Source organism: Flavobacterium muglaense, assembly GCF_014305155.1.
GTDB classification, from domain to species: Bacteria; Bacteroidota; Bacteroidia; order Flavobacteriales; family Flavobacteriaceae; genus Flavobacterium; species Flavobacterium muglaense.
In genome coordinates, this window is record NZ_JACRUK010000004.1 from 115,343 (window position 1) to 162,115 (window position 46,773).

Consider the following 46,773-nt stretch of genomic DNA (forward strand, 5'->3'; position numbering starts at 1 on the left):
AATTGCCCGAAGCACAATCTTTTCTTTTTGGTATAAAACCTGCTATCATCGCCATCATTCTAGCCGCTATTTTTCCACTGGCCAAAAAATCAGTTAAAACCAAAACACTGGCACTTATTGGAATTCTAGCTCTTAGTCTTTCGATTTTAAAAATAAACGAAATCTACATTCTATTTGGCTCGGGTTTCTTGGCTTTATTGTATTCGAAAATAAAAAACCAACAAACGCTTACATTAATTCCGCTAACCGCTTTTCAATTCATAAAAACAACTGTTGTTACTGCAACCAACTGGAATCTTTTTTTGCTATTTTTAAAAATAGGTGCTGTATTATACGGAAGTGGATACGTATTTTTTCCATTTCTAGATACGGAATTAGTCGCAACTGGTATAATGTCGCGAGCCACTTTGGTTGATGCTATCGCCATTGGACAGTTTACGCCAGGCCCTGTTTTTTCGTCTGTAACCTTTATTGGATATCAAATCAATGGCCTTTTAGGAGCAATAGTAGCGACAATTGCCATATTTATTCCGTCTTTTTTGTTTGTAGCCCTACTCAATCCCTTGGTAAAAAAACTAAGAAGCAAGCCAGCAATTGCCGTTTTTCTTGACGCGGTAAACGTGGCATCTGTAACAATTATCATCGCAGTTTGTTATAAAATGGGAACTGATTCTATTGTAGATTGGCGCAGGTTATTTATTGACCCAAATTCCATAATTTACTCCTACAATTTCGTACGCTACAAATAAAAATAAAGCACAAAAAAAAAGCTTCTCAATTGAGAAGCTTTTTTGGTGCGGATAATAGGACTCGAACCTACACGCCTTGCGGCACCAGATCCTAAGTCTGGCATGTCTACCAATTTCACCATATCCGCGTGCAATTGTGGGTGCAAATATAGTTATAAGTTTGAACTTTCAAAGAATTTTTTCAAATTTTTTTTTTATTCTATTTTTTGTACTTTTGAGTCACTAAAATATCTACACATAAATGGAAAATATAAAGGCATACGTTCAAGAAAATAAAGACCGTTTTATCAACGAATTAATAGAGCTATTAAAGATCCCATCAGTAAGTGCTGACACTGCTTACTCGCAAGATGTAATCGACACTTCAGAGGCTGTGAAATTAAGCCTTGAAAAAGCAGGATGCGATTTTGTTGAAATTTGCGAAACCGATGGATATCCTATTGTTTATGGCCAAAAAATGATTGATCCAGCACTACCTACAATCCTTGTTTACGGACATTATGATGTGCAACCGGCAGATCCAATTGAATTATGGACTTCTCCTCCATTCGAACCCGTTATAAAAACGACTGATATTCATCCCGAAGGAGCTATTTTTGCTCGTGGCGCTTGTGATGATAAAGGCCAAATGTACATGCACGTAAAAGCTTTTGAATACATGATTCAAAACAACAACTTGCCATGTAACGTAAAATTCATGATTGAAGGCGAAGAAGAAGTAGGAAGCGTTAACTTAAAAACATTTGTTGAAAACAATACCGAGAAACTAAAGAATGACGTCATCCTGATTTCGGATACCGGAATGATCTCTAACCAGCAACCTTCTATCACAACAGGACTTCGTGGATTGAGCTATGTAGAAGTCGAAGTTACAGGCCCTAACCGTGATCTACACTCCGGATTATACGGTGGTGCAGTGGCTAATCCAATCAATATTTTAGCCAAAATGATCTCTTCGCTTCATGATGAGAACAACCACATTACCATTCCTGGTTTCTATGATAATGTCGAGGAATTGTCTCTAGAAGAAAGAGCCGAAATGGCCAAAGCGCCTTTTAGCCTAGAAAAATATAAAAATGCATTAAAACTAAACGATGTTTACGGCGAAAAAGGATACACAACAAACGAGAGAAACTCGATTCGCCCTACGCTTGACGTAAACGGAATCTGGGGTGGTTATATAGGTGAAGGTGCCAAAACCGTTATCGCAAGCCAAGCATTTGCTAAAATTTCGATGCGTTTAGTCCCTAATCAAGACTGGGAAGTAATCACTGAATTGTTCACAAAACACTTCATGAGCATTGCTCCTGCTGGCGTTACCGTAAAGGTAAAACCACATCACGGAGGTCAAGGATATGTAACTCCTATTGACAGCATTGGCTACCAAGCTGCTAATATGGCTTATACAGAAACCTTTGGTACGCCAGCCATTCCGGTGCGTTCAGGCGGCAGTATTCCTATCGTTGCTTTATTCGAAAAAGAACTCAAAAGCAAAACGATCTTAATGGGATTTGGACTTGATAGCGACGCGATTCACTCGCCAAACGAACATTTTGGAATTTTCAATTACTTGAAAGGAATCGAAACTATTCCGTTGTTCTACAAATATTTTGTGGAGTTAAGTAAAAAATAAATGGTTTTAAGCCGAACGAACTCGTGTCAAATCGAGCGTCGCAGTGTCAAATCGAGCGCAGTCGAGATTCATCTCAAAACATACAATCACAATCCGTTCAGAAATGAGCGGATTTTTTTTTGGGCGTTACCCGCCGAAAAAAGCGGGTCAGGCTTTCCGTTACAATCTTTTTATTTTATGAAAAATAAAATAAAAAGGATTTCTACTTCAATCCTTAACGCAACCCACTACACTACATATAATTACAAATTAATTTGTTTTATTAAAATATAACTCTACATTTGTAGAGCAATGTTTAATTATGTAGAACAAATGAAAAAACTCACCTTCCTTTTTATCATCATTCTGAGTTTGAATTCATGCAAAGTAAAAACTAACAATCAAACAGTACATAAAAAAAGAGAAGGACTTTGGATAGAAACCTACGCCTTAGACAGCGCTCATTACAAATCGATTGGAACCTACAAAGACGATGATCCCGTAAAAAAATGGCGGTACTACCTAAACAGCCAACTTATAAAAAAGGAACGCTACCATAAAACCTATTGCAAGACCAAACTATTCCATCAAAACCGAAAAAAGCAAGCCAAAGGCATCACTAAACTCGACATTAAAGACAAAGATATACACTGGTATTATTCCGGAACTTGGAAATACTATAACAGCAATGGCCAATTAATCACCACACGAACCTACAACAAAGGAGATTTAATCTCAGAAACGAACAACTAATTATTCACAAAAAAATACAAAATGCAACAACTCACTAACGCCGAAGAACTAGTAATGGAACATTTGTGGCAACTAGAAAAAGCATTTATGAAAGATTTACTAGAAGCTTTTCCTGAACCAAAACCAAAAACAACCACCATTGCTACGCTACTAAAACGCATGATCGACAAAGATTTTGTGGCTTATAAAGAATTTGGTAACTCCAGAGAATATTATCCATTGGTAAAAAAAACGGACTATTTCTCCAAACACGTCAACGGACTCATTAGTAGTTTTTTCAATAATTCGGCCTCCCAATTTGCTTCATTCTTCACAAAAGAAACAAACCTCTCATCGGCAGAACTAGAAGATTTAAGAAAAATAATCGACGGCGAAATCCTAAAAAAGAAAAAATGATAGACTTTTTAATCAAATCGACCCTTTCTTTAGCAGTGCTTTTGGCACTATACCATCTTGTTTTAGAAAAAGAAAAAATACATCAATTCAATCGGTTTTACTTGCTGTTTTGTCTTGGTTTCTCTTTTGCCATTCCGTTCATCACTTTTGAAATCATTCAAGAGAGCAGCAATGAACTTATCAAAAAACCAGTAATCATAGCAGGACAAACGACGATGACTGTGGTACAAGACCAAGCCAACTATTGGATAATTGCCTTATGGACTATTTACGGACTGGTTACAATGGTCTATGCATACCGTTTTGTTAGCAATGTTTCTAAACTTATTTGCAAACAAAAAAACAACACTACAATTGCCTACAAAAACGCAAAACTGATTTTATTAAACGAAAAAATATTACCGCACACTTTTTTAAACTGCATATTCATCAACAAAGAAGCGTATCATACTCGAAAAATTGAAGAAGAACTGTACACGCATGAACTCATTCATGTCAACCAAAAACACACCATAGACATTTTGTTAATCGAAACAATTAGAGTATTTTTTTGGTTCAACCCATTATTCTTATTCTACAAAAAAGCAATCCAACTCAATCACGAATTCCTAGCCGATGAGCAGGTTATAACCACATATAACGATATTCCTTTCTACCAGAATTTATTACTATCTGTAGCTAATGTGAACACGAATTATTACTTGGCCAGTAATTTGAATTACTCAATAACTAAAAAAAGATTTATTATGATGACAAAAACCACCTCTAGAATTACAGCTACACTAAAAAAGATAGCCTTAATTCCTATACTTACCGCTATCTTCTTGCTATCCTGCGGTAAAAAAGTAGAGAAAGAAAAAATAGCACAAGAACCAACCGCACTAAAAACTCCTATTAATGGAATGGAAAAATATTTTGAAGATACAACCTTTAGAATTTTAGACGAAAAAGGAAATACAATTGCAAACAAAAAATTTAATGAGCTAACAACTGAAGAAAAAGACAATGTTCCACCTCCGCCACCTGCAACTGAAGACAAACAAAAAATGGAGGGACAACCTAATGCATTAAATAACACTAAAGGCCCACAATTTGTAGACATAAACAATCACAAGAACACAATTGAAAAAGCGTACAAAGGAAAAGAAGCCTTAGACCTTCAACCTACTTTTCCAGGCGGAATGGAAGCATTTTACAAATATGTAGGTCGTAATTTCAAGATTTCAGAGCAAGCAGCTGCAGTGAAACTAAAAGGCAAACTACTAGCCACTTTTATAGTAGAGAAAGACGGAAGCCTATCCAACATAAAAATAAATAAAGACCTTGGATACGGCATGGGAGACGAAGCAATTAGAGTCTTAAAACTTTCACCAAAATGGACCCCAGGTAAAGTAAACAACAAACTTGCAAGAGTAGAATACAGTTTACCCATAACAATCCAAACAGAGTAATACTCAAAAACAACAAATCCGCTTGACTACAAGCGGATTTGTTTAACTAAATTCTAAAAAACTATTAACTAAAAAACCGCATCTGGCTTATACCCAAAATACGACATGGTTTGTTCTTTAAAAACAACCCCATATTCTTCTAATTCTTTCAATATCGGTAAATACACTTCCTTACTAATAGGCAATTGCACCCCTGGAGTAGTGATTTTTCCGTTTAGTATTTGCAAAGTAGCCATAGCCACCGGTAATCCCACGGTTTTAGACATAGCAGTATAGGTTTGATCATCTCCAATACAAACCATTTTAGAGTCTATTTGTTGCTTCACACCATTCAACTCATAACCAAATTTATGATACATCACGATCATATCTTTATCATGCGGCTGCAAAGTCCATTTATCGCTTAATATTTTTTCTAAAATCTGCGCTGGTGTTGCATTTTTAAGTCCGACAATTTTCTTATCATTGAACAAATCCAATTCCAATAATTTATCCCACATGATATCATCTTGGTCAATTTTCAAGATTAATCTTGTTTTAATCTCTACAGAATCCGTTGGGTGATACGGTAAAAAGGAATTAACAAATTTACGGTAACTCATAGTCTCGGAATTTTCCATCACATAACTATCGTCCGTCATTCCTAATTGCACAAACATATTCCATGCTTTAGAAAAACCAACTTTTCTAATCGTACCTCTATATAAAGTAAGCACATCGTCTAGACCATAAACTGACCGATACTTTAAAGAATCCCTATTCGAATACGCTTCAAAACGTCCGTAATCCTCCACCTCCAAAAACTCAGTACGACGAAACAAATTGCAATACGGAATGTATTTGTAAGCACCTTCTTGAATAAACTTAGCGGCACCACCTTGCCCTGCCAATACCACATTCCGAGGTGCCCAAGTAAACTTATAATTCCATAGATTCGTATCCGATTCTGGTGCTACAAGGCCACCACAAAAAGATTCAAACAACAGCATTTTACCACCACGATCTTTAACTTCGTCAATTACCTTCATGGCACTCATATGATCCACACCAGGGTCAAGACCAATTTCGTTCATAAAGATCAAATTATTTTCTTTGGCCGCAGCATCCAATTCTTGCATTGCATCGCTAATATAGGAAGCTGTTACCAAGCTCTTTTTACATACAACACAATCTCTAGCAACCTCTATATGCAAATGCGCAGGCAACATCGAGATCACAATATCTGATTTTTCAATCGCTTCTTTTCTTTGTTTCGCATCAAAAACATCCAACGCGATTGCAGTAGCGTTTGGATGATTGTTCGTCTTTTTTTCGGCTAATGCCAAAGACAAATCGGCAATTACAAGATGCAACTGCTCTTTTACAGATTTATTCAAAAGATACTGTATTAATGAAGATGCTGATCTTCCCGCCCCGATAATTAAAATTTGCCTCATAATTACATAAATATAACACAAACATACAAAATTGTTGTATTCATAACAACTACTTCTCGTTAAAAGAAAAATTAAAAGACAAGCGCGAAAACTAAAAATCAAAATGTTACAAAACAATCCCCCAAAAACCTTTTAGATTGTACAATTATGGAATACTTTTACGGTAAAAAAGGCGATAAAAATGACTAAAAAAATAATTTCAACCGGAGCCATTTTTGGCGTATTAGCGATAATTTTAGGTGCATTTGGAGCACATGCCCTAAAAAAAGTACTAACACCTGAGCATCTAGTTACATTTGAGACTGGGGTACGCTATCAAATGTACCACGCGCTGTTTTTAATCCTAATTGGTACTCTAACCGACCTAGACGAAAAGACGAAAAAAAAGATCTACTATTTAATCCTTTCTGGAGTGTTGTTATTTTCAGGGTCCATCTATTTATTGGCAACAAATGACCTTACTCCATTTGATTTTAGAACGATTGGATTCATAACTCCCATTGGAGGATTCTTATTAATACTGGGCTGGGCCGTGTTTTTATTAAATATATTGAAGAAAAAATCATAAATTTTAGATAATCAAATACTATCTAAAATATTAGTTCTACTTTTGTAAGGTATAAACTAAACTACTCAATACAGAAAATTATGAATAATAACACACCGTTTACGAAATCGATTTCGCTAACTAACTTAGGAATCGAAAACGCAAAGATTCATTATCAATTATCAGCCAGCACATTACACGAAATGACACTGGCGTTAGGACAAGGAATTGAGAACTCGACTGGAGCTCTAGCCATCAACACAGGAACCTTTACAGGGCGTTCACCTGAAGACCGATTTATTGTAAAAGATAGCGTAACAGAAAACGAAGTATGGTGGGGAAAAGTCAATATCCCATTCGAACCAGCTAAATTTGATGCTTTATATAAAAAAGTAACGGCTTATTTATCTAACAAAGAAATCTTTGCAAGGGATTCTTATGTATGTGCCGATCCAAACTACCGTTTGAATGTACGTGTGGTTACAGAAACTCCTTGGGCAAACTTGTTTTGCTACAATATGTTTTTACGACCTGAAGAAAGCGAACTAGAAAACTTTACTCCTGAATGGACCGTAATCTGTGTTCCTAGCTTCATGGCCGATCCCGCAGTGGACGGAACTCGCCAAGCTAATTTTGCTATTCTAAACTTTTCTAAAAAAGTAGCTCTTATAGGAGGAACAGGTTATACAGGAGAAATGAAAAAAGGAATTTTCTCGGCCTTAAACTTTATCTTACCCGTTGACAAAAACACTTTGCCGATGCACTGTAGTGCTAATGTAGGTGACAATGGAGATACTGCCATTTTCTTTGGTTTATCTGGTACTGGAAAAACCACTTTATCTGCTGATCCAAAAAGAAAACTAATAGGTGACGATGAGCACGGTTGGACAAGTGAAAACACTGTTTTTAACTTTGAAGGCGGATGCTACGCGAAAGTAGTTAACCTATCAGAAGAAAACGAACCAGACATTTTTAGAGCAGTACGCAAAGGTGCCATCTTAGAAAATGTAGTTTTCAAAAAAGGGACAAATGAAGTAGATTACGAAGATGTTTCTATCACTCCCAATACAAGAGTAAGCTACCCAATTGAACATATTGATAACATTCAACCAGGATCAATAGGTAAAAACCCTAAAAATATCTTTTTCTTAACAGCCGATTCTTTTGGAATCTTACCTCCTATCTCAAGGTTAACACCAGGACAAGCAGCTTACCACTTTATCTCAGGATATACTGCTAAGGTTGCCGGTACAGAAGCGGGAGTTACAGAACCACAACCTAATTTTTCAGCTTGTTTTGGAGCGCCATTTATGCCGTTACACCCAACAAGATATGCCGAAATGTTGAGCAAAAAAATCCAAGAAGCCGATGTAAAAGTATGGCTAATTAATACCGGATGGACGGGCGGAGCATACGGAACAGGTAGTCGTATGAAATTAAAATACACACGCGAAATGATTACTGCCGCATTAAACGGACAGTTAGACGCGGTACATTATAAAAACCACGTGGTTTTTGGGATTGCTATACCGCAATCATGCCCTAATGTACCAAGCGAAATATTAAACCCAAGAAACACTTGGGATGACAAAGAATTATACGACAAAAAGGCAATTGAATTAGGTCAAAAATTCAACGCTAATTTTGCCAAATTTGAAGAATTTGCTAATGATGAAATCATGGCAGGCGCACCAAACGCATAAGTTAATTTTTAATTCGATTTTTCTTAAAGAGCTATTCATTTGAATAGCTCTTTTTTTTTTTTCAATAACGACCTTAGTTTCTCTAAACAAAAACAAATCAGATATTTATATATTCGTATTATTTTTGGCCTTACTTTTGCATTCATCAATCAATCAAATCATTCAATCATGTTAAAACATTTTTTTATTGTTTGCTCTGGAGCAGACAAAGACATCCTGGAAGGATGCTCAGAGGGAGAACAAACCAAGTACGTAGGTATTGGCGCCACTGTTTTCTTTACAGCAGTAATGGCGTTTATTGCCAGTGCTTATGCCCTATTTACGGTTTTTGACAATGTATATCCCGCCTTATTATTTGGTTTGGTTTGGAGTTTACTCATCTTCAATCTCGATCGATTTATAGTTTCTACTATTCGAAAAAGAGAACGATTTGGCCGTGAATTTCTACAAGCCACACCTAGAATATTACTTGCTGTAATCATTGCCATTGTGATTTCGAAACCCCTAGAAATAAAAATTTTTGAAAAAGAAATCAATACCGTTTTACTGAAAGAGAAAAACGCAATGGCCTTGCAAAACAAAAAGGAAGTTGCTACTTATTTTAAATCAGATTTAGATAAAAACAAAACCGAAATTGACGGACTAAAGCTAGAAATTAGTAAAAAAGAAAAAGAAGTAAATGCTTATTACGATACTTACATTGCAGAAGCCGAAGGAACTGCAGGTACTAAAAAACTAGGAAAAGGACCTGTTTTTAAAGAAAAGATTGCCAAGCATGATCTTGCCAAAAAAGAATTCGACAGCTTGCAAAAAAAGAATCTTGCCAAAATTGCCACCTTAGACAAAGAAGCAACGACACTTCAAACAGATTTAGATAAAAAGGTCAGCGAGACCCAACCTATTATCGATGGCTTTGATGGTTTAATGGCTCGTATTAATGCTTTAGATAAATTACCTTGGCTGCCCTCGTTCTTTATTATGCTGCTTTTTCTTGCTATTGAAACTTCGCCTATAATAGCCAAATTACTTTCGCCAAAAGGAGAATATGATTTCAAGCTTGAAGACCTAGAAACAGCCTTAAAAGCAACAATAGAACAGGATAAGTACCAGCGTGACTTATTAGTAAAAACATCAGCCGCTATGCATGACAAAGTTTATGATGATATTGCTCAAGACAAAAAATTATACGAGTTGCAACGAAAAAACGCTACTGATTTACTAGAGTTACAGTCCCATAATTTTATAGCAAAACAAAAGCGCACTTTATAACAAAACAAAACCCGACAATATAACAATTGTCGGGTTTCTTTTTTATACTTCATACCTCAGGAATACGTCAAGGCTATTAGCTACATATGGCTTAAAATTTCTTTTTTGTAATTATCATACTCTCCTTGCAAGATCAAACCATTGTCTAGTAATTTCTTGTAATTCTGTAGCTTTTCAAACAACTCATCTTGTGACAATTCACTTAAAGATTTCTCTTTTGACCCTTCATTAAAATTTTGGTTGTGTGTGTTGTATTCGGGTTGAGCAACAGGAATGATTTCGGCATAATTAACTACCTCTTCCGTTTCCACTTCTTCTACTTCCTCAACTTCTACTTCTTCTTCTTGAATCAATTCGATTTTCGGTTCTTCAACAGAAGCAGTTTCTACTTGGCTACCTGATTTTAAAAAATCCATTTGTTCTTTCGAAAAAGTATACAATTTTCTTGCTTGTGTTTTTGGAATATAATCGATCGAGATGGTTAACTCACTCTTAGTCGAGAATGAAAATTCAGAACCTAATATATTTTCTTTTACAAAAGCAGCAGCAACGTCTTCCCAATCATAATCAACAAAATCCATAGATAATCCTAAATTTTTAGGCTTACATAATATGATTCGTTTATTAGTCAAAACTATACTATCTGGGAACACGGTAATAGCAGGCTTTTTTTGAACCCCTATGTAGCCTACTTCCTCATTTTTCATTAATAAATCTTGCAATTTAGCAGTGATTTTTTCAATAGCTTTAGGATCTTGATCTTCGTTCAAGAATTTTTTAATTTGTTCTTTCATAATTCATTGAGACTAATTATATCTCTTTATTTTTTAACAAAAGTAAATGTTTTTTATCTATAATGAATAGCGATATGCCCAATTTGAAAAACAATTTTCAACGAATCTTTAAATGACAGCTTAGACCCATCAGCATGAATCCATCTTTTCAAGGGTTGCTCACAAACTATTTTCTTAGTTTCCTCGTCACCGTAGATTTTTTTCATTCGCATGAAAATCTCTACATCGAATAACCATTTTGTAATAAACTTGGTTTGAAAGGTATTCTCTATCACATCTTTACTCATTATTTTGGCACCACATTGTGTGTCATTAAATTCCATTCCGATTGTTTTTCGAATAATAAAATTAATGATTTTACTAATGATCGCACGAGCAGATTCCTTGGTGATATCCGCACCCATACGTGCCATTCTAGAACCACTTACCACTTTAAACTTAGAGTTTGAAATGGTTTTTACTAAATCATGAAAATCTTCAAAATCCGTAGACAAATCGGCATCCAAGAAACCGATGTAATCAAATTGATTTTGTTTAGCAAGATGCAACATTCCTAAACGAACTGCCTCAGCTTTACCACCATTTTTCTCACAATCATAGATACTAATATGATCTTCGTGACCAACTCTTAATTTTTCTAAAACTGCTAAGGTTTTATCTGTACTACCATCATTCACAAAGCATAAATGGTATCCTAAATTAGAGTTGATAAAAGCTTTAAACTCATCACCTAATAAACGCAACTCTTCATTGTAGCAAGGAATTACTACCCCGATACAGTCATTTTGAATAATTTGATTTTTTTGAGTATTGGATGCTTCTTTCACACCACTTCCTATCAAGCGTTTCACACGAGCGCCAATTTCACTTAAGCTCAAGGGCTTTTTCATGTAATCATCTACGCCTAAATCAAAACCTTTAACAATGGTATCTTCATCTGTATTTCCAGATAAAATCATAATGGGAGTAGATTGCCCTTTAGTGATTTTTATATGTTTTGCGATTTCTAAACCGTTATAGGCAATTTGAGATTCATCAAGATTTGAGTTCTGATCAGGATCATTTGAAAAAGGCATATTAATATCTGCAATTACTAAATCAGGGCTATGCAAGTCATATTTTTCAATACCATCAGTGATAGTATTCGCACTTACAACTTCATAACCTAAATCCAGCAAACATTTTTCAAGAGACAAGACAACCAGTTCTTGATCATCAACAATTAAAATTTTCATAAAATTTGTTTTAAGGTAGTTTGGTAAGAGTAAATATAATAAAAATCATCTTAAATGCAAATTAAATTTTTAACAGTTCTATTATTATTCCCTAATAAAAAGTTTTATTATTACATTTACCAAAACATCAATTTTATAGCATTGGCGAAGGAAAAAACAAATAAATATTTAATTGTTGCTCTATTAATTGGAGTCGTTTTTCATTCTAGTGCAATTTTTTTTACACTTGAAAGCACTTACGATGCTTTGATTCACATGTTTTTTGCACAGCATTATGCTACAAGTTGGTTTGAACCTTGGAATTACAGCTGGTATACGGGCTTTACCGTTATGGGATATCCGCCTTTAGTCCATCAAGCCATTGGACTATTGTCCTTAATTGGAGGATTAAAATTTGGGCTGTTTACAGTTGCCATCATCGGGATTATTTTATTTATCACGGGAGTTTATCGCTATACCTTAATGATAACCGGAGACCGAAACGTAGCAGGATATGCCGCTATTGTTGCCGTATTCTCCTCATCATTTGTTGAGACACTCCATATTTTTGGGCAATTACCTAGCATAGTAGGAGTTTCGGTACTGATGCATTGTATGCCTGAGATCTATCTTTGGATTAAAACGGGTCGCATTAAATATTTTTTCAGATCACTCTCATTGTTAGCTGTAACAATAACTTCCCATCATGTCACTCCCATTTTTGGAATGATTTTCTTCATTTTTCCATTAATTGGAACGGTAATTATGGATGCTTCAAGAGAACAAGTCAACTCGTACAAGGAAGTAAAATTCAAATTGTTCTTGTTTACTTTTTTCAAATTATTCAAGAGAATTGCTTCTTTTGGCGCAGGATCACTATTTCTTATTGTATTTTGTATTTTTCCGTATTGGGTAAACTCAAAGGCTAATCCTATCACACAAGTACCCATTCCGCATGGAAGTAGGGACAATTTTCTTGAAGTAACCTCTTCGGGCTTGATGTTTTTTGTCATTCCTTGGGGTGTTTTATTTTTTATATTACCCTATATTTTATACCGTTATTATAGCAAAAGATACATTTGTTTTGGGCTCTCTATTTCGTTGCTCATCGTACTAGGAACAGGTGGAACCACACCAATCCCAATCAAAGTATTAGGTGAAACCGCTTTTAACATCTTAACTCTTGACCGTTTTACGTTATGGGCTTCCATTATGAGCTTGCCCATGTTTGGGGAATTTACGTATCGCTTAGTTGAAGGCGATTTAAAAACAGCCATTCAAAGCCGTTTTGGGAATGTATACCACCGAATTTTAGGCGCTTGCTTTGCCGCTTTTTTTCTGTTTTTCGCAGGATTCACCATAACATTGGGCTATTTCAGGCCGTTTCAACCACAAAAAATAAATACAATACCACTTGTCAACTTCTTAAATCAGGATCAGCACGATCAATGGCGTTATTTACCATTGGGTTTTGGGGATCAAATGGCAACATTATCTTCACAAACCAAAGCAAAAACAGTTGATGGAAACTACCACTCAGCCCGAAGATTGCCCGAATTAACAAGTCGTGCAATTGAACGATTGGAGAATTCAAAATTTAGAGGAATGGAAGGAATTGGTTCTTTGCAACAATTCTTGACCGTGCCCGAAAAATACAATTTAAAGTATGTTTTTTCGAATGATAAATTCTATGATCCCATACTCTACTTTTGTGGATGGCACCGACTTTCATTACTAGAAAATGGGATTATGGTCTGGGAAAAACTGAATGTAGCCCCCTTGCCAAAAGTCCTACCGAAGGATGAAGTACCGCTCTACCTCAAATTAATGTGGGGTATTATTCCGATTCTGACTGTGATTATTGCTTTTGTTATTAATATTCAAAGCATATTCTTTAAAGCATTAAAAATCAAAGATGAAGAAAAAGCAGACTTTTTCAAATTTGCAGTTACCTATACAAAATTCCCATTCAAAGTAATCACTGTTTTACATCTATGGGTCGCGCTCTTGCTTGGTGTCATTGGGTATGGTATGTATGAAATATATTTAGTAAACGCTACGCAAATAAGCCCAACGAACGTAGTAAAATCATACTATGACGCACTCGATTTTAAGTATTATGAAAAAGCGCATTCGTATATTGATCCAAAAAGCAAACTATCCATTTCGCAATTTATGCTGGAAACATCTGTAGCAGACGGAATTTTAAACTCGTATGCCAAGCTGGATGCTATTGACATCAAAGTTATTAATAGCTCCGAAAGTCGTGCAACCATAATAGCCAAGACAAAATGGATTACTCCACTAGAAATAATCAATAAAGACTATTATCACGAAACGATTAAGCGCAACGGAAACTGGTACATCTTGCCACAAAAACAACCTTTGGACATTCCGCCAGATCAATTTCTAGCAGCCAACACCACTGAATATTTCAAACAAGGTCGCCGTAAGATAACGACCCAACAAACCTATCATGAGGATGTATTAAAACAACCGGAACTTGAAATTCTATCGGCTAAACTTATTCAATACAATAACGAGTATATCATTATTGGTGAATTACAAAATATCGACAACTTCCCTGCCGATGTCGTCTTAAAATCAACCTTATACAATCATCAAGATAAAATATTAGCTACCTTTAATGCCAAGGACGTAATCAAACACAAAATTATGCCCAAAGAAACTACAAGTTTCAAGGTTAATTTTGAAGAAATCTCTTGGCTGAAAAAAGAAGTGTCGCAACCCACTACTTTTAACCCAAAAGAATTTACCGCCAAAGACATTAGCGAAATTCCTGCCAACTTTGACATTCAATCTGCTGGAAACGTAGCTATAACTGACTTTTACATTCAAGTTGCTTTATCTGATTTGGTGATTGAAAACAACCATCTCAAAGGAACTTTATTTAATTATGGCATTCAAGAAGTCACTGTTCCAGAGCTATTAATATCCTATTACAATGACAAACAAGAGCTTCTCTACGTTGATCATTACTTTTTACGCGAAGGAGTACGCGTGCAACGCAAGCAATATTTTGATTACAAATTACTCGATTTAACGCATTGCCGCATCATCATTTCTTCTTTGGCCGATTGCTATGTCAACGGTTTACCCAATGGTGACCTTGCGCGTACTATAATTCCAAAACGAAATAAAGAAGTCGAAAAAGAACTGTTGCAAAAAGTCAAAGGAAAAGGCTTTAGCTACATTAAAATAGAAATGAACAATTACATTGGTAATCCAAAATGATGAAAAAAGTACTCTATAGCGCACTTCCTTTTTGTTGCTTCTTTTTATTTGTTTTTGCTGTTGCAAAAACAAATAATGCAGATGCTACATTTCGCTTACAAACTACTCAAAACAGTTTCACCGCAGGAACACCTATAGCATTGACTTTTGCAACAGCGTCAAAAACGGCAACTGCCCATTTATTTGTCATTCATAGTTATGGTAAAACGCTACTGACTTCACAAAACATCAACGGCCAACTGGTATTTCATATTCCTGCTATTTATTGTATTAAAACAGGAGATTTTAGTTGGTTTTTAATTCAAAACAATAAAACAGTAGTAAGTGGAACGTTTGTCACCACACCCAATAATACCACCCCAACCCTACTAGAGAACTATTTAGGACCACCCAGTTTACTAACCGGAACGGAACATTTCACAATGATGGTTGCTATTCCAACAGATAGCTATGACAACCCAAAGGACAACAATACTGCAGTTTATATCAAAGATCAGTTTTTAGAAAACATCACAACAACCGAAAAAAAGACCGACTTCTTTATTGCATGGAAAAATATTTATTCGCGCACAAAATCGGGTAAAATGCTGGTATCAACCGAATGTAACAACACAGCCTCAAAGGAATTTGAAACCGATATACAGCCCTCACCCGGCAAAAACTTCACCATCAATTACAGCCGCAACCATAAGTACGCGGATGGAAACCAAATTACATTGCTAGAAACATCCATTATTAGGGATAGTTACGGCAATATTGTAGGAGATGGAACTATGGTTACTTTTCAAGTGGTCACCACAAATGATATATTATTAAAAACCTATGCCGCTACTATAAACGGAATAGCGATTGCTCAAATATTACATCCCGATCATAATGAAACCTTTACTGTAAAAGGCTATGTTACTGGAATTGCTGAGAGTAACTCAATTAAAATAGACTATCTTGCTTTGATTAAGACCTTCAACTATGAATTTACCGAAGGCAATAGAAAAATCACAGTAGGTCCTGTACGCAGTTTTATGAATCAAATTGTACCGGACGGGATTAAGGTGGAACTCAAAATATACCACAAAAATAATTTGATTGAAAGTAAGATTGTAGAAACAGCCAAGGGTATTGCAAACTTCTATTTACTAGCTCCATTTTATAAAGAAAAAGAATATCAATTTGAGATATCCACTTTAGGAATTACTCAAAAAACAGCAATAAAAAAATATGAGACTAATTAACAACCGTAACATTTACAGAGCAGCTCTCATACTTTCATTTCTAGTGATTTGTATGTTTACCTTATTGGGTTTAGCCAAAATAATGGACTACTTGAACACCGGTGCAGACAGAAGCACAATGTTACATCTTGAAACAGAAAGTGAAGATGTTTATTTGCCCAAAGTGAACTGGACCAACCTAGCCAATCCAGCACGAGATATGGAAAAAAACACCCTAGGAAAATTACAACGTGATTACTTATTTTCTTGGTACGTAAAAAATACTGCCTTAAAAACCAACAACTCAGAGGGAATTGATGATTACTACACTGCCAATACCCGTTTGAATTTATACCGAACTATTAAGTACAATAAAGAACATCAAATTACTATAGAAAACACCACAATAAAACATTTTCCTGATTTACAATTTTACAGTGAAGATGGGCAATTAGTCGTTTTTACTGATAAAAATGTCATTGAATATCAAAAAATCTATCAAAACAAACAATTGCTAACTACCGTTCAAGACACTGCCACTTATAAGGTAATGATGTTGCTCGAAGATGGTTTTTGGCGAGTACGTCATGTGTTGAAAATGAAAGCCGAACCCTTTACAAAAGACACCACTGCAGTACATCCCGTGTTTACTGTAAAAAACGAACATATCCTTAAAAACAACAGCCCGTACACCATCAAAGGAATTAATTATTATCCAAAAAATTCAGCTTGGGACACTTTTGGCGAATTATTCAATAAAGACACTATTGCTGCTGACTTTGACATCATTAAAAAAGCAAACTTAAATACGGTACGTCTTTTTATTCAGTACGGTGATTTTGGAAAAGCAATGATTGTACCGGAAAAAATGGCGAAATTAAAAACCATTTTAGATTTGGCAGAAGCCAAAAACCTAGCTGTAATTGTTACTCTTTTTGATTTTTATAGTGATTACACTTTGGATAGCTGGACGTTAACACACAGACATGCCGAACAAATTGTATCTACTTTCAAAGACCACAAAGCCATTCTTGCTTGGGATTTAAAAAACGAACCCAATTTAGATTTCGAAAACAGAGACAAAGGCAATGTTTTGAGTTGGCTCGACCACATGGCAACAGTCATAAAAGAAAACGACCCCAATCATTTGATAACAATTGGTTGGTCTAATTCGGTTGAAGCAACCAACCTTGCTGATAAGGTAGATTTTATATCCTATCACTTTTACAATGACATGAAACACCTAGAATACGAAACAAATCTATTAGTAAAAACGACTAAAAAACCAGTTGTTATTGAAGAGTTTGGAGTTCCGTCTTATGGTGGAATATGGAATTTTTGGGAAAGTAGTATTGAGAAACAAGCGGCATACCATCAAAAAATGCAGGCTTATTTCAAGAAAAACAATTACTCGTTTATGTCATGGACTTTGTATGACTTTCCACATGTGCCAGATCAAGTTGCTGGAAGGTGGCCTTGGCAAAAAAACAGGCAAAAAAAATTCGGGTTTATTGATGATAAAGGAATCAACAAACCCGCATTTAAATATATTTCGAACTAAAATTATTTTTTAGACTGGATCACTTGCTTGAAAGTATCCATGTACATCTCGGTAATTTTATCCATTGATAATGCACTTGCTGCTTTAAAATTTTGCATGGCAATGGCTTTTCTATTATCATCATTGTTGATGATTTTTTCTATGGCTTGCGCCAAAGATTCAGCACTGTCTGGATTGAAGAACTCGCCTTTGTACCCCTCTTCTTCTACTAATAAAGCAAGATCTCCTAAGTCTGGCATGACAACTGCCTTACCATAACTACCCGCTTGATGCAGTACACCTGAGCTCCCTGTAGTTGATGTGTACGGAAAAGCTACAACGGTACTATCACCAAAGATTACGGGTACATCTTTCTCTTCAACATAACCCGTAAAGCGAATTCCTTCTACATTTTTGTATTTTTCTTGAACAGCAGCAAGATATCCTGGTGTGTTTGGGCTATCGGTTCCTGCAATGACTACTTCGATTTTTTCAGCACTACGTTGTCTGATCAAAATTGCTGCTTCGATAAGGATTTCTACTTTTTTATAGGTACCAAATTTCCCAAAAGCCATAATTTGTTTTGGTCCTGGAGTCAGCTCAAAAGAGGGTTCATCAATACTATCAAAAGTACCATGAGGAATCACTTTTACATTTTTTACTTTGTATTTTTTCTCTAAAACCTCCACGTATTTATTGATCGTAACAGCTACTACATCAGATTTTAAGATGAAACGCGTTAAAGTAGTTCCAATAAAATTATAGATTTTTTGAGCCCATTTATTATCGGTAAAACCCGCACTTTCTAAGTCTACTTGCTCTAAAATATTATGCAATAATGAAACAGTAGGTATGCCTTTCATTCGCAACACCATCGGAATCATAAGTCCTAATGCAGCTGGTACTTTCTTGTCACCAAATTTCATAAACTGAAGATTAATCAGTACTGCATCTGGTTTTTCTTTGCTAATTGCATTAGTGATGGAAAGAATATTTGAATAACTATTAAAAGACCAACATTCATTGACCTTCACTTTACCACTGTTTTCAAAGTCTAATTGTTTTGCATCTACGGTTTTATCCGCAAGTATAACCACCTCTGAAACTTCGCTTTTTTGTGCAAAATTTTTAACAAGATGATATCCATACTCGTTTAAGGTTACTTTACTGGGAGGAAATGCAGTGATTACGGCTACTTTCATGTTTTTTATAGATTGGGGTTAGTAGATTAAAGATAGTAAGAATTACACACTTTTACTTTCGATTTTTATAAAAGAAATAACACAACTGAAAAAACAATAAGACCACCATAGCAATGATTTGCATGTGTACAACTTGTTCTAATGAATTGTGATAGGCAATAATTAGCCCTATTTGAGTGGATCCTAAAATTGCCGAAACAATTACAGGAACATATTGATCTAAGGATAAATAGTAATAAGCAAAAATATTTGCAACAGCAAAAAGTGAAGTAGATAAGGCATATTTCCAAAGTAAAAATGAAATAGAAACATACTCTTTACCAAACATTACTCCTACAACAAACTCTGGAAATAAAGCGGTAAACAACACGATTGAAGTAGAAAGCAATACAATGTATCCCACATATTTCAATAAAATGGGTAAAGTATCTTGGTTGTCTTTTTTCATTTGGATTACCTTAGGCAATAGCAACATGACAAACATCCAAGCAACAAAATAAACCACACGGCCTATAAGAGCCAATGAAGCATACAATCCCGCTTGCTCACTGTCAAAAAAGTGCTTGACTAGGATTATGTCACTATTATTAATTATAATTTGCGTAAGCTCATAAAAAGCAGTTAGGGCAAAAAAGGTAGTAATCGATTTTTTATCAATTTCAGGTGTTTCGACTGTTTTTACACCTTGGAAAATTACTTTTTGAAAAGGAAAAACGCCAAAAACAAAGGACAATACGATGCCCGAAGCCACAATGATTGAGCTAGGCACGCCTGGCAATAGATAAATAGCAGCAATCGTTAATAGCAAACGACTAGCCATCTCCGTTTGATAGGTCGTAGCTAATTTATTCAGGACATTTTGACCTTGATATAAACCTCTATTGACACTCATTAAAAAATACAACGGAATACCAAAACCAAAAATAAAGAACATATAAGCCGTTTTAGTATGAAACAGCTCTTGTAATTCTTGGTAAAAAACAACAATAGTCAAACCAAACAACAGTCCTAAAACCGCAGCATATTTAGTGATAAGCTTGATAAAACCTAACAAATGCCCGCCTTCTAAAAGCACCGCATATTTTGCCGTTACAATTTGAAAAGTCATTCCAACGAAAGACAAAATTAATAGTAAGGTTATTAAAATGGCCGCATCAGAGAAAGCTGTAGGTCCTAAAATTCGACCTAACAACAAATTATAGACATAATTCCCTCCGTTAACTAACAAAATAGTTAGCATGAAAAATTGTTCTGGCCCTAGTTTTTTAGGAATCTTAGCTAGTAGGTTAGATATGATCTTCATTCGGTTATGTTGTTTTTGTAGCAAGAAATAAAAATAAATAATTTTGATTTAAAAAAATAGCAATTCCACTCTGGGCTGATGTGTAATTATCTTTTACTAACTCAAAACTAGGGCTATCAAAATCTTAAAACTGTGTTGTAGTTACTACTAATTACATTAATAGGTGATTTAAATTTAACGCGTTAAACTGGTCACATACTTTTTTATTTTTTTTTCCAATAATAAAGAAAACCTTATTGTTTCCTTGTGCTCGTTCTTGTAAGGAAGCAACACTTTTAGTGGTGTACTCATCGATCATTTCGACCTTATCAAGAGAGATCACAACGCCACTAGAATATTCAATAATGTTTTGCAATTGAAGTTCTAAATATACGCTATTTTCGGTATTTAACATACCTTGTATTTCATAAATACCTGCATTATAGTTAATTTGTAAAGACATAGTGGTAGATTTTTGGGGATTACTAACAAGACAAATATCATAATTAATAAGGCTTACCTTAAAAACTTTCGATGAATGGCTCAAATGTGTAGATGAGATATCATGAATTAATCATTAACTTGCATCATTGAAACCCACAATCTATATTCATGAAATACATCTTAAAAACCATCTTCCTTTCCTTTCTTATTTTTAGCCTTTCGGCTAAAGCTCAAGATATGACTGCTGGATTTTCCAATCTAGAAAAAGGAGAACTTGACCAAGCCGAAGTCTTCTTTGCCAACATACTAAAGGATTATCCCCAAAATAAAACAGCACGCCTGTGTTATGCCCGAGCAATTGGTCTAAACAAGCAAGCCGAAAAAGCTTTGGATAATTTCATCGTTTTGAAAAAAGAATATCCAGGAGATTTAGAAATCGAATTGAACTATGCCGAAGCGCTCCTTTGGAACAACAAGTTCGACGAAGCAAAAATATTTTATACTACACTTGTGGCAAAAAACCCTACTAATTTTGTCGCTCATTTAGGTTTTGCAAACACATTATCCAATCTAAAAGAATACAAAGAAGCCTTATTTCATGTCAATAAAGCGATCGAATTATCACCAGGAAGTGCTGGACCATTAGTATCTAGAAAATACATCAGACTAGGATATGCTGGCCAAAAAGTAAATGAGAAAAATTACAAAGAAGCTGAAGCTTTTTATGACGAAGTACTAGTCGATTTTCCAAATGATAAAGAAGCTTTAATGAATAAAGCCAACTTATACTTGATTACTAAAGAAATCAATAAAGGAAAAGCAGTCTATAATTTATTAGGAAAAGACAACCCTGTACTCGCTATGAACGGTATTGCGCTTCTAGAGCACATAGGTGGAAAAGAAAAAAACGCCTTAAAAATGGCAACTGAGTCCCTTGCAAAATCGGCTTCAATTACAGATGAAACTTTAAAAAACCAAACCGAAGAACGCTATGTTCAAGCTTTGATTTGGAACAAAAAATACACTGAAGCGGCAACAAAAATTGATGAACTAACAGCAGCTAATCCTAATAAAAACTGGGTAATGTCTCTAGCGGCAACACTTGCTATCTACAAGAGTAATTTTCCAGAAAGTATTACAAACTACGAGAACATCTTGAAGAACGATTCAAAATCATTTGATGGAAATCTAGGAATAGCCAATGCGTACAAAGCCTCTGGTGAAGTGTCAAAGGCATACAATGCTGCCTTAACAACGCTAGAGATTTTTAAAAATCAAGGCGATGCTATGAACTTCATTAAAAAATTAAAAGAAGAGTTCACCCCTTTTATCGAAGAAAAGTTAAGCTATACTTTTGACAACGGAAACAATACTGCTGTTGCTAGCCGCACATTGATTAGTATACCGTTATCAACAAAATGGACTGTAAACACTACCTACCAACACAGACAAACCCAAAATACGGTTACCAATGTAAATGCGAAGACCAACGACTTCATCGCAGGAATAGAATACAAGTTCCATCCCAAAATAAGTTACGCACTTGATCTAGGAGTGTCATCAGCCAACTCTAACGTAACTAGTTACACCCAAGCATTGATTCATACCTATTTTAAAATTAAGCCGCTTAAACTGCAAGATCTTGAGGTTGGGTACAAAAGAGAGATTCAAAACTTTAACTCTGATTTGATTAGTAAAGAAATCGCGGTAAACAATTACTATTTGAATTATAACTTGAGTACCAATTTTAATTTTGGATGGTTCACACAATATTTTTACTCATCGCAAACAGATGAAAATAAAAGAAACTTATTATTTACGTCTTTCTACTATAACTTTATGGCAAAACCAGTTTTAAAAGGAGGATTGAACTACCAATACATTTCGTATAAAAACAGAGTACCATTAGATTATTTTAGTCCAAAGAAATTTAATGCTGTCGAAATATTCCTTGAAGTATTAAAAGATGAACAAATGGCCGAAGTAAACTCTTGGTACTACAACGCAAATCTGGCTACAGGATACCAATTTATAGAAGATGACAGCAAACAATGGACTTATAGAATACAAGCTAAAGTAGGGTATAAATTTTCGGACCGCTTAATTGCTAATTTATACGGAACTAGAAGTAATATCGCATCGGCAACTGCAGCCGGATTTACTTTTAATGAGTTTGGGTTGCGTATAAAATGGAACCTTACAGGTAAGCCTATATTTAAACTTAAATAAGCACTACATACTATTCCAAACCACAAAAAAGGTTGTCTTTAACAAAGACAACCTTTTTTTATGAAAAATAAAACGATTCGAATTTAAACTACAGCAGTAAATATAAACTACTAGATTACCAACTGAAAAACAACATCATTAAACCCAATCATTCTTCTTACCTCAGCAGTATTGGGTAATGTTAAACAATCTACCTCATCGATCTTTGTTTGCACTAAATACGATTTAATAAGTGACAAAGGCACCATTAACATCTTCCCCTTAATGCATCTTTCAGCAGCTTCTACTTCGGTCAAAGGGCCAGCCCACTTTAGGTTATAGCAATAAGCCATAGCACCTTGTCTAACAAAAGTAATATGCTCTTCGCTAATCAAGGACCATCTCATAGAAACCAAAAAATATTTCTCAGTATCATTCAAAGATTGAACATCTTCAAATACTATTGTGTTGTGTAATTTTACTTCCATTTTTTTATCTTTTAGTTTCAGTGGCTAAAGTATAACATTATAGATTAAACTACACAAATAATCGATGAAATGCATTATTTTGTTAATTATATGTATTTTGTCTTACAATTAAGCAAAAAAACAATCGCTTAAAAGCTCATCCTGTTCCGGTACTGAACGATGGATAAAGCACCCAAAGATTGGCCCTGTTACGACCGCTAATAACAGTACAAATAAAACCAAAAAAGGACTGTCTAAAAATAGACAGTCCTTTTTGTATTTGAAAGTGTAAACAGCCGTTTGCTGTGATGTATAAATTTTATATAATGGAAGTTTGAAAAATTTAGATATCCGCTTTCAATAGTGACAACTTACACCACCATTTGAAAAGCGATTGCATCAAAACCAATTATTTTTCTAACTTCTTCAGTATTGGGTAAAGTATAACTTTCGACATTGTCAATTGTTGCTTTCACCAAAAAAGATCGTATTTGCGAAAGCGAAACGACTAACATCTTACCTTTAATACATCGCTCTTTAGCTTCTATCTTAGTCATTGGGCCAGCCCAATTCATATTATAACAATACGCCATAGCTTCTTGTCTAACAAAAGTGATGTGCTCCTCATTGATCAATGACCATCTCAAAGAGACAACAAAATATTTTTCTGCATCAGCTGAAGAATTTGCTTCTTCAAACAAAATTGTGTTATGTAATTTTACTTCCATCTTTTTTATCTTTTAGTTTCAGTGGCTAAATTATATAAAAACTGTTTAAGTGCATAATAAATCCGATCAAATACATCTTTTATTAATTATGATTACTTTTTTCTTACAAAATGAACAATAAACCAAAAAAAACTGTCCGTGGCAGACAGTTTTTAAATAACACAAAATCATGTTATTACGATTAAGCAGTTTTGGAATATATGGTAACTTTAAAAAGTGATTTTCTAATACAGGACGTTAGAAGAGCAAGTACAACTCCTATACCCTTTTATTTTCAATTGTATACAAGTTTGGCGCATACCAAAAAAAATGAAAACGAAAAGGTTAATTCCCTAATTCAAAATAAAGGTATGCACAATACAAAGCGGTAAGGTAGAATATTAGATTACTGGTCGCAATCTATAGGTGAATTGTAAAAATGAGGAGACGAACTGTTACAACAAGTTCAACCTTTTCATTAACTCAGGTCTATTGGCGCGACTTACAGGAATCACGTCTTTATCGATTAGAACGCTATTGTCTTCGATATCAATAATTTTTTTGGTATTGATAATAAAGGACCGATGTACTTTTAAAAATAAATCTTTAGGTAATTTATCTTCTATCTTTTTAAGTGTCGAATGTACAATATAGTTTTTCCCTTCGGTTTTAATGTGAATATAATCACCTTTAGCCTCTACTATATTTACAGAAGCAATTTCGATTTTAATCAATCTTCTATCGATATTGATATAAAATTGCTCGTTGTTATCCTCCGTCAAAGTAGGAGTTTCTTTTACAACAGGAGCAGCGACTATAGAGTTCACTTTGTGAATTGCCTTTTCAAAACGGTCTTTGGTGATCGGTTTAACTAAGTAATCAATAATACAATCGTATTCAAAAGCCTCAATAGCAAAATTTCTATCAGAGGTCACTAATACAATATTGGGTGGGTTTTTAATGGTTTGAATAAAATCAAAACCTGTAAAATCAGGCATGTGTATATCTAAGAAAATAAGATCTACCTCATTATGATTCAAATACTTAATAGCCTGTAATGCATTTGAAAATTGAGCTGCAATTTCTATATCAGAATAATCGGTAATGAACTGAGCTATAATAACTCTTGCCATTTCTTCATCATCAATAATAATGCAATTCATAAACAAAGGTGTTACAAATCACTCACAAATTCCTGCATGCTTTCTAAAATATTTTCAAAAACGGCTTTTAAATCTGTTGAGTTCTCTTTTAAGTTATTTTCATATTCTTCAGCAATATAATAACTTTTTTCTAAACCTAGTATAGATATTTTATGTTTTAATTTATGTACGGATTGTGCAGCTAGTAAATAATTGACATTTGCATACTCTTTATTGTACACATCGATCTCCTCTGGAAGCTCTCTTTTGAGAATTGCAATCAGTTTTTGTTTGAATTCGGCGTTGTCTCCAGAGAGATCATTTATATAATTTAAATTAGGCTGTTCCATTGTCTTTTTTAATTGTAAAATAAAAAGTTGTTCCTACACTCATTTGGCTTTCTAGCCATATTTTTCCTTTATAAAACTCCACGATTTTCTTCACGATCGCTAAACCTATTCCTGATGAAGAGTCATTGTTTTCTAACTTAGAAAAAATATTAAATATTTTATCTTGGTACATATCAGGAACACCAATTCCGTTGTCTTTGACATAAAAACTATACTCCATTTCATTATCAGTGCTTCCTATTTCGATCTCGACATTCGCTTTATCATTATATTTTATTGCATTTTGAATTAGATTTTGAAACATTTGCTTGAATCTAAAATCATTCCCCTGCACTTTAGGTAAAACATTGTTCATTTTAACACTAACATTACTTGGAACAGACATGGTTCTCAGAATATCATCTACCAAAACATTCAAATCAATCAAACGATCATCATCGCGTTGTTTCTCTATGGCCGAATAATCCAAAATTCCTTTGATCAAGAAGTCCATTTTCTCTACATTGGACAAGATTAACTTTAAGGACTTGGTGTTGGCATCATTCATAAGTGCAGTATTATCCTCAATAAACCAGTTGATCAAGGTGTCAATACTTCGCAACGGAGCCTTTAAATCATGCGACACCATGTGTGCATACTCGTTTAATTCCTTATTTTGTTTTTCTAAGCTAATTAAAAGATCTTCCCTTTGCTTGTTGATTTTGACGATCTCGATAGACTGTTCTTTTACATAATCAGAAGTATTAAACGCTTCCGACTTAGCCGCTACCGTATCATCAAGATTCATTGAACTTAATATAAATTCAAGATTCTTGTTTACTTCCTTTAAACTTTCGGCTTCGTCTCTTAGTTTTTTATTGGCCTCAAAAAGTTCGTCTGAGCTTATTTTCATTGCTCTTTGTAGCAACTCAATTTGCTCTTCGAAGTTCTTATAGGATTCATTAATGGCTTCTAGAAAAATATCCAAGTCATTTAAGCCACCCTTCAGTTTTTTATCGATTTGTCTTTTTAATAATGGATTCATTATTCACTTATTAAAGTTAATGTCATCGTTTGATTGTGCAATTGACAAGCTGTACTACCATTAAAAGGCGCCATTTCTCCGTACGAATAAAATCCAGTCATGGGCACCTTCGATCCAATTGCATCACGTACTTCTTCAATTTCTTCTTCCACTCTTTGATCCATGACCAGTTTACGCCCAATACAACTTACCAAAATTGCAAGTTCTGGTGCATTAACTCTATCTTTCATAGCAAATTCAGCAGCTACTTGAGCTCCTCCAGCTATGCCATCAACAGACGCCATCATCAATTGCACCTTAGAATTAACAGGTACATCTCCGGCCAAAGTCATGGAATGATCGTCATTGTTGATCTTTAAAATAGTACGTACAACAGGAGCCGATTTTCCTTCGGGAGTCACATTTAACGGATACAATAAAGATGCTTGAGGCAGTTCCTTCGCTTTATCACCCAAATATTTTTTATATAAATCTAATGCGGGTTGCCCGTCAATCTCATACAATACATTAGCTTCCGCTTTTGTTATGACACGTTCCGGACCAAACGGAATCCAACCTCCAAAACTGGCATAGGACACCTCTAAACTCTCTCCATAAAAACCAATTAAAAGCACTTCCCCTTCCTTAGGATCTTCTTTATAGGAAGCAACTGTTTTCTCAAAACGTGCATCGTCACCACACATTCCGCCAGTAATTGAAACCAAACTGTCGATCCCTTTTTCCAACCCATTAATCAAAGAGCTTCCATTGACAAAACTCCCTTCTGAGAGTACAAACAAATGTTTTAAATTGTCTTTTGGTATTTTTTTATAAAGAGCCTCTCCCAATGCATTGGCATTTTTATCATAATTTAAAATATTATCTCGCTCTACAACAAAACTGCTTTTTTCTAATTCGATAGCAGTCACAGAAATAGAGTTGTCATTAACATTGCAACATAAAATTTCTCCAGCTGTTGATCCAAAAACAATGTGTTCATAGGGAAACTCTTCTCGAATTCCTTTTATAACCTCTTCTTTTTCTAATAAATAGCGGTTACCAAAAACCAATACTAACGGATTATTTAAAATTATTTTTTCTTGAAAATATTTCCAGTTTTGAGTTCCTATTTTTGAAGCTTGAATAATTTTCATAATTTATTTATTAAGTTTTATAAAAAAGGTTGTTCCTACTCCCTCTTCACTTTCAATCCAAATTTTACCCTTGTAGGTCGCTACAATTTTCTTTACTATAGACAAACCAAGTCCTGTGGAATGCTCACTTGTGGTAAAAGATTGAAAAGTATCAAATATTTTTTCGTGATTTTTCTTAGCAATCCCTACGCCGTTGTCTTTGATTGCAAAAACATAATCTGTAGCGTGTTCTTCACAAGAAACTTCAACTAGACCTACTGCTCTTTCAATATAATTCACCGCGTTTCCTATTAAATTTTGAAACAATTGCTGCACTCTATAGCGGTCAGCATTTATAACCGGTAAGCTGTTTACAATTTTAACAGTAATATGCTCTGGAATATGAATAATCTCAATTATAGTTTCAATAATATTGTGAGTATCTACCTTCTCTAGCGCTATATTTTCTTTATCAATTTTAGAATAAGTCAAAATACCTTCGATTAAATGATCCATTTTCTCTACTTTATTTTCCATCATTGAAAAATATTTCAAAGTTTGTTCACTAAACGCTTTATCATTATCTTCTTTAATCCAAGAAATTAAAGAGTGCATGCTGCGCAATGGCGACTTTAAATCATGCGAAACAATTTGCGCATAATCTTCTAACTCTTTATTGGTTTTTGCTAGACTATCCACTAATTCTTCACGCTGTTCCTCTAGCAATTTCTTACTAGTAATATTTTCTTCAATTGCAAAAAAACGAACCACTTCGCCACGCTTATTATACAAAGCTTGGCCTTGGATTTTTACCCAATATTTAACCCCTTTTTTCGAATAGTTTACAATTTCGCACGCAAAAGGTTGTCCTTTACTAATTTGGTGACTCAGATATTTAATCGTTTCAGGATCTGTATCTTCACCTTGCAAGATATGCCCTGGTTTTTTGCCTATTAAATCCTCTTTCGAATAACCAGACATTTTTTCGAAACTACTATTAACCCATTCAATTTTCCCGTGTATGTCGGATATAACTACAGCATTAATATTCTTTTCGGCAATTAAAGACAATAAGTACAGTTTGTCCTCTTGTTCTTTTTGCTCCGTAATATCCAGGTGTATCCCTATCGAACCAATTACTTTACCATTACTATCATAATTGGGTGCTCCACTTATTAACCAATGACGAATTGCTCCTTCCTTGTTTTTAACCTGTACTTCGTAAGAGTCAGTAATCCCCTTACCTCTTAATTCGTTTTTATCTTTTACAATTTGCATGCCTTCGTCAGTAAGCAGTAAACTAGAAGCTTTTTTACCAATTAACTCCTCTAAATCATAACCACTAATTTGACAAAAACTATTATTGGCTAAAATTATTTTTTCGTCTTGATCCACTTCAATCAAGCCCAAATTCATATTGGCAATAATATTGCTGTATTTTTCTCTTTCGTTACGCAATACTGCTTCGTGCCTTTTCTTTTCGGTTGCGTCCTCAATCATGGCAAAATATTGTTCTACCTTACCATTTTCATCTACTATAGGTTGCGCCTTGGTTGTTACCCAGAAACTTTTTCCTTCTTTTCTTCGATGCAAATGCTCTACATTAAAAGCTTCACCATTGACAAAAGGCACAATCATCTTTAACAATTCTTCTTGCGGAGTTTCGTCACACTTCCCTAACTTAATAGGCGTGTTACCTATCACTTCTTCTTTTGAAAAACCAGTTAATTTTAAATAAGCATCATTACACCAAAAAATTACGCCGTTGGGTTTTGTAAATAGGATACCATTTTCATTGGCACTAGCCACAAGTGAAAGCCTGTTTAACTCTTCTTGATCGCTTTTAAGATCTTTCTTTTGATTATTAATTTTACCTACTAATTCTTTTAACTCTTTAGTAGTGATTTCTTGATTTTTTAATACATGAAGTAAATCGAACAAAGGGTCGTGAAAAGCAAAATCATGCATCGTTAACTGCTTTTCTTTTACTTGCTCCATCGACACAAACCATGGAGAACCTACAAATAAAATAGCCCCTTCATAATCTTGAAACTGCCCTCTTAAATCAACGGTATCACTAGTATTAGACAACAATACTAACTGGTTGCAAATGGCAGACAAATCGTCAAAACTAGCCGTTGTAAGCTGTGGCCTTTTGACATCAAAGACCGAATTAAAATTATCATTCAGTTTAATGCTTGGCAATGTTTTGGCTAAGCTTTTACCAAAACCTTTTATTTTTAAATCAGTATCAATTAGAATATAAAAAGGGAATAGCTTGTTGAAGCTATCTTCATTAAAATTAAATTTTAAATTTTTCATCCTTTCTACTTACCAGATTATATTAAAAATTTCATGTGAGCTGCCTTCGTCACGAGTTTGAATCAAATTAATAGTTACAGGAGTGCTATACATAATTCCCAATCCCTGTATCAAACCTCTAACAAAATCTTGAAGTCCTTCTCTTTTAGATAAATAATGCAAGTTGATACTGTTTTCAGTAACATGTGTAACCTTAAACTCAGGCGGTGTTAATTTAGGGTAAATTAACATCACACGATTATGAAACAGTGGTAAATTTATTAAAAATTGTTTCAAGTTATCGCCGCCAGCTTCCATCAACCCGCCATATTTTTCTTTAGTAGTTTTTACAACCCACCATTCTCCAAATGCTATTAACACTGCGCTTAATGTCATATCCATTTCCTGAGAAACAGCTGTTGCTAGTTGAAAAGTAATTGCATCATCATATGGTTCACTGCTTATAAAATAATCAATATCAATGCCTGATCGGAGCTTAATGGCTTCCCATTTTTCTTCTCCAAAATTAGCAATAACTAATTCTTCAATTGCTTTATTTACAATGCCGTACATATTATTGCTGTGATATTAACTCATTACAACTCCAGTAATCAATAAGTTTTTTAATACGATCAACATAATCATCGTATTTCAGTGGTTTAATTAAATAACCTGCAATACCTATTCGATAACATTCCATCACATCAACGCGATTATTAGATGTAGTTAAAATGATCGCTGGGATGTATTTTAAATAATCATCGTTTTTTAATATTCCCAAAAATTCAATTCCGTTGATTTTTGGCATATTTAAGTCACAGATAATGATATCCGGTATGATTTCTTTAACTTTTAAAACTGTTAATGCCTCTTCTCCGTTAGCTGCTTCAACAATTTTGTGTTTGATGTCCATTGTGCTTAAAACCCTATTGAATTTCATAACTTCAATAGCATCGTCTTCAATCAATAGAATATTCAGTGATCTGCTCATTTGTTTTTGTTTTTTTCCTTGTTTAAAAGTACTCTGATTAACTCAATGATAACAATAATTTCGCCTACATTATTATTAGTATAGTTCAATTGCAAAAAAGTATAGACGAATGGTTTTACAATTTTTCCATTTCATCCTTAACCTTTCTAGCTAAACTTTTATAAATCAAATCATAAGAATGATCTATCAACTCCTTAATAAAATTATCATTGAGAGCGTTATTGATCGTAACCGTGTTCCAATGCAGCTTACTCATGTGCCATCCTGGAACAATATCATCATACTGGGCACGCAGTTCTTGAGCGCGATCAGGATCACATTTTAAATTGACTCCCGGAGCTCCCTCTTCCCACTTTTTTAATGATGATAAGGCAAACATTTTTCCGCCTACTTTAAAAACCAAAGTATCCTCATCAAACGGAAAATGTTCCGTTGCTCCTTTTTTTGACAAACAATAGTCATAATAGCTTTCAAGATTCATTTTGTAAAAATTATTTGATTACTTTCTCCATCATTCGTTCCGGACTTGCCAGTGCCTTGAACCCAAATTTTTCATATAAAAAATGAGCATCAGCAGTAGCTAGCCGCCATATTTTAACTTGTTGTAATTCTGGCTCCTTCAACATCCTATCAATCAATAACGACGAATAGCCTTTGCCTCGGTATTCTTCAGCAATAAAAACATCCATAACATAGGCAAAAACAACATAATCAGTAATTACTCTCGCAAACCCAATTTGCTGCTCATCCAGATAAATACCAAAACAAAAAGAATGATCTATAGTCGTTTGCACTTCCTCCATGGTTCGGCCAGCCGCCCAATAAATATCTTTTAGAAAATGCTGAATAAAAGGAATGTCTAATTTACTTTTATTAGTAGAAATCGTTATCATATGCTATACAAAACAGGTTTACTAGGACTTGCATCATTTTCAAAAGAAGCGATTTGCAAATTCAGCAAATAACTACCGTCTTTCACTGCATCTACTACATAAATCATCTCAGTTATTGTGGCATTCAATCGCGCTTCTTCATTCAAGTTTTTCACATCCGTAACGTTCCAAAAAGCTTTGTGGGCCAGCAATTTCCCTTCGTCTTTTTCTTTATCAACACTTGGTAAATCAATCAGTAAATGTTGGATTCCGCTTTCGCAAATGAACCGCGCCGCATCTTCAGCCAAATAAGGCGGATTAGTATGTGAATATTTCTTTGAAAGTTTGCTAGCGCTATTAGGCAAAGTTCTAATAATAATGGCTTCGGGTGTTTTTCCGTTTAACGCTTGTACAACCTGATTTTTAGTAATCACTAAATCACCGCCTTGTTCTTCTGGAGTAACCGAAATCAATTCGGCCAGAAAGAAAAACTGTTTCAAAGCCTGATTAACACTGTAAAAATCATGGGTAATATGCCCTAAACACTCTGTATGTGTCCCGTGACCGTGTGGATTGAATAGGATGTTATTAAAATTGGTAGAGGACATACCCGAAGATACTTTCCCTACCCATTCATCAAATTTCACCGGTTCAATCACTGGTTTTTCAATGTACCAAGCAATTGGATTTTCGTCTGTATTGGTTAGCGGAATCGAAATGTCAATAGGTTTTGATAAATCGACTTTGATATTTTCAATAGTTGCAATCATATTTTTTTTAACCACAAAGGGCAGTAAGATTTACACAAAGATCACAAAGTTTAATGCCCTTTGAGCCTACTTTGCAAACCTTGCGGTTAATTCGTTTACTCCAAATTTAGCCAAAAAAGATCAGAAGCTATCCCATCTGTCAAAAACTTTCCTTTTTTAGTGGGTTTCAAAATATGATTTTTGATCGAAAGCAACTCGTCTTTCAAAAATTTATCGGCTTGTTTCAACAGATAATCCAAGTACAGTTGCCCGAATTCTGATTCGATTCGTTCCAAAGAAACACCCCAAATGGTGCGCAATCCAGTCATAACATATTCATTATACCGATCAGCAATCGTTAAGAACTCGATTTCATTTGGCAATTCATCAGCTTCAATTGTTTTTAAGTACAGCGGATTATTGGCTATATTCCAAGAGCGAGAAACACCATCGTAACTGTGCGCCGATGGTCCGATGCCTATGTATTTTTTTCCTAACCAATAAGCCGAATTATTTTTAGAAAAATAGTTTTCTTTTCCAAAATTGGATAATTCATAATGTATAAAACCATTTGCCTCGAGTGTTTCCTCTAGAATCATAAAATGTTCTTGAGCAACTTCGTCATTAGGTTCCGCTACTTTTCCGGTTTGAATTAGTTTTTTCAAAGCCGTTTTGGGCTCTACAGTCAAAGCATAACTGGAAATATGCGGAATACCAAATGACAATGCTTGCTCGATATTCTGCTTCCATTTTTCATTGCTCATTCCGGGAACTCCATATATCAAATCGATCGAAATATTATCAAAATAGTTCGTCGCTTCTGTTAAACATTTTTTGGCTTCCGCCGAATTATGTGCGCGGTTCATCATTTGTAAATCATCTTCAAAGAAAGATTGAATCCCAATGCTTAATCGATTGACTTTGCTTTTTGAAAGTTCAATAATCCTTTCGGTTGACAAATCATCAGGATTAGCTTCCAGTGTGATTTCGGGATTTTCTACCACCGAAAAATGCTCATAAACTGTTGCAATCAAAAAATCAATTTCTCCAGAAGTCAGTACACTAGGAGTTCCTCCTCCAAAATAAATAGTCTCAATTACAATGTCAGTTCGAGCAGAGTCGAGAAAAACAGCTTCACTTTTGCGTAAGCGAATTTCTTTGGCCAAAGCCAAAACCATTTCCTCCTTTTTTTTCATAGAAGTCGAAAAATGGAAGTCGCAATAATGACACGCTTGTTTGCAAAATGGGATGTGTATGTAAATGCCGCTCATAATAATAGTCGTCAGTGGTCAGTTTTTCAGTGATCAGTTTTGAAAAGTTAAGAGTACTACAGTTTTTAGTCTTTTTTGACTCCAAATTTTTCAGGGTTCAACAACATATAATTAATTAATTTGCCTATTTCAAGACTTTCAGAAACAAACTCATTAAAAACTGATTCTGAAATATAATTACATGCTAAAGCGAATTCTAACCATACTTGTGTTTCAGAATTTTCGCCGTCACAGTCAGTTAATTTACTGTAAAAATGTTTCGGATAAATTCGTTTTCTATATCCTTCAGCCATCGTAACAGGAACACTTCTAGAAGAACGTCGAATCTGATCCGTTAAAGAATACATTTCTTCTTTTGGAAATGATTTTGTTACTTCAAAAATTTTCATTGCTAAAGAAGAAGACTTTTTGTACGCTAATAAATCTTGAAATCTCATAATTAATTCTCTATAAAATTAAAGCTGATTACTTTATCAGTATCCAGACTGAACACTAAAACCTGAATACTGATCACTATTTCTTAACTCGTTCTTCATTTTGTTGTACAAAAGCATCCCAACCGGTATAACTTTTAGTCCCAACGACTTTCCCTGAATTAAAAAAGTGACAAACGGCTGCTGCTAGTCCATCCGTTGAATCGAGATTTTTAGGTAATTCTTTTAGTCCCAATAGTTGCTGCAACATTTTGGCAACTTGCTCTTTGCTGGCATTTCCGTTTCCGGTAATAGCCATTTTAATTTTCTTAGGTTCATATTCCGTAATCGGAATATCTCTAGACAATCCTGCTGCCATAGCCACACCTTGTGCACGACCCAGCTTAAGCATCGACTGTACGTTTTTACCAAAGAAAGGCGCTTCAATCGCGATTTCATCAGGATGATGCGTATCAATCAACTCAATGGTGCGTTCAAAAATCCGTTTTAGTTTCATGTAATGGTCGTCCATTTTGTTCAACTGCAATTCATTCAACTGAATAAATTCCATTTTTTTATTGACGACTTTAATCAACCCAAAACCCATTATAGTGGTTCCAGGGTCAATTCCTAATATGATGCGTTCGTTTGCCAAAAGATTTGTTTAAAATTAATTTATTACACAGAGCTACACAAAGAAGACTCAGAGAATCACGAAGATATTGAAACCTATGGTAGTTACACAGAGATACTCAAAGTAAACCCGGAGAATCACGAAGAAAATTAAACTTTGCTCTCTCTTTGTGAATCTTTGCGAAATGTTTCATTACACAGAACTTAGCAGCTACATAAAACAAATTAATCCCTCTGTGAATCTTTGCTCTCTCTTTGTAAATCTTTGCGAAACATTTCACTACAAAAAACTCAACTAGACCTTAAAAGCGACACAAAACTATTTTAATCCCTCTGCGAATCTTTGCTCTCTTCGTGAATCTTTGCGAAATATTTCACTACACAAAACTAATTAATCCTTTTGCGAATCTTTGTGAAACACTTTTTCTCACAGTGAGAAATCCACAGACAGGTCATTTTCACGATACTTTTTCCTTTCTTTGCACTCATGATTTCAATTCCTCACAAAACTAAGCAATTCCTCGTACTTCTAATCAAAGTTTTGATTGTTGCTGGTGCCTTTTATTTTATTTACAACCAGCTAGCCAATAACGATAAATTAGATTGGGTACAGTTTATGACCAAATTCAAAAAAAACCAATCGGTTGCAGGAATTGGTTTTATATTACTATTGAGCGTACTAAATCGTTATTTTGAGATTTTAAAATGGCAAAATCTAGCATCCTACATCAAACCCATTTCGGTTCTTGAAGCCACAAAACAAGTGCTTGCTGCACTAACCGCAGGAATTTTTACGCCAAATGGCGTGGGTGAATATGCCGGAAAAGCATTGTATTATGAAAAACACGAAACCAAACAAGTCGTTTTCCTAAACTTAATTTGCAACGGAATCCAAATGGTGCTTACCATACTCATCGGACTGGTAGGTTTGTTCTATTTCAACATCCAATTCAATATTGTAGAAACCCAAACCGTTTTGTTGATTTTTGGCGTTTTAATTTTAGTGTTTGTTGTTTTATTTTCGATAAAAAAAATAGCGATCAAAGGCTATTCGATAGAAAAACTAATTCAGAAAATCAACGAAATCCCAAAACGCATTCACCGTAAAAACATACTTTTGGGCAGTTGCCGTTATTTGGTTTTTTCGCATCAATACTATTTTTTGTTTTTAGCTTTTGATGTTGATTTACCTTACCTGACACTGATGTCAGCCGTGACTAGTGTTTATTTTCTAGCATCCTCATTACCTACTTTTCAATTTTTAGACTTTGCCGTTAAAGGCAGTGTAGCTATCTTTTTCTTTGGGATACTGGGCGTAAACGAGTGGATCGTTATTTTTGTATCCACGTTGATGTGGTTTCTAAATGTAGTTTTACCTGTAGTTATAGGTAGTTATTACGTTCTTAATTTCAAGAGCCCATTAGCCCCCGAAAATTCAGCTACTCGCAAACACATTTAAACTCATGATTACAGTCGTTTTTACTTTTGTTTTCTGTATCTATATCGTGGCAATTGGCGCCCTTATTTATGGTTTTACAAAAGTAAAAAACTATGAAAGCATTGGCTTAAAGCCAAAAACTGCTTTTACTATTATTGTTCCGTTTCGGGATGAAGGAGATAACCTGCCTGTTTTACTAGAAAGCCTCTCTCAACTCAATTATCCCAATCATTTATTCGAAGTAATTCTAGTGGATGATGATTCCAAAAACAAGTATCAGCTCGCTAACTTCAGCTTTCAAGTTTCAGTAATAAATAACAATCGAGTTTCTAATTCGCCTAAAAAAGATGCGATTGTAACTGCAATGCATCAGGTCACAACAGATTGGATTATCACTACTGATGCAGATTGTGTGGTGCATAAAAACTGGCTTTTGACCCTTGATAATTACATTCAAAATCAAAAGGTAAGTATGATTGCGGGAGCAGTGACTTATGATTGCAACAGTACTTTTTTACATCAGTTTCAGCAACTGGACATGGCTAGTTTACAAGGAGCTACGATAGGGAGCTTTGGGATTGACAACGGTTTTATGTGTAATGGTGCCAACTTAGCGTATACCAAATCGCTATTTACAGCACTAAACGGTTTTGATGGAAATGACGGAATCGCCAGCGGAGATGATGTGTTTTTATTGCAAAAAGCAATTGCCTACGCACCCAATACAGTACATTATTTAAAAGCAGAAAGTACAATTGTATCTACAAAACCAGTAGACAATTGGACAACTTTGTTTTACCAACGTGTGCGCTGGGCATCAAAAACCAGTTCTTATCAAAGCACTTTTGGAAAAATACTGGCTATCGTTGTTTTTGGAGGAAATACATGCTGGATACTAACTTTATTCTATGTTTTTTTCAACTGGGATAAAGCCTTTTACTTATTGTTTTTTCTAGTGCTAAAAATGAACGTTGACTCCATTTTAATTCTGCAGTCCAATCGCTTTTTAAATAAAAACAGAGTATCTTACTTATTATTAGGTAGCATCCTGTATCCGTTTTTTAGCGTAAGCGTTGCCTTATATTCTTTATTGGGTCAATACCAATGGAAAGGACGATCGTTTTCTAAGTAGCGGTTTTGTCCTTAAAAATAATTCCTGTTACTACAGTAGCCATAACGATTGGCGAAATAATACTCACAATTGCATTCCCTATTTTATTTAATTCGGTTCCAAAATAAAACCGCATAATTAAAAAAACTACCGACAATAAAATTGCCACCAACCAATAACTTGAATTTATTTTTTGGACATTCACAGTTTCTTCTGGTTGCTGATACAAGTACAACACCAGACCTAATAAACCAATAATTGAACTCAAATGTTGTGCAATTTTATAAACGGGTATGGTGTAAATTTCTAAATTAAAAAAAGAAAATTGTTGCACTATAAGTCCATCCCAATGTGTCATGGAATCCCAAAAAATATGAGATAATGTCCCTATAAAAAAAGACAATAAAACCGTTGCAACATTATTTTTAAAATAGTCCAACCAATTTGATTGTCTTAACTCCTGCAATCTTTTTTGAAAAAATGCTGGTAAATTGTCAATAAGCGGCTTTTTAATGATTTGATGAAATGCAAACATTACAATTAGGCCCAACGGAAAATCAATTAAAAAAACCCCTGGAAGGGTATGACTGATTTCGCTTTGCATTCGCATTCGGAAAAAATACTCCAAATCAGGCGACATAGCTCCTACAAACAAAGCTGTGGCTGATATTTTTTTGTTTTTAAAAAAAGGTAAAGCAAGTACGGAATGTGATAAAGTAAATGGCATTCTTTATTCTACTTTAAGAATTACTGGTAAAATAAATTGTGTTTTTACAGGAATTCCTCGTTTTATAGCTGGATGAACCGTTGGGAAATTGACTAGTCTTGCGTGCAAAATACTGTCGATTTTCACGGTATCATAAGCCACCGAATCTTTTGGAAACAGCGGTTCGAATTGCATTTTAGAATTGGGAAAAATAGTCACTCTTACTTCAATCGTATCCAGTTCAGGATAAAGAATAGAGAGCGTGTCCGTACTTAGTTTTTCTTGAATTAACTGCGTTAAATATTCAAAAAAACACTGTTGACGACTTGCTTTGTCCTCAATTTTATCGCAATCAACAAAAGACGGATATTCATCTACTTCTTTCCAGTTAATGGATTTCAATTCTTTTTGCAAGAGTTCCTTTTCCGAAGGCACTTGCTTTTCGAAATATTGGCAGGAAGCAAACAATAAGAATACTAAGAAAAGGGAGTAATGCTTCAATGTATCGTTTTTGAATTTGACTAATTTTTTATAAAAATACAATTATTATTTATGTGTCGCTTTGGAAAGCAGATAATCTTCGTAGCTTTCGTTAAACCATTTCTTTTTATTGGTCTCGGCAATTTCTTTTTCTTTTGGATACAAGATTGCTAATCGGTCCGAGAAAGTAGCTATTTTAATCGTATAAGTATAGAATGCTTCTTTTGTTAAGAGTTCTGTTTTACTTCCTTTTTTATTGGTAAACTCAAAAAAAAGTGTGTCAAAATCTTTCATCGAATAATTCATAACGCTTTTTTTATTTTCGTTGTATATTCGTTCTTTTAAAATATCATCTGCAGACATCTTTTTTTTATTCTGAGCAAATAGTATCTGAAAAGAAGCACTAAAAAACAGTACGACACCGAATATTAAAGTTATTTTTCTCATATTCGTAAACATAATAAAAATCTATTGTTGTAGCATTAAAAATACTAAAAAATTTAATTTATGGACCTCATTCTTTTACTTATTGGTTTCCTCTGTATGCTTGCGGGAATAGCTGGGAGTTTCCTGCCTGCCATCCCGGGTCTACCTTTAAGTTGGTTTGGCTTAGTCTTGCTATATGCAACAAATACTGTTCCAACAAACTACTGGATTTTAGGAATCACTTTGATCATTACCGTTATTATCTCAGTTTTGGATTATTTCATTCCCGCCCAAGGCGCTAAAAAATTTGGAGGAAGCTCCTACGGAATTTGGGGAACAAATATTGGCTTAATCATTGGCCTACTATCTCCTCTCCCATTTGGTTTTTTAACCGGTGCCTTTGTAGGTGCGTTAATAGGAGAACTAGTTTTTGATGCTACAAATCACAAACGCGCTTTAAGAGCTGCTACAGGTTCCTTTATCGGTTTCCTAGCGTCGACCTTTATACAATTCTTCGTATGTTGCCTGTTTTTAGGGTTGTTTATTAGCATTGTTTGGCAAAATAAAGCAGGGTTGTTTTTATAAAAAAACGCCTATTCAAGAACATGAATAGGCGTTGATATGAGGTGTAAAACAACTAATTACTTCACGATAATTCTTTTTACTTCTTTCTTGCTACCATTTTCTACAGTCACAAAATAGATTCCGCTTTGTACATTTTTAACTTGAATAGGTTGATTAAAGTTAGTCGCATTTTTCTTGTACGTATTCGCATAAATCTTTTTTCCTAATGCGTCATTAACCAAAACCTTCACATCACTATCTTCATCCGAAGAGAAAGAGATTGTAAAATTCCCATCATTGAACGCTGGGTAAATACCAAAACTTTCTAAACCAAATTTCACTGTTGCCAATGAAGTTGTTATAGCAAAATCAGTTGCGTTTACAGCATAATAAATATTTGCAATTGGCTTAATCATTAATCTACAAGTCGTTGATGCAATATTTGGAATCACAACAGAAGCTGTTCCATTATTGGGTACAGAAGCAGCAACAGTAGTTGTAAAAGTTTTCCCTCCATCGGTAGACAATAGAATCGTCACATTAGCTGATCCATCAAGTGTTGCCGTATTATTCACATCCCAAGTAATAGTTTGGGTAGTTCCACCCGTATAGGTAATAGCAGATGTGTTTTGAGACGTTACTACAAATGGACCTGCAGTTGTCACCACACTTACTTTCATTAAATCCGAATTAGTTTGACCTTCTGTTGCATGATTGTCTCTAGCTGTAAATGCAAAATTCAAATCTCTAGCTACATTTGAAACCGATTCCCAATTGGTTGGAGTTGTTAATTGACCCAAAATTACACTAGCCAATTGTGGCATGTATCGCACAGGAGAGCTAGAAGGTTCCTGAATTCTAAAAGTTGGCCCAACTAATTTAGTATCTAATGTTCTACTTAAATCCCCTATTGTGGCAGCTGTACTCACATCATTTTGCTCCCAACTGTAAGTCAAAACATCTGTCGCATCAGCATCCGTGGCTGTTCCTGTCAAAACGAAAGCAGTCCCCTTAGGAATAGTAAAATCGGCTCCCGCATCTACAACAGGTGCCGAGTTAGTAGTTGTAACTGAAACCGGACAGGTCTTAGTCGCTAAATTTTCTTGTACTTGCTTGATGCTTACGTAAGTAAAATTTCGCATATTATGCGGCTGAACATCCCAGTTTGTAACACCTGCATATCCCATAGTTGTACATCCACTTCCAGGTTCTACTTGCACACCCGAACCTTCAAATTCATAACTAAAGGTATGGTTTGCACCAAATTGATGTCCGAACTCATGAGCTGCAAAGTCAAAATCAAATACATCTCCAGATGGAGCTGCTGTTTCACTTTCTGGTGACGTATAACCAGATCCTTTATTTAAATCGGTTAAATTAGTAACATCATCGTCGGTACATACACAACCGATACAACCTGCATTTCCACCACCACCCGTTTTACAAAACACATGACCCACGTCATACGCTCCGTTACCAATACGAGTGGACAGCATATTTTGCACTTCCGTATTCCAAACTTCATTTTTAGTACCTACATCCCCGTTAGAAAAAGGATCCGTAGCAGCATTTAAGTAAATTAATTGGTCATTATTAGCTATTAAATTCATGTGCGCCGCAAAGTCTCTTTCAAAGATCGCATTAATACGCGTTAGAGAAGCATTCATTCCAGCTAAAGCTAAAGCAACAGTTCCCCCAAAATGTGCCGCATACTCTCCATTACAACTTAATGCTAAGCGAAGTGTTTTATACGATTTATTGCTAGCAGTGCTTTTGCCAGTAATTGAAGTTTTCTGGCTCACTACCTTTGTATCTGGAGTTGTGCATAGATACCCTTGACGCGCTGCACTATCTATATTCGAATCAAAAACAACATAAGTACTGTTTTGATTGTCGTACATTTCTACAAACTCCATTTGGTTATCAGCCCTAAAAACAACAGTTTGCAACCCTAAAGCCGACAAACTAAAATGTACCCTAGCATTTTTATCGGTTTTTCCTTGACCTACATACGATCTAATATCTGGATATTTAGCTTGCAATACTGGATCAAGATTAGAATTTTCAGTCACAAGATACATATCTAAACCCCCTTTTAAATTGGGAATACCTACCTCAGCAGGAGTTACTTTTACTGATTTTCCACTAAGATTATTCAACTTCTGTTTTAAAACCACAGCATCTAGCGTAAAATATTTCCCTGTATTTCTAGCCTTGTTTTTTCTAGCCAACAGTTCTGATTTACCAAGCTTAACCTCGTTCCAATACGAACTGTTTTGACTTTGTATTTGTCCAAAAAAAGACAAAAAAACGATCGTCATAAGTAAAGTTTTTCCCATATCCCCAATAGTTTTAAATTTTAATATATAAGTTTGTAAACATAACTCAAACTACCTAACCACTTCATTTTAAAAGGGGGACAGTTTGGGGTACAAATTTTAGACAACAGTAAACCGAAGTCTTTACAACCCTCAAAAGTTACAATACAATGCGATTAGTCTTATTTATATTTGCCCTGTTTTTTTCGAATCTTACCCAATCACAAACCTACTTTAAAACAGCTTTAAACAAAGCCGATCCAGTAGTAAATAAAACTCAGAGCACTACTTCAGAAAAGATAAAAATTCACAAAATATTTTTACAGAAAGCAATTAGTAATCAAAACAAAACAAATGAATTATATGGCTATCTCTATTTGCTTGCCGATTATTTCGACTCATCGAATTATGTAATGACTAGTAACTACTACCTAAAAGCAGAAATTCTTGTTACTAAACATAAAAATCCAAGTTGGGAAGCCGCTTTAAATTTAAAAAAGGTTTTAATTCTAGCCATAAAAAATAACCCAAAAGGGAAGCTTAATCAATTACAAAAAGCATATCAAAAAAGCAAAGCTGCCAAAGACAGCATTTATATGGGCGAGAGTCTGGAACAAATGAGCGCTACTTATGGAGAAATGGATCAATACGAAAAAGCCGAATACTATTTCCAACTCGCACTTCCCTTAATTAAAAAATTTGACACGAAACAATACTTAGGCATTGCCTACAACAATTACAGCAACCTAAAAAGCTACGAAGGCCAACCTACCAAGGCACTAGCCTACATAAATTCTGCTATAACCATCACTCAAGAAACAAATGATCCGTATACAGGAATGATGTACCGATTAAACAAAGGAGCTGTTCTGAAAGAATTAAAACTTTTTAAAGATGCCGAAACACTGTTAAAAGCTTGCGAAAAAACAAACGTAAAAAATGATTGGAAAGAACGTTTAACACACAACTACATTGGACTAGCTGATTTATATGAGCAATGGGGCGACTACAAATCATCACTACTTTATTATCAAAAACACTACGAAGAAAAAGAAATCTTAAATGGTAAAGAAGTAAGACTCAAAATCGCTGATTTAGAAGACCAAAACCTAAAAAACGAAAGAGAAATAGAATTAAAGGACAACCAGATCAGTATTATTAATTACAAAAGAAAAATTGATCAACTTGTTTTAGTCACGATCATAATACTATTAACACTACTTGGCACCTTATACTTTTGGAAAAAACAAAAAAAGCAAACAAAAGCTGAATTCGAAGAAAAACTTAGCGACTTAAAGAAACTAACTCATTTGTTGATTTCAAAAAATAATGCATTGTTGAATCAAAAAAACACAACTACTGAAACCACAACTGACGAACACGTTAATGAATATGACAATCTATTGATAAAAAAGATTTTGACAGATTCAGACTGGCTTTCTTTTAAAACGTACTTTGAAAAAGCATACCCAAATTTCATCAATCGTATCAGAAGTACCTATCCGCAGATAACGGCAGCTGAGGAACGTTTATTTTTATGCTTAAAACTAAACCTAAACAACAAAGAAGTAGCATCTATACTAGGTATATCAAATGAAGGGGTAAAAAAGAGCCGCAATAGACTTAGAAAAAGAATTGACCTCAACGCTGCTGAAAAGTTGAATGACTACGTTCGTACCTTTTAACAGTGGTACACAAACTTCAAAACCTTCCTAAAATCAAAAAAGCCATTCACCGAGGTGAAAAGCCTTTCATTGGTCTAACTACTAAACCGTGGTCAGCTTACAAAGGCTAACCAAACAACACAACTAATCTTAAAAACCTTTATGGGGCAAAAAAGCCTTTCTGTTACGAAAGGCTTTCCCCAATATGCGGTCTGGACGGGACTCGAACCCGCGACCCCCTGCGTGACAGGCAGGTATTCTAACCAACTGAACTACCAGACCCACTCATTATTGCGGTGGCAAAGATACAATAGAAGTCGGATAATACAACTGTTTTCTGCTTTTTTAATCAAAAAAAAATTTAAAAAACTTAAATTATTGATTGTCAGTTTTTTAAAAAACCTAAAAAACTTAAAAAATTACAGAACTACCCCAAAAAAACCGCTATTCGACTCTTACACCTATTTTTTAATCAAAAAATAAACTGCAATACTTACAGTCTATCCATTTGAACTATCCTTAAAATCAAAAAAGCCATTCACCGAGGTGAAAAGCTTTTCATTGGTCTAACTACTAAACCCGGTCTCATTGCTACCAACTCGACCAAACAACACAACTAATCTTAAAAACCTTTATGGGGCAAAAAAGCCTTTCCGTTAAGAAAGGCTTCCCCAATATGCGGTCTGGACGGGACTCGAACCCGCGACCCCCTGCGTGACAGGCAGGTATTCTAACCAACTGAACTACCAGACCAGCTGCGTATTGCGGTTGCAAAGATACAATAGATTTCGAGTTATACAAGCGTTTTTAATTAAAAAAATAGCTTTTTTTTACAACTATTACCCAAAGTTTTGTTTCTCAGCCAAGTATGTTATTAGTATTTTTTCAAAATCATCACCCACATTGACCGGTACGTACTTAATTCGGTTTTGAGCACAGGTTAAAGCCAGCTTTTTAAAATACAATTGCATCTGTTTTTCATATTCTACCTTGACATTATCTGCATAAATCGCCACTTCTTGACCAGTTTCAACATCAATAAACTTTCTTGGAGCATTATCAAAGTCAAAATTCAATTCTGTTTTTGCATCCACGACATGAAATAAGACCACTTTATGCTTATTATGTTTTAAATGCTGTAGCGCATTAAACAAAACTTCCTCATCACCATGCTGAAACATATCCGTAAAAAGCACAATCATAGAACGCCTATGCATCTTCTCGGCTATTTGGTGCAGAAAAGTAACTGTATCCGTACTTTTCTTTATCGCAGGCTTAGCCAGCAAGTTTTCCAAGGCGTTCAAAATCATTCTATGATGACGATCACTACCTTTTTCGGGAGCGTAGTACTCATAACTATCCGAAAACACACTTAAACCTACTGCGTCTCGTTGCTTCTTTAATAGATTCATTAATACAGCCGAAGCTAAAACCGAAAAACCTAGCTTACTTTCATAGAAATTTTGACCGTCAACCAACTTAGGATAATGCATCGACGAAGAGTTGTCAATAATAATATGACAACGTAAATTAGTTTCTTCTTCAAACCGTTTTGAATACAGGCGATCCGTTTTTGCATACAACTTCCAGTCAATATGCCGCGTGCTCTCGCCCACATTGTATACTTTATGCTCAGCAAACTCAGCCGAAAATCCATGAAACGGACTTTTATGCATACCCGAGATAAAGCCTTCTACCACTTGATTTGCCAATAACTCCAGATGCTGAAAACTGGATATTTTTTCTATTTGAGATTCGATCTTCATCTTTCAAAGTTATTAAAAGATTGAATCAATTAAAAATTAAAAGATTACAAAACTCAAACCCATCCAAAAACCACATAACAGCACAGCCAGTCTGAATTTGGCACAAAAAAAGGTCTGACTTTCGCCAAACCTTTAATCTGAATTTATTTAAAAATTCTATAATAAATCATAATCTACCGATTACAACAAAGCGTCTAAACTATCAGCATAAGTTTGCTTAGGAGCTACTCCTACTTGCTTTCCTACTACCTCTCCGTTATGAAAAACCAAAACTGTTGGAATATTTCTCACACCGTATTTTGCAGCAAATTCTTGGTTAGCATCAACATCTACTTTCCCAATTACCACTTTTCCGTCGTATTCAGTACTCAATTCGTCAATGATTGGTCCAACCATTCTACAAGGTCCACACCATGCTGCCCAAAAATCTACCATTACTGGTTTATCTGATTTCAAAACCACTTCTTCAAAAGTAGCATCTGTTATTGCTAAAGCCATAATATCTTAATTTAAAGTTTAAAGTTTTAATCGATTTAAAAACTAGACTACAAATTTAGAAATTAAAAACAAATTGCGCACTATTTGTGAATTAGTTTTGATTATAAATGCATTGCAAAAAACTATTTAAAAAATGCCAAAATAGTCTAACTACCATTTTATCGACAGCAATTTCTGCGCCCGAATGCTTTCAAGAAGCTGTATGCCCAAAACACAAAACTACGGTCAAAAACCTTGTTTTCCAATCAGGAAAGCCGCTCCTATTAGAAACTATGCAAGCTGTAACTTTCGATAAAAATAAGCACAAAAAAAAGACCCTCTTTTCAGGAGGGCACTGAAAAACTACGCATATTTTGATTAACGTCGTTTTCTAGAGATTAAAAAAGCGCTTATAATAGGATTTCAAACATCCATTATAAGCGCTTTTGGTTTTGCTGTTATTTTTTATTTTATGTTATATGAGTCTATTTTTGGTGTATACGGGTTTCTATTGACCAAGTGTATAGGTAGATATTATTTTCTACATTAATTTGAGTATTCTTTTTAAGTTCACTGTGAAAATAGCCATTGCACCTTGCATTTGCATATTGTTTATGCCATAAGAAATCGCTCGGTCATAACCATGTACATTTTTTAACTCACTATTCTTGGCTTCTATCTTGTATCGATGTTTTGCTTTTTCTTTGTAATACTCTGTTTCTTGA

At 34.7% G+C, this 46,773-nt stretch carries 44 protein-coding genes and 3 tRNA genes (1 of these 47 running past the window's edge); 16 read left to right on the forward strand and 31 right to left on the reverse strand.

Annotated features, from left to right (window positions below; all coding sequences use genetic code 11):
- On the forward strand, positions 1 to 749 hold the 3' portion of the coding sequence (gene chrA / locus H8R24_RS03250; RefSeq protein ID WP_187017144.1) for a chromate efflux transporter. The gene continues 319 nt to the left of window position 1, outside the view; 749 of the gene's 1,068 nt are visible here — the last part of the coding sequence; the start codon falls outside the window, past its left edge; its stop codon occupies positions 747 to 749.
- Positions 750 to 792: 43 nt separating this feature from the next.
- Here the strand turns inward: chrA and H8R24_RS03255 are convergent.
- Positions 793 to 877: transfer RNA gene (locus tag H8R24_RS03255), tRNA-Leu, on the reverse strand.
- A 113-nt stretch (positions 878 to 990) separates the two neighbouring features.
- Between H8R24_RS03255 and H8R24_RS03260 the strand changes: the two genes are divergently transcribed.
- The 4 genes from H8R24_RS03260 (at position 991) to H8R24_RS03275 (ending at position 4,961) form a co-directional block, all read left to right on the forward strand.
- On the forward strand, positions 991 to 2,382 hold the full coding sequence (locus tag H8R24_RS03260; RefSeq protein ID WP_187017145.1) for a dipeptidase: 1,392 nt from the start codon (positions 991 to 993) through the stop codon (positions 2,380 to 2,382).
- A 312-nt stretch (positions 2,383 to 2,694) separates the two neighbouring features.
- Positions 2,695 to 3,114, forward strand: a complete 420-nt coding sequence (locus H8R24_RS03265; RefSeq protein ID WP_187017146.1) for a toxin-antitoxin system YwqK family antitoxin — start codon at positions 2,695 to 2,697, stop codon at positions 3,112 to 3,114.
- Positions 3,115 to 3,135: 21 nt separating this feature from the next.
- Complete coding sequence (locus tag H8R24_RS03270; protein WP_187017147.1) at positions 3,136 to 3,510, forward strand: BlaI/MecI/CopY family transcriptional regulator; 375 nt, start codon at positions 3,136 to 3,138, stop codon at positions 3,508 to 3,510.
- Positions 3,507 to 4,961, forward strand: a complete 1,455-nt coding sequence (locus H8R24_RS03275) for a M56 family metallopeptidase (protein WP_187017148.1) — start codon at positions 3,507 to 3,509, stop codon at positions 4,959 to 4,961. The genes H8R24_RS03270 and H8R24_RS03275 overlap by 4 nt, the downstream gene beginning before the upstream one ends.
- A gap of 68 nt (positions 4,962 to 5,029) precedes the next feature.
- Here H8R24_RS03275 and H8R24_RS03280 read toward each other — a convergent pair whose 3' ends face one another.
- Positions 5,030 to 6,397: a saccharopine dehydrogenase family protein gene (locus tag H8R24_RS03280; protein WP_187017149.1), complete on the reverse strand. Its 1,368-nt coding sequence runs from the start codon at positions 6,395 to 6,397 to the stop codon at positions 5,030 to 5,032.
- A 181-nt stretch (positions 6,398 to 6,578) separates the two neighbouring features.
- Between H8R24_RS03280 and H8R24_RS03285 the strand changes: the two genes are divergently transcribed.
- From H8R24_RS03285 to H8R24_RS03295, 3 genes are all read left to right on the forward strand, one after another.
- Positions 6,579 to 6,965 (forward strand): DUF423 domain-containing protein, encoded by a 387-nt coding sequence (locus H8R24_RS03285; protein ID WP_187017150.1) that lies wholly within the window; start codon positions 6,579 to 6,581, stop codon positions 6,963 to 6,965.
- 80 nt (positions 6,966 to 7,045) lie between these two features.
- Positions 7,046 to 8,647 (forward strand): phosphoenolpyruvate carboxykinase (ATP), encoded by a 1,602-nt coding sequence (pckA, locus tag H8R24_RS03290; RefSeq protein WP_187017151.1) that lies wholly within the window; start codon positions 7,046 to 7,048, stop codon positions 8,645 to 8,647.
- 168 nt (positions 8,648 to 8,815) lie between these two features.
- Positions 8,816 to 9,916 (forward strand): DUF4407 domain-containing protein, encoded by a 1,101-nt coding sequence (locus H8R24_RS03295; RefSeq protein ID WP_187017152.1) that lies wholly within the window; start codon positions 8,816 to 8,818, stop codon positions 9,914 to 9,916.
- Between the two features lie 80 nt (positions 9,917 to 9,996).
- On the opposite strand, the gene H8R24_RS03300 is transcribed toward H8R24_RS03295, so the two are convergent.
- A complete protein-coding gene (locus tag H8R24_RS03300) occupies positions 9,997 to 10,710 on the reverse strand; it encodes a PH domain-containing protein (protein ID WP_187017153.1) in 714 nt (237 codons plus the stop codon).
- 53 nt (positions 10,711 to 10,763) lie between these two features.
- The gene (locus H8R24_RS03305; protein ID WP_187017154.1) at positions 10,764 to 11,945 is read right to left on the reverse strand and encodes a glycosyltransferase; all 1,182 of its coding nucleotides are present in this window, start codon (positions 11,943 to 11,945) and stop codon (positions 10,764 to 10,766) included.
- A gap of 54 nt (positions 11,946 to 11,999) precedes the next feature.
- Here H8R24_RS03305 and H8R24_RS03310 point away from each other — a divergent pair, with 54 nt between their 5' ends.
- The 3 genes from H8R24_RS03310 to H8R24_RS03320 are packed head-to-tail and all read left to right on the forward strand — an operon-like array spanning position 12,000 to position 17,951.
- The gene (locus tag H8R24_RS03310; protein WP_225876762.1) at positions 12,000 to 15,179 is read left to right on the forward strand and encodes a hypothetical protein; all 3,180 of its coding nucleotides are present in this window, start codon (positions 12,000 to 12,002) and stop codon (positions 15,177 to 15,179) included.
- A complete protein-coding gene (locus H8R24_RS03315; protein ID WP_222617353.1) occupies positions 15,179 to 16,411 on the forward strand; it encodes a hypothetical protein in 1,233 nt (410 codons plus the stop codon). The genes H8R24_RS03310 and H8R24_RS03315 overlap by 1 nt, the downstream gene beginning before the upstream one ends.
- Positions 16,398 to 17,951: a glycoside hydrolase family 2 TIM barrel-domain containing protein gene (locus H8R24_RS03320; RefSeq protein ID WP_187017156.1), complete on the forward strand. Its 1,554-nt coding sequence runs from the start codon at positions 16,398 to 16,400 to the stop codon at positions 17,949 to 17,951. Before H8R24_RS03315 ends, H8R24_RS03320 begins: the two co-directional genes overlap by 14 nt.
- A 2-nt stretch (positions 17,952 to 17,953) precedes the next feature.
- On the opposite strand, the gene H8R24_RS03325 is transcribed toward H8R24_RS03320, so the two are convergent.
- From H8R24_RS03325 to H8R24_RS03335, 3 genes are all read right to left on the reverse strand, one after another.
- Positions 17,954 to 19,132, reverse strand: coding sequence for a glycosyltransferase (locus H8R24_RS03325; protein WP_187017157.1), 1,179 nt, complete (start codon positions 19,130 to 19,132; stop codon positions 17,954 to 17,956).
- A 52-nt stretch (positions 19,133 to 19,184) separates the two neighbouring features.
- Positions 19,185 to 20,435, reverse strand: coding sequence for an MATE family efflux transporter (locus H8R24_RS03330; protein ID WP_187017158.1), 1,251 nt, complete (start codon positions 20,433 to 20,435; stop codon positions 19,185 to 19,187).
- A 151-nt stretch (positions 20,436 to 20,586) separates the two neighbouring features.
- A complete protein-coding gene (locus H8R24_RS03335) occupies positions 20,587 to 20,877 on the reverse strand; it encodes an STAS domain-containing protein (RefSeq protein ID WP_187017159.1) in 291 nt (96 codons plus the stop codon).
- A gap of 149 nt (positions 20,878 to 21,026) precedes the next feature.
- On the opposite strand from H8R24_RS03335, the gene H8R24_RS03340 reads away from it, so the two are divergent.
- Entirely contained in the window at positions 21,027 to 23,087 is a 2,061-nt protein-coding gene (locus H8R24_RS03340) for a tetratricopeptide repeat protein (protein ID WP_187017160.1), read from the forward strand.
- Positions 23,088 to 23,197: 110 nt separating this feature from the next.
- Here the strand turns inward: H8R24_RS03340 and H8R24_RS03345 are convergent, their stop codons facing one another.
- The 15 genes from H8R24_RS03345 to ruvC form a co-directional block, all read right to left on the reverse strand.
- Positions 23,198 to 23,554: a hypothetical protein gene (locus H8R24_RS03345; RefSeq protein ID WP_187017161.1), complete on the reverse strand. Its 357-nt coding sequence runs from the start codon at positions 23,552 to 23,554 to the stop codon at positions 23,198 to 23,200.
- 350 nt (positions 23,555 to 23,904) lie between these two features.
- Complete coding sequence (locus tag H8R24_RS03350; protein WP_187017162.1) at positions 23,905 to 24,261, reverse strand: hypothetical protein; 357 nt, start codon at positions 24,259 to 24,261, stop codon at positions 23,905 to 23,907.
- Positions 24,262 to 24,695: 434 nt separating this feature from the next.
- Complete coding sequence (locus H8R24_RS03355) at positions 24,696 to 25,403, reverse strand: LytR/AlgR family response regulator transcription factor (protein WP_187017163.1); 708 nt, start codon at positions 25,401 to 25,403, stop codon at positions 24,696 to 24,698.
- 11 nt (positions 25,404 to 25,414) lie between these two features.
- On the reverse strand, positions 25,415 to 25,732 hold the full coding sequence (locus H8R24_RS03360; RefSeq protein ID WP_187017164.1) for an Hpt domain-containing protein: 318 nt from the start codon (positions 25,730 to 25,732) through the stop codon (positions 25,415 to 25,417).
- On the reverse strand, positions 25,719 to 26,756 hold the full coding sequence (locus H8R24_RS03365; RefSeq protein ID WP_187017165.1) for a sensor histidine kinase: 1,038 nt from the start codon (positions 26,754 to 26,756) through the stop codon (positions 25,719 to 25,721). Before H8R24_RS03365 ends, H8R24_RS03360 begins: the two co-directional genes overlap by 14 nt.
- The gene (locus tag H8R24_RS03370; RefSeq protein ID WP_187017166.1) at positions 26,756 to 27,889 is read right to left on the reverse strand and encodes an FIST signal transduction protein; all 1,134 of its coding nucleotides are present in this window, start codon (positions 27,887 to 27,889) and stop codon (positions 26,756 to 26,758) included. Before H8R24_RS03370 ends, H8R24_RS03365 begins: the two co-directional genes overlap by 1 nt.
- 3 nt (positions 27,890 to 27,892) lie before the next feature.
- Positions 27,893 to 30,190 (reverse strand): PAS domain S-box protein, encoded by a 2,298-nt coding sequence (locus H8R24_RS03375; RefSeq protein WP_187017167.1) that lies wholly within the window; start codon positions 30,188 to 30,190, stop codon positions 27,893 to 27,895.
- 9 nt (positions 30,191 to 30,199) lie between these two features.
- Positions 30,200 to 30,742, reverse strand: a complete 543-nt coding sequence (locus H8R24_RS03380) for a heme NO-binding domain-containing protein (RefSeq protein WP_187017168.1) — start codon at positions 30,740 to 30,742, stop codon at positions 30,200 to 30,202.
- A 1-nt stretch (position 30,743) separates the two neighbouring features.
- The gene (locus tag H8R24_RS03385) at positions 30,744 to 31,160 is read right to left on the reverse strand and encodes a response regulator (protein WP_187017169.1); all 417 of its coding nucleotides are present in this window, start codon (positions 31,158 to 31,160) and stop codon (positions 30,744 to 30,746) included.
- 115 nt (positions 31,161 to 31,275) lie between these two features.
- The gene (locus tag H8R24_RS03390) at positions 31,276 to 31,641 is read right to left on the reverse strand and encodes an MmcQ/YjbR family DNA-binding protein (RefSeq protein ID WP_187017170.1); all 366 of its coding nucleotides are present in this window, start codon (positions 31,639 to 31,641) and stop codon (positions 31,276 to 31,278) included.
- A gap of 10 nt (positions 31,642 to 31,651) precedes the next feature.
- Positions 31,652 to 32,053 (reverse strand): GNAT family N-acetyltransferase, encoded by a 402-nt coding sequence (locus tag H8R24_RS03395; protein ID WP_187017171.1) that lies wholly within the window; start codon positions 32,051 to 32,053, stop codon positions 31,652 to 31,654.
- Positions 32,050 to 32,802: a cyclase family protein gene (locus H8R24_RS03400; RefSeq protein ID WP_187017172.1), complete on the reverse strand. Its 753-nt coding sequence runs from the start codon at positions 32,800 to 32,802 to the stop codon at positions 32,050 to 32,052. The genes H8R24_RS03395 and H8R24_RS03400 overlap by 4 nt, the downstream gene beginning before the upstream one ends.
- A gap of 95 nt (positions 32,803 to 32,897) precedes the next feature.
- Complete coding sequence (gene hemW / locus H8R24_RS03405; RefSeq protein WP_187017173.1) at positions 32,898 to 34,052, reverse strand: radical SAM family heme chaperone HemW; 1,155 nt, start codon at positions 34,050 to 34,052, stop codon at positions 32,898 to 32,900.
- A 65-nt stretch (positions 34,053 to 34,117) separates the two neighbouring features.
- Positions 34,118 to 34,489, reverse strand: a complete 372-nt coding sequence (locus tag H8R24_RS03410) for a four helix bundle protein (RefSeq protein ID WP_187017174.1) — start codon at positions 34,487 to 34,489, stop codon at positions 34,118 to 34,120.
- A gap of 76 nt (positions 34,490 to 34,565) precedes the next feature.
- Complete coding sequence (ruvC, locus tag H8R24_RS03415; RefSeq protein WP_187017175.1) at positions 34,566 to 35,120, reverse strand: crossover junction endodeoxyribonuclease RuvC; 555 nt, start codon at positions 35,118 to 35,120, stop codon at positions 34,566 to 34,568.
- Between the two features lie 465 nt (positions 35,121 to 35,585).
- On the opposite strand from ruvC, the gene H8R24_RS03420 reads away from it, so the two are divergent.
- Together H8R24_RS03420 and H8R24_RS03425 are read left to right on the forward strand one after the other, a co-directional pair.
- Positions 35,586 to 36,557: a lysylphosphatidylglycerol synthase domain-containing protein gene (locus tag H8R24_RS03420; RefSeq protein ID WP_187017176.1), complete on the forward strand. Its 972-nt coding sequence runs from the start codon at positions 35,586 to 35,588 to the stop codon at positions 36,555 to 36,557.
- Positions 36,558 to 36,561: 4 nt separating this feature from the next.
- The gene (locus H8R24_RS03425) at positions 36,562 to 37,668 is read left to right on the forward strand and encodes a glycosyltransferase (protein WP_187017177.1); all 1,107 of its coding nucleotides are present in this window, start codon (positions 36,562 to 36,564) and stop codon (positions 37,666 to 37,668) included.
- Here the strand turns inward: H8R24_RS03425 and H8R24_RS03430 are convergent.
- From H8R24_RS03430 to H8R24_RS03440, 3 genes are read right to left on the reverse strand one after another with little or no spacing between them, the layout of a single operon-like run.
- Positions 37,661 to 38,374, reverse strand: coding sequence for a DUF4184 family protein (locus tag H8R24_RS03430; RefSeq protein ID WP_187017178.1), 714 nt, complete (start codon positions 38,372 to 38,374; stop codon positions 37,661 to 37,663). The two genes, H8R24_RS03425 and H8R24_RS03430, sit on opposite strands and share 8 nt — an antisense overlap.
- Positions 38,375 to 38,377: 3 nt before the next feature.
- Positions 38,378 to 38,854 carry a hypothetical protein gene (locus H8R24_RS03435; protein WP_187017179.1) on the reverse strand — a complete coding sequence of 159 codons (477 nt, stop codon included), beginning with the start codon at positions 38,852 to 38,854 and terminating at the stop codon, positions 38,378 to 38,380.
- Between the two features lie 45 nt (positions 38,855 to 38,899).
- A complete protein-coding gene (locus tag H8R24_RS03440; protein WP_187017180.1) occupies positions 38,900 to 39,196 on the reverse strand; it encodes a hypothetical protein in 297 nt (98 codons plus the stop codon).
- A 144-nt stretch (positions 39,197 to 39,340) separates the two neighbouring features.
- Here H8R24_RS03440 and H8R24_RS03445 point away from each other — a divergent pair, with 144 nt between their 5' ends.
- Complete coding sequence (locus H8R24_RS03445; protein ID WP_187017181.1) at positions 39,341 to 39,844, forward strand: DUF456 domain-containing protein; 504 nt, start codon at positions 39,341 to 39,343, stop codon at positions 39,842 to 39,844.
- Between the two features lie 56 nt (positions 39,845 to 39,900).
- Here H8R24_RS03445 and H8R24_RS03450 read toward each other — a convergent pair whose 3' ends face one another.
- On the reverse strand, positions 39,901 to 42,162 hold the full coding sequence (locus H8R24_RS03450) for a zinc-dependent metalloprotease (RefSeq protein WP_187017182.1): 2,262 nt from the start codon (positions 42,160 to 42,162) through the stop codon (positions 39,901 to 39,903).
- 149 nt (positions 42,163 to 42,311) lie between these two features.
- Here H8R24_RS03450 and H8R24_RS03455 point away from each other — a divergent pair, with 149 nt between their 5' ends.
- Positions 42,312 to 43,826, forward strand: a complete 1,515-nt coding sequence (locus tag H8R24_RS03455; RefSeq protein ID WP_187017183.1) for a tetratricopeptide repeat protein — start codon at positions 42,312 to 42,314, stop codon at positions 43,824 to 43,826.
- Between the two features lie 187 nt (positions 43,827 to 44,013).
- Here the strand turns inward: H8R24_RS03455 and H8R24_RS03460 are convergent.
- From H8R24_RS03460 to H8R24_RS03480, 5 genes are all read right to left on the reverse strand, one after another.
- Positions 44,014 to 44,087 (reverse strand) — tRNA-Asp (locus tag H8R24_RS03460).
- Between the two features lie 397 nt (positions 44,088 to 44,484).
- Positions 44,485 to 44,558, reverse strand: a tRNA-Asp gene (locus tag H8R24_RS03465).
- A gap of 86 nt (positions 44,559 to 44,644) precedes the next feature.
- Positions 44,645 to 45,571, reverse strand: coding sequence for a DUF58 domain-containing protein (locus H8R24_RS03470; RefSeq protein ID WP_187017184.1), 927 nt, complete (start codon positions 45,569 to 45,571; stop codon positions 44,645 to 44,647).
- 180 nt (positions 45,572 to 45,751) lie between these two features.
- Complete coding sequence (gene trxA / locus H8R24_RS03475; RefSeq protein WP_073244015.1) at positions 45,752 to 46,069, reverse strand: thioredoxin; 318 nt, start codon at positions 46,067 to 46,069, stop codon at positions 45,752 to 45,754.
- Between the two features lie 520 nt (positions 46,070 to 46,589).
- Positions 46,590 to 46,773 (reverse strand): transposase (locus tag H8R24_RS03480; protein WP_187017185.1); only part of this gene is annotated, 184 nt, incomplete at its 5' end.

Bases quoted from the DNA above. Each gene is read 5' to 3' on its own strand.
- H8R24_RS03450 (WP_187017182.1), bottom strand. From the start codon at position 42,162: ATGGGAAAAACTTTACTTATGACGATCGTTTTTTTGTCTTTTTTTGGA.
- H8R24_RS03330 (WP_187017158.1), bottom strand. From the start codon at position 20,435: ATGAAGATCATATCTAACCTACTAGCTAAGATTCCTAAAAAACTAGGG.
- H8R24_RS03260 (WP_187017145.1), top strand. From the start codon at position 991: ATGGAAAATATAAAGGCATACGTTCAAGAAAATAAAGACCGTTTTATC.
- H8R24_RS03455 (WP_187017183.1), top strand. From the start codon at position 42,312: ATGCGATTAGTCTTATTTATATTTGCCCTGTTTTTTTCGAATCTTACC.
- H8R24_RS03380 (WP_187017168.1), bottom strand. From the start codon at position 30,742: ATGTACGGCATTGTAAATAAAGCAATTGAAGAATTAGTTATTGCTAAT.
- H8R24_RS03420 (WP_187017176.1), top strand. From the start codon at position 35,586: ATGATTTCAATTCCTCACAAAACTAAGCAATTCCTCGTACTTCTAATC.
- H8R24_RS03320 (WP_187017156.1), top strand. From the start codon at position 16,398: ATGAGACTAATTAACAACCGTAACATTTACAGAGCAGCTCTCATACTT.
- H8R24_RS03315 (WP_222617353.1), top strand. From the start codon at position 15,179: ATGAAAAAAGTACTCTATAGCGCACTTCCTTTTTGTTGCTTCTTTTTA.
- H8R24_RS03410 (WP_187017174.1), bottom strand. From the start codon at position 34,489: ATGAGATTTCAAGATTTATTAGCGTACAAAAAGTCTTCTTCTTTAGCA.
- H8R24_RS03440 (WP_187017180.1), bottom strand. From the start codon at position 39,196: ATGTCTGCAGATGATATTTTAAAAGAACGAATATACAACGAAAATAAA.
- H8R24_RS03385 (WP_187017169.1), bottom strand. From the start codon at position 31,160: ATGAGCAGATCACTGAATATTCTATTGATTGAAGACGATGCTATTGAA.
- H8R24_RS03365 (WP_187017165.1), bottom strand. From the start codon at position 26,756: ATGAATCCATTATTAAAAAGACAAATCGATAAAAAACTGAAGGGTGGC.
- H8R24_RS03390 (WP_187017170.1), bottom strand. From the start codon at position 31,641: ATGAATCTTGAAAGCTATTATGACTATTGTTTGTCAAAAAAAGGAGCA.
- H8R24_RS03305 (WP_187017154.1), bottom strand. From the start codon at position 11,945: ATGAAAATTTTAATTGTTGATGATCAAGAACTGGTTGTCTTGTCTCTT.
- H8R24_RS03340 (WP_187017160.1), top strand. From the start codon at position 21,027: ATGAAATACATCTTAAAAACCATCTTCCTTTCCTTTCTTATTTTTAGC.
- H8R24_RS03335 (WP_187017159.1), bottom strand. From the start codon at position 20,877: ATGTCTTTACAAATTAACTATAATGCAGGTATTTATGAAATACAAGGT.
- H8R24_RS03370 (WP_187017166.1), bottom strand. From the start codon at position 27,889: ATGAAAATTATTCAAGCTTCAAAAATAGGAACTCAAAACTGGAAATAT.
- H8R24_RS03395 (WP_187017171.1), bottom strand. From the start codon at position 32,053: ATGATAACGATTTCTACTAATAAAAGTAAATTAGACATTCCTTTTATT.
- H8R24_RS03325 (WP_187017157.1), bottom strand. From the start codon at position 19,132: ATGAAAGTAGCCGTAATCACTGCATTTCCTCCCAGTAAAGTAACCTTA.
- H8R24_RS03275 (WP_187017148.1), top strand. From the start codon at position 3,507: ATGATAGACTTTTTAATCAAATCGACCCTTTCTTTAGCAGTGCTTTTG.
- H8R24_RS03295 (WP_187017152.1), top strand. From the start codon at position 8,816: ATGTTAAAACATTTTTTTATTGTTTGCTCTGGAGCAGACAAAGACATC.
- H8R24_RS03400 (WP_187017172.1), bottom strand. From the start codon at position 32,802: ATGATTGCAACTATTGAAAATATCAAAGTCGATTTATCAAAACCTATT.
- H8R24_RS03270 (WP_187017147.1), top strand. From the start codon at position 3,136: ATGCAACAACTCACTAACGCCGAAGAACTAGTAATGGAACATTTGTGG.
- H8R24_RS03355 (WP_187017163.1), bottom strand. From the start codon at position 25,403: ATGAATTGCATTATTATTGATGATGAAGAAATGGCAAGAGTTATTATA.
- H8R24_RS03425 (WP_187017177.1), top strand. From the start codon at position 36,562: ATGATTACAGTCGTTTTTACTTTTGTTTTCTGTATCTATATCGTGGCA.
- H8R24_RS03310 (WP_225876762.1), top strand. From the start codon at position 12,000: ATGCAAATTAAATTTTTAACAGTTCTATTATTATTCCCTAATAAAAAG.
- H8R24_RS03280 (WP_187017149.1), bottom strand. From the start codon at position 6,397: ATGAGGCAAATTTTAATTATCGGGGCGGGAAGATCAGCATCTTCATTA.
- H8R24_RS03300 (WP_187017153.1), bottom strand. From the start codon at position 10,710: ATGAAAGAACAAATTAAAAAATTCTTGAACGAAGATCAAGATCCTAAA.
- H8R24_RS03360 (WP_187017164.1), bottom strand. From the start codon at position 25,732: ATGGAACAGCCTAATTTAAATTATATAAATGATCTCTCTGGAGACAAC.
- H8R24_RS03265 (WP_187017146.1), top strand. From the start codon at position 2,695: ATGAAAAAACTCACCTTCCTTTTTATCATCATTCTGAGTTTGAATTCA.
- H8R24_RS03375 (WP_187017167.1), bottom strand. From the start codon at position 30,190: ATGAAAAATTTAAAATTTAATTTTAATGAAGATAGCTTCAACAAGCTA.
- H8R24_RS03430 (WP_187017178.1), bottom strand. From the start codon at position 38,374: ATGCCATTTACTTTATCACATTCCGTACTTGCTTTACCTTTTTTTAAA.
- hemW (WP_187017173.1), bottom strand. From the start codon at position 34,052: ATGAGCGGCATTTACATACACATCCCATTTTGCAAACAAGCGTGTCAT.
- H8R24_RS03445 (WP_187017181.1), top strand. From the start codon at position 39,341: ATGGACCTCATTCTTTTACTTATTGGTTTCCTCTGTATGCTTGCGGGA.
- H8R24_RS03285 (WP_187017150.1), top strand. From the start codon at position 6,579: ATGACTAAAAAAATAATTTCAACCGGAGCCATTTTTGGCGTATTAGCG.
- H8R24_RS03470 (WP_187017184.1), bottom strand. From the start codon at position 45,571: ATGAAGATCGAATCTCAAATAGAAAAAATATCCAGTTTTCAGCATCTG.
- H8R24_RS03350 (WP_187017162.1), bottom strand. From the start codon at position 24,261: ATGGAAGTAAAATTACATAACACAATTTTGTTTGAAGAAGCAAATTCT.
- pckA (WP_187017151.1), top strand. From the start codon at position 7,046: ATGAATAATAACACACCGTTTACGAAATCGATTTCGCTAACTAACTTA.
- trxA (WP_073244015.1), bottom strand. From the start codon at position 46,069: ATGGCTTTAGCAATAACAGATGCTACTTTTGAAGAAGTGGTTTTGAAA.
- H8R24_RS03345 (WP_187017161.1), bottom strand. From the start codon at position 23,554: ATGGAAGTAAAATTACACAACACAATAGTATTTGAAGATGTTCAATCT.